The organism is Bombilactobacillus bombi, assembly GCF_003522965.1.
In the GTDB taxonomy this organism is placed as follows: Bacteria; Bacillota; Bacilli; order Lactobacillales; family Lactobacillaceae; genus Bombilactobacillus; species Bombilactobacillus bombi.
The window spans coordinates 403,701-461,371 of record NZ_CP031513.1; the positions used below are offsets into that span (position 1 = coordinate 403,701).

At 35.8% G+C, this 57,671-nt stretch carries 56 protein-coding genes (2 of these 56 cut by a window edge); 53 read left to right on the forward strand and 3 right to left on the reverse strand.

Annotation, left to right across the window (positions count from 1 at the left end):
* The 11 genes from recN to DS830_RS02205 form a co-directional block, all read left to right on the forward strand.
* Positions 1-265: the final stretch of a DNA repair protein RecN gene (gene recN, locus DS830_RS02155; RefSeq protein ID WP_118908063.1), read on the forward strand. It extends 1,415 nt beyond the left edge of the window; the window shows 265 of its 1,680 coding nt (coding positions 1,416-1,680); its start codon lies off the left edge, out of view; its stop codon occupies positions 263-265.
* A gap of 96 nt (positions 266-361) precedes the next feature.
* Positions 362-979 carry a guanylate kinase gene (gene gmk / locus DS830_RS02160; RefSeq protein WP_118901185.1) on the forward strand — a complete coding sequence of 206 codons (618 nt, stop codon included), beginning with the start codon at positions 362-364 and terminating at the stop codon, positions 977-979.
* Positions 980-981: 2 nt separating this feature from the next.
* Complete coding sequence (gene rpoZ, locus DS830_RS02165; RefSeq protein WP_118901187.1) at positions 982-1,269, forward strand: DNA-directed RNA polymerase subunit omega; 288 nt, start codon at positions 982-984, stop codon at positions 1,267-1,269.
* Between the two features lie 65 nt (positions 1,270-1,334).
* Positions 1,335-3,716, forward strand: coding sequence for a primosomal protein N' (gene priA / locus DS830_RS02170; RefSeq protein WP_118908064.1), 2,382 nt, complete (start codon positions 1,335-1,337; stop codon positions 3,714-3,716).
* Between the two features lie 5 nt (positions 3,717-3,721).
* Positions 3,722-4,666 carry a methionyl-tRNA formyltransferase gene (fmt, locus tag DS830_RS02175; RefSeq protein WP_118908065.1) on the forward strand — a complete coding sequence of 315 codons (945 nt, stop codon included), beginning with the start codon at positions 3,722-3,724 and terminating at the stop codon, positions 4,664-4,666.
* Positions 4,644-5,990 (forward strand): 16S rRNA (cytosine(967)-C(5))-methyltransferase RsmB, encoded by a 1,347-nt coding sequence (gene rsmB, locus DS830_RS02180; protein WP_118908066.1) that lies wholly within the window; start codon positions 4,644-4,646, stop codon positions 5,988-5,990. The genes fmt and rsmB overlap by 23 nt, the downstream gene beginning before the upstream one ends.
* A gap of 34 nt (positions 5,991-6,024) precedes the next feature.
* The gene (locus DS830_RS02185) at positions 6,025-6,780 is read left to right on the forward strand and encodes a Stp1/IreP family PP2C-type Ser/Thr phosphatase (protein WP_118908067.1); all 756 of its coding nucleotides are present in this window, start codon (positions 6,025-6,027) and stop codon (positions 6,778-6,780) included.
* Positions 6,773-8,725 carry a Stk1 family PASTA domain-containing Ser/Thr kinase gene (pknB, locus tag DS830_RS02190; protein ID WP_118908068.1) on the forward strand — a complete coding sequence of 651 codons (1,953 nt, stop codon included), beginning with the start codon at positions 6,773-6,775 and terminating at the stop codon, positions 8,723-8,725. Before DS830_RS02185 ends, pknB begins: the two co-directional genes overlap by 8 nt.
* Positions 8,726-8,728: 3 nt before the next feature.
* Positions 8,729-9,625, forward strand: a complete 897-nt coding sequence (gene rsgA / locus DS830_RS02195) for a ribosome small subunit-dependent GTPase A (RefSeq protein WP_118908069.1) — start codon at positions 8,729-8,731, stop codon at positions 9,623-9,625.
* The gene (rpe, locus tag DS830_RS02200; protein WP_118908070.1) at positions 9,625-10,299 is read left to right on the forward strand and encodes a ribulose-phosphate 3-epimerase; all 675 of its coding nucleotides are present in this window, start codon (positions 9,625-9,627) and stop codon (positions 10,297-10,299) included. Before rsgA ends, rpe begins: the two co-directional genes overlap by 1 nt.
* Positions 10,286-10,930: a thiamine diphosphokinase gene (locus DS830_RS02205; RefSeq protein ID WP_118901201.1), complete on the forward strand. Its 645-nt coding sequence runs from the start codon at positions 10,286-10,288 to the stop codon at positions 10,928-10,930. The genes rpe and DS830_RS02205 overlap by 14 nt, the downstream gene beginning before the upstream one ends.
* 43 nt (positions 10,931-10,973) lie before the next feature.
* Here the strand turns inward: DS830_RS02205 and rpmB are convergent, their stop codons facing one another.
* Complete coding sequence (rpmB, locus tag DS830_RS02210; RefSeq protein WP_045922495.1) at positions 10,974-11,159, reverse strand: 50S ribosomal protein L28; 186 nt, start codon at positions 11,157-11,159, stop codon at positions 10,974-10,976.
* 186 nt (positions 11,160-11,345) lie between these two features.
* Between rpmB and DS830_RS02215 the strand changes: the two genes are divergently transcribed.
* From DS830_RS02215 to rplS, 15 genes are all read left to right on the forward strand, one after another.
* Entirely contained in the window at positions 11,346-11,711 is a 366-nt protein-coding gene (locus tag DS830_RS02215; RefSeq protein ID WP_118901203.1) for an Asp23/Gls24 family envelope stress response protein, read from the forward strand.
* Between the two features lie 15 nt (positions 11,712-11,726).
* Positions 11,727-13,388: a DAK2 domain-containing protein gene (locus DS830_RS02220; protein WP_118908071.1), complete on the forward strand. Its 1,662-nt coding sequence runs from the start codon at positions 11,727-11,729 to the stop codon at positions 13,386-13,388.
* Positions 13,389-13,591: 203 nt separating this feature from the next.
* A complete protein-coding gene (gene recG, locus DS830_RS02225; protein ID WP_118908072.1) occupies positions 13,592-15,619 on the forward strand; it encodes an ATP-dependent DNA helicase RecG in 2,028 nt (675 codons plus the stop codon).
* A gap of 14 nt (positions 15,620-15,633) precedes the next feature.
* Positions 15,634-16,635: a phosphate acyltransferase PlsX gene (gene plsX / locus DS830_RS02230; protein ID WP_118908073.1), complete on the forward strand. Its 1,002-nt coding sequence runs from the start codon at positions 15,634-15,636 to the stop codon at positions 16,633-16,635.
* A 23-nt stretch (positions 16,636-16,658) separates the two neighbouring features.
* Entirely contained in the window at positions 16,659-16,901 is a 243-nt protein-coding gene (gene acpP / locus DS830_RS02235; protein ID WP_118901211.1) for an acyl carrier protein, read from the forward strand.
* 50 nt (positions 16,902-16,951) lie between these two features.
* Entirely contained in the window at positions 16,952-17,653 is a 702-nt protein-coding gene (gene rnc, locus DS830_RS02240; RefSeq protein WP_118908074.1) for a ribonuclease III, read from the forward strand.
* A gap of 45 nt (positions 17,654-17,698) precedes the next feature.
* The gene (gene smc / locus DS830_RS02245; RefSeq protein ID WP_162887478.1) at positions 17,699-21,253 is read left to right on the forward strand and encodes a chromosome segregation protein SMC; all 3,555 of its coding nucleotides are present in this window, start codon (positions 17,699-17,701) and stop codon (positions 21,251-21,253) included.
* Positions 21,254-21,255: 2 nt separating this feature from the next.
* Positions 21,256-22,527, forward strand: a complete 1,272-nt coding sequence (ftsY, locus tag DS830_RS02250; RefSeq protein ID WP_118908076.1) for a signal recognition particle-docking protein FtsY — start codon at positions 21,256-21,258, stop codon at positions 22,525-22,527.
* Between the two features lie 2 nt (positions 22,528-22,529).
* On the forward strand, positions 22,530-22,871 hold the full coding sequence (locus DS830_RS02255; RefSeq protein ID WP_118908077.1) for a putative DNA-binding protein: 342 nt from the start codon (positions 22,530-22,532) through the stop codon (positions 22,869-22,871).
* 11 nt (positions 22,872-22,882) lie between these two features.
* Complete coding sequence (gene ffh / locus DS830_RS02260; protein ID WP_118908078.1) at positions 22,883-24,319, forward strand: signal recognition particle protein; 1,437 nt, start codon at positions 22,883-22,885, stop codon at positions 24,317-24,319.
* An 82-nt stretch (positions 24,320-24,401) separates the two neighbouring features.
* Positions 24,402-24,683, forward strand: coding sequence for a 30S ribosomal protein S16 (rpsP, locus tag DS830_RS02265; protein ID WP_118901223.1), 282 nt, complete (start codon positions 24,402-24,404; stop codon positions 24,681-24,683).
* Between the two features lie 14 nt (positions 24,684-24,697).
* Complete coding sequence (locus DS830_RS02270) at positions 24,698-24,955, forward strand: KH domain-containing protein (RefSeq protein WP_118908079.1); 258 nt, start codon at positions 24,698-24,700, stop codon at positions 24,953-24,955.
* Positions 24,956-25,122: 167 nt separating this feature from the next.
* Entirely contained in the window at positions 25,123-25,647 is a 525-nt protein-coding gene (rimM, locus tag DS830_RS02275; RefSeq protein ID WP_118908080.1) for a ribosome maturation factor RimM, read from the forward strand.
* Positions 25,637-26,368: a tRNA (guanosine(37)-N1)-methyltransferase TrmD gene (trmD, locus tag DS830_RS02280; protein ID WP_118908081.1), complete on the forward strand. Its 732-nt coding sequence runs from the start codon at positions 25,637-25,639 to the stop codon at positions 26,366-26,368. The genes rimM and trmD overlap by 11 nt, the downstream gene beginning before the upstream one ends.
* 111 nt (positions 26,369-26,479) lie before the next feature.
* On the forward strand, positions 26,480-26,836 hold the full coding sequence (gene rplS, locus DS830_RS02285) for a 50S ribosomal protein L19 (protein WP_118901234.1): 357 nt from the start codon (positions 26,480-26,482) through the stop codon (positions 26,834-26,836).
* 70 nt (positions 26,837-26,906) lie between these two features.
* On the opposite strand, the gene lexA is transcribed toward rplS, so the two are convergent.
* The gene (lexA, locus tag DS830_RS02290) at positions 26,907-27,533 is read right to left on the reverse strand and encodes a transcriptional repressor LexA (protein ID WP_118908082.1); all 627 of its coding nucleotides are present in this window, start codon (positions 27,531-27,533) and stop codon (positions 26,907-26,909) included.
* An 88-nt stretch (positions 27,534-27,621) separates the two neighbouring features.
* Between lexA and DS830_RS02295 the strand changes: the two genes are divergently transcribed.
* The 4 genes from DS830_RS02295 (at position 27,622) to DS830_RS02310 (ending at position 31,806) form a co-directional block, all read left to right on the forward strand.
* The gene (locus DS830_RS02295; protein ID WP_118901239.1) at positions 27,622-27,882 is read left to right on the forward strand and encodes a DUF896 domain-containing protein; all 261 of its coding nucleotides are present in this window, start codon (positions 27,622-27,624) and stop codon (positions 27,880-27,882) included.
* Between the two features lie 65 nt (positions 27,883-27,947).
* Complete coding sequence (locus tag DS830_RS02300) at positions 27,948-28,163, forward strand: YneF family protein (RefSeq protein ID WP_045922513.1); 216 nt, start codon at positions 27,948-27,950, stop codon at positions 28,161-28,163.
* A 109-nt stretch (positions 28,164-28,272) separates the two neighbouring features.
* Positions 28,273-30,006: an ABC transporter ATP-binding protein gene (locus DS830_RS02305; protein ID WP_118908083.1), complete on the forward strand. Its 1,734-nt coding sequence runs from the start codon at positions 28,273-28,275 to the stop codon at positions 30,004-30,006.
* Between the two features lie 21 nt (positions 30,007-30,027).
* Positions 30,028-31,806: an ABC transporter ATP-binding protein gene (locus DS830_RS02310; protein ID WP_118908084.1), complete on the forward strand. Its 1,779-nt coding sequence runs from the start codon at positions 30,028-30,030 to the stop codon at positions 31,804-31,806.
* 60 nt (positions 31,807-31,866) lie between these two features.
* On the opposite strand, the gene DS830_RS02315 is transcribed toward DS830_RS02310, so the two are convergent.
* The gene (locus tag DS830_RS02315) at positions 31,867-32,496 is read right to left on the reverse strand and encodes a lysophospholipid acyltransferase family protein (RefSeq protein WP_118908085.1); all 630 of its coding nucleotides are present in this window, start codon (positions 32,494-32,496) and stop codon (positions 31,867-31,869) included.
* 55 nt (positions 32,497-32,551) lie between these two features.
* Here DS830_RS02315 and DS830_RS02320 point away from each other — a divergent pair, with 55 nt between their 5' ends.
* The 23 genes from DS830_RS02320 to dnaJ all read left to right on the forward strand — a co-directional run.
* Complete coding sequence (locus tag DS830_RS02320) at positions 32,552-33,274, forward strand: tRNA1(Val) (adenine(37)-N6)-methyltransferase (RefSeq protein WP_118901250.1); 723 nt, start codon at positions 32,552-32,554, stop codon at positions 33,272-33,274.
* Complete coding sequence (locus tag DS830_RS02325; protein ID WP_118908086.1) at positions 33,267-33,527, forward strand: GIY-YIG nuclease family protein; 261 nt, start codon at positions 33,267-33,269, stop codon at positions 33,525-33,527. Before DS830_RS02320 ends, DS830_RS02325 begins: the two co-directional genes overlap by 8 nt.
* Before the next feature lie 137 nt (positions 33,528-33,664).
* Positions 33,665-34,468, forward strand: a complete 804-nt coding sequence (gene rpsB, locus DS830_RS02330) for a 30S ribosomal protein S2 (RefSeq protein WP_118901256.1) — start codon at positions 33,665-33,667, stop codon at positions 34,466-34,468.
* Positions 34,469-34,550: 82 nt separating this feature from the next.
* Entirely contained in the window at positions 34,551-35,429 is an 879-nt protein-coding gene (tsf, locus tag DS830_RS02335; protein ID WP_118908087.1) for a translation elongation factor Ts, read from the forward strand.
* Positions 35,430-35,518: 89 nt separating this feature from the next.
* Positions 35,519-36,250 (forward strand): UMP kinase, encoded by a 732-nt coding sequence (pyrH, locus tag DS830_RS02340; RefSeq protein WP_118901260.1) that lies wholly within the window; start codon positions 35,519-35,521, stop codon positions 36,248-36,250.
* Entirely contained in the window at positions 36,243-36,800 is a 558-nt protein-coding gene (gene frr, locus DS830_RS02345) for a ribosome recycling factor (RefSeq protein ID WP_118901263.1), read from the forward strand. Before pyrH ends, frr begins: the two co-directional genes overlap by 8 nt.
* 109 nt (positions 36,801-36,909) lie before the next feature.
* The gene (locus DS830_RS02350) at positions 36,910-37,641 is read left to right on the forward strand and encodes an isoprenyl transferase (RefSeq protein WP_118908088.1); all 732 of its coding nucleotides are present in this window, start codon (positions 36,910-36,912) and stop codon (positions 37,639-37,641) included.
* Between the two features lie 9 nt (positions 37,642-37,650).
* Positions 37,651-38,466, forward strand: a complete 816-nt coding sequence (locus DS830_RS02355; RefSeq protein ID WP_118901268.1) for a phosphatidate cytidylyltransferase — start codon at positions 37,651-37,653, stop codon at positions 38,464-38,466.
* A gap of 22 nt (positions 38,467-38,488) precedes the next feature.
* Positions 38,489-39,760 (forward strand): RIP metalloprotease RseP, encoded by a 1,272-nt coding sequence (rseP, locus tag DS830_RS02360; protein ID WP_118908089.1) that lies wholly within the window; start codon positions 38,489-38,491, stop codon positions 39,758-39,760.
* 27 nt (positions 39,761-39,787) lie between these two features.
* Complete coding sequence (locus DS830_RS02365; protein WP_118908090.1) at positions 39,788-41,494, forward strand: proline--tRNA ligase; 1,707 nt, start codon at positions 39,788-39,790, stop codon at positions 41,492-41,494.
* A 17-nt stretch (positions 41,495-41,511) separates the two neighbouring features.
* The gene (locus tag DS830_RS02370; RefSeq protein ID WP_118908091.1) at positions 41,512-45,822 is read left to right on the forward strand and encodes a PolC-type DNA polymerase III; all 4,311 of its coding nucleotides are present in this window, start codon (positions 41,512-41,514) and stop codon (positions 45,820-45,822) included.
* A gap of 174 nt (positions 45,823-45,996) precedes the next feature.
* Positions 45,997-46,470 carry a ribosome maturation factor RimP gene (gene rimP / locus DS830_RS02375; protein ID WP_118901280.1) on the forward strand — a complete coding sequence of 158 codons (474 nt, stop codon included), beginning with the start codon at positions 45,997-45,999 and terminating at the stop codon, positions 46,468-46,470.
* 18 nt (positions 46,471-46,488) lie between these two features.
* Complete coding sequence (nusA, locus tag DS830_RS02380) at positions 46,489-47,601, forward strand: transcription termination factor NusA (RefSeq protein WP_118901283.1); 1,113 nt, start codon at positions 46,489-46,491, stop codon at positions 47,599-47,601.
* Positions 47,602-47,631: 30 nt separating this feature from the next.
* Positions 47,632-47,940 (forward strand): RNase P modulator RnpM, encoded by a 309-nt coding sequence (gene rnpM / locus DS830_RS02385; protein ID WP_162887479.1) that lies wholly within the window; start codon positions 47,632-47,634, stop codon positions 47,938-47,940.
* 14 nt (positions 47,941-47,954) lie between these two features.
* Positions 47,955-48,242 carry a L7Ae/L30e/S12e/Gadd45 family ribosomal protein gene (locus tag DS830_RS02390; protein ID WP_276103698.1) on the forward strand — a complete coding sequence of 96 codons (288 nt, stop codon included), beginning with the start codon at positions 47,955-47,957 and terminating at the stop codon, positions 48,240-48,242.
* A gap of 13 nt (positions 48,243-48,255) precedes the next feature.
* Entirely contained in the window at positions 48,256-50,946 is a 2,691-nt protein-coding gene (gene infB / locus DS830_RS02395) for a translation initiation factor IF-2 (RefSeq protein ID WP_118908093.1), read from the forward strand.
* Between the two features lie 12 nt (positions 50,947-50,958).
* Positions 50,959-51,309 (forward strand): 30S ribosome-binding factor RbfA, encoded by a 351-nt coding sequence (gene rbfA, locus DS830_RS02400; protein WP_118901291.1) that lies wholly within the window; start codon positions 50,959-50,961, stop codon positions 51,307-51,309.
* 78 nt (positions 51,310-51,387) lie between these two features.
* On the forward strand, positions 51,388-52,284 hold the full coding sequence (truB, locus tag DS830_RS02405; protein WP_118908094.1) for a tRNA pseudouridine(55) synthase TruB: 897 nt from the start codon (positions 51,388-51,390) through the stop codon (positions 52,282-52,284).
* A 7-nt stretch (positions 52,285-52,291) separates the two neighbouring features.
* Positions 52,292-53,236, forward strand: a complete 945-nt coding sequence (ribF, locus tag DS830_RS02410) for a riboflavin biosynthesis protein RibF (RefSeq protein ID WP_162887480.1) — start codon at positions 52,292-52,294, stop codon at positions 53,234-53,236.
* A gap of 89 nt (positions 53,237-53,325) precedes the next feature.
* Complete coding sequence (hrcA, locus tag DS830_RS02415) at positions 53,326-54,399, forward strand: heat-inducible transcriptional repressor HrcA (protein ID WP_118908096.1); 1,074 nt, start codon at positions 53,326-53,328, stop codon at positions 54,397-54,399.
* A gap of 22 nt (positions 54,400-54,421) precedes the next feature.
* Positions 54,422-55,051 carry a nucleotide exchange factor GrpE gene (gene grpE / locus DS830_RS02420; RefSeq protein WP_240366822.1) on the forward strand — a complete coding sequence of 210 codons (630 nt, stop codon included), beginning with the start codon at positions 54,422-54,424 and terminating at the stop codon, positions 55,049-55,051.
* Positions 55,052-55,078: 27 nt separating this feature from the next.
* The gene (dnaK, locus tag DS830_RS02425) at positions 55,079-56,926 is read left to right on the forward strand and encodes a molecular chaperone DnaK (RefSeq protein ID WP_118908097.1); all 1,848 of its coding nucleotides are present in this window, start codon (positions 55,079-55,081) and stop codon (positions 56,924-56,926) included.
* A 73-nt stretch (positions 56,927-56,999) separates the two neighbouring features.
* A protein-coding gene (gene dnaJ / locus DS830_RS02430) for a molecular chaperone DnaJ (RefSeq protein ID WP_118908098.1) crosses the window boundary here: on the forward strand, positions 57,000-57,671 show its 5' portion. The gene runs 465 nt beyond the window's last position; the window shows 672 of its 1,137 coding nt (coding positions 1-672); the start codon lies at positions 57,000-57,002; its stop codon lies beyond the right edge, outside the window.

The window sequence follows — 57,671 nt, forward strand, 5'->3', positions numbered from 1 at the left end:
TCAAGCCATCGGCGAAAAAATGGCGCAGATTGCTCAGCATGTTCAAGTATTATGTATTACTCATTTACCCCAAGTAGCAGCAGTGAGTGATCAACAATATCTTGTAAAAAAAGAAATCAGCAGACAACACACAGTAGCAGCTATTGCCAATTTGAATCCGCAAGAAAGAGTTGATGTAATTGCACATATGCTAGAAGGAACAAAGGTAACTGCAATTACTCGACAACATGCACAGGAATTGTTACGTTTAGCACATGATAACTAGATACACTTGTTTTTGTTTCTAAAAATAAACTGCGTAACTTGAAAAAAGTTACTAATTAGTGCAATATAGTAAGTAATAATTTGTAAAAGGTTAGTGATGTCGTTGGCAAAGGGAATGCTGATTGTTTTATCTGGTCCATCGGGTGTTGGCAAGGGAACGGTTAGACAAGCAATGTTGAAAGATGCTACAAATAAGTTTAAATATTCAGTTTCCATGACAACCCGGCAAATGCGTCCTGGTGAAAAGAATGGTGTTGATTATTTTTTTTGCAGTAAGGATGAGTTTGAAGAACAAATTCGCCAAGGTGAAATGTTAGAATATGCACGTTATGTTGATAATTACTATGGTACTCCTTTGCGGTATGTACAAGAAACATTAGATGCTGGTACAGATGTTTTTTTAGAAATTGAAGTGAACGGTGCCATGCAAGTTAGAGAAAAAATGCCTAATGGGGTATTTATTTTTTTGACGCCGCCAGATTTGTCTAGTTTACGCAATCGAATTACACATCGTGGCTCAGAAGATACAACTACAATTGATAAACGAATGGAAAAAGCTAGACAAGAAATTAAAATGATGTCAAACTATGATTATGCAGTTGTTAATGATGAAGTTCCGCGAGCTGTAAAGCGAATTGAACAAATTGTTAATAGTGAGCACTTGCGGGTTCCTCGCGTAATTGATAGTTATCGTAAAATGATTGGAGATAAATGATTATGATTTCATACCCATCGATTGATAAGTTACTAGATCAAGTTAATTCTCGTTATTCGTTATCTGTGTTAGCAGCAATGCGGGCCCATGAAATTGATGATGGTGATTCCAAAATGTTAACTAAGTATGAATCACCACGTTCTGTGGGACAAGCATTAGAAGAAATAGCAGACGGTAAAGTTAAGGTTGACCCAAGTTCAATTCTTTCAGAACGTAAAGCTGAAAGAGTTGAGCGGATTGAAGAAACCAAACTAGAACATCAAGAAGGTTTGGAAAATAAAAAAGATTAAGAACTTCTCCATCATGTACCTAACTGATGGAGTTTTTTTATATAAATAGATAAAAGGAGACCCACTTGTACGCACAGATTATAGTTGATGTACCCACGCAACAGACTAATCACAGTTTTGATTATTTGGTACCTTCCAATCTGGAAAATACGATTCAAAAAGGGATGCGCGTAGCAGTTCCTTTTGGACGCAGTCAGCGGCTGGTACAAGGATTTGTAGTTGGTTTAAGTGCCCACAGTAAGTTTTCTGGGCAACTTAAAGCAATTGATCACTTACTGGATTTGCGTCCAGTATTAAATGAAGAATTATTACAATTGTCGCAGTGGATGTCGCAGCAAACTTTTGGCTTTTGGATTTCGTGTATGCAGACGATGCTACCAAATGTTATGAGAGCCAAGTATCAAAAAATTGCGGTAGCTTTGACACCACAAATCCAAAATAATGATTTTTTTCAAGGCCAATCAGCACAAGTTATCGATAATAGTATATCTGTGAATATGCAAAAACAACTATTTAATTGGCAAAAAAAGCAATTAATTGACATCAAATATCTAGTTAAAGACCAAGCCAAGCAATTAAAACAATGGTTTATTCAACGTCAAGACCTTGATTATGCTCAAATATTGACAGAACTAAAGCCACAAGCTAAAAAGCAACGCAAATTAATTCAATTATTTATTGATCAGCCTAATTTACAACAAATTAGTTTGCAGCAATTATTACAAAAAGAACATTTTACTGCTGCAACCATTAACGCAGTAGTAAAAAAGGGCTGGTTGACTAAAGTTAAACAAGTAGTTTGGCGCCAGCCCACAGAACCTAAAATTACGCCTACTCATGATTTAGTACTGACAGCTCAACAACAGAATGCTTACCAAAAAATTATTAACGCACAAAATCAAGTAGTGTTATTACAAGGGATTACTGGGAGTGGCAAGACTGAAATCTATTTACAAGCAATTAAATATTTTTTACAACAAAAAAAGACAGCTTTAATGCTGGTACCTGAGATTTCGCTAACACCACAGATGGTAAGTCAAGTACGCGGGCGTTTTGGACATTTGGTAGCAGTGTTGCATAGTGGATTATCTAGCGGGGAACGCTATGATGAATGGCGACGGATTGAAACTGGGGCAGCGCGCGTGGTTGTTGGGGCGCGTTCTGCAGTTTTTGCACCTTTAAATAACTTAGGAATTATTATTATTGACGAAGAACATGAGGCTAGCTATAAGCAAGAAGATAATCCGCGCTATCATGCGCGTGATATTGCTTTATGGCGTGGAAAATATCATAATTGTCCTGTGGTTTTGGGTAGTGCAACCCCTAGTCTAGAATCACGGGCTCGTGGACAAAAGGGTGTTTACAAGTTGGTACATCTTAACCAACGAGTTAACCAACACGCGTTACCAACAGTTGAAGTTGTTGACTTAAGAATGCCAGCTAACTTGACTAAACAACCGGACTTATCCTTGCCTTTAGTTCAGGCACTCAAAGTTTGCTTACAACGTCAAGAACAGGCAATTTTACTCTTAAATCGACGGGGATTTTCGTCATTTTTATTGTGTCGTGAATGTGGATATGTGCCACAATGTCCTAATTGTGATATTTCTTTAACTGTCCATTTACAAGAACATTGTTTAATGTGCCATTATTGTGGACATAAAGAAGCCATTCCCACCGTGTGCCCGCAGTGTAAGAGTAAAAAAATTCGTTTTAGTGGTACTGGAACGCAAAAGGTAGAACAACAATTACAAACTATTTTGCCTACAGCTCGTATAATCCGGATGGACAATGACACCACTAAGCATAAGGGAGCTCATCAACAATTATTAGAACGATTTGAGCAAACAGGTGATATTTTATTAGGAACGCAAATGATCGCGAAAGGACTTGACTTTCCTAATGTTACGTTAGTAGGAGTTATTAATGCTGATACTGGATTAATAACCAATGATTTTCGCTCTAGTGAGCGTACTTTTCAGTTATTAACCCAAGTAAGTGGCCGTGCGGGTCGTGCTCAAAAAACAGGTAAAGTTTATATTCAAACTTATAATCCTCAGCATTATGCGATTAAGTTAGCAGCGCAACAAGATTATGAAAAATTTTACCAGCAAGAAATGCAATTTCGCCATCAAGCTGGTTACCCGCCTTATTATTATTTAATTAAAATTACAATTTCGCATCATTCACAAGCACAGGCTTTTAAGATGGCTTATAATATAGCTAAACAAGTACGCACCGTCTTAAAAAAGGATGAGCAGTTATTAGGTCCGACAGAACCAACGATTGCACGGATTAAAAATCGTTATTATTATCAAATAGTAATTAAATATCGGATAAATCCTAATTTATTAAAAGTTTTACATCAAATCGTTAATAATGTTCAAATTGATAAAAAAAGAGGTTTTTTAGTTGCAGTTGATAATGAACCTCAACAAATGGAGTGATTGAGATGACAAAAATTATTTTTATGGGAACACCCGAATTTGCTGTGCCCATTTTAGACGGCTTAGTCCAAAATGACTATGAAATTGTGGGAGTAGTAACGCAACCAGATCGTGCAGTAGGACGTAAACAAAAAATCAGCTATTCACCAGTTAAAAAGTATGCTGTGCAACATAATTTACCCTTGTATCAGCCAGAAAAATTAGCACATAGTGCTGAGTTAGCTGAGTTAATTGCTTTACAAGCAGATTTAATTATTACAGCAGCTTTTGGCCAATTTTTGCCGACAAAACTTTTGCAATCGGCCCAAATTGCACCGCTTAATGTACATGGCTCTTTATTACCTCGTAATCGAGGAGGAGCCCCTGTACAACGGGCAATTATGAATGGCGATTTGAAGACAGGAATCACAATTATGTACATGGCCGCCAAAATGGATGCTGGTGACATTATTAGTCAACAAGCAATTGACATCAAACCTACAGATACAGCTGGTAGTTTATTTGAGAAATTAAGTATTATTGGCCGAGATTTATTGCTAGCTAGTTTGCCGCAAGTCATTGCCGGCACAAATAAGCGTGTAACCCAAGATGAAAGTTTAGTCACTATAACTCCTAATATCAGTCCAGAAGAAGAGCAAATTGATATTTCACAGCCAGCAATAGTGATCAATCGCCAAGTTAGAGGACTTAATCCTGATCCAGGGGCTTATTTATTTTTAAATGAGGTCCGCACTAAAGTATTTCAGACAAGTGTTGGTAAAGAAACCACTGATTTATTACCTGGTCAAGTAGTTGTGAGAACGAAAAAACAATTGGCAATTGCGGCTGGTAAGCAAACAGTAATTTATTTAGAACAAATTCAACCGGCTGGTAAGGCAGTTATGCCAATTACTGCCTTTTTAAACGGCAAAGGGAAGGATATCCAAGTTGGCGAACAAATTATTAAATAATAATCCTCGATATTTAGCAACCCAAATTTTAAATCAAGTTTTAAACGGCAGCGGCTATTCCAATGTGTTAATTAATCAGTATTTAACACAATATCAGCTAGTCAGCGCTGATCAGCGTTTGTTAGTACAATTAGTTTATGGAGTGTTGCAACATAAGTTGACTTTGGATTACTTTTTAGAAAAATATCTGCAACAACAAAAGCATCTCCAAACATGGGTACGTAATTTATTGCGCATTTCGGTTTATCAAATGCGTTATTTGGATCGGATTCCTGAACGCGCCATTTTTTACGAAGCGACTCAAATTGCCAAAATTATTGGTGGTCAAAAGGTTGCCGGATTAATAACTGCCGTTTTGCGTAATTTGCAACGTGACGGCTGGATGACCTTCGACAAGTTAGATAAGCAAAAGCGCTTAAGTATCGAATATAGTGTGCCCCAGTGGATTATTAAACGGCTCGTTAAGCAAGTTGGTTTGGAAAAAACTACCCAAATTTTAATTAGTTTAAATCAACCACCTAAGACTTCTATTCGTGTTAATACTGCTAAAATTAGTCGCTCAGAGTTACAACAACAATTAGAACACGACAATTTTCAAGTGCATCCTAGTGCTGTTAGCCCAGTCGGTTTAGTTATTGACCAAGGATCTATTATTCATAGTCAATGGTTTCAAGCTGGCTATTGTACAGTGCAAGATGAAAGTTCGATGTTAGTTGCACCAGCTCTACAAGCACAAGATAATAGCCAAATTTTAGATGCTTGCGCTGCTCCAGGCGGGAAAACTACACATTTGGCAACTTATATGCAATCTGGTATGGGTCAAGTGACCGCTTTAGATTTGCATGCTAATAAATTGCGTTTGATTGAGCAAAATGCTCATCGTTTGGGTGTGGCTGAACAAATAACTACTTTAGCAATGGATGCACGTCAAGTCGGTCAACAATTTGCTCCTCAAACATTTGAGCGAATTTTAGTCGATGCGCCTTGTTCAGGATTGGGGTTGTTAAGACGCAAGCCTGAAATTAGGTATACCAAACAAGAAAGTGATCTTTTTGATTTGGCTGCAATTCAGCTAGCAATTTTAGAAGCAGTAGATCCATTATTGACTGTAGGCGGATTATTAGTTTATAGTACCTGTACGATTTTTGAACCTGAAAATCAACAAGTAATTGCTAAATTTTTACAAAATCATCCTGAATATACCGCAGTCAAGGTCCAAACGGACTTAGCTTTAACTAAGATTCATCGTGGACAATTTGTTCAAATTTATCCTGATGATTATGAAACAGACGGCTTTTTTATTGCAGCATTAAAAAAACAGTAAATCAGATCAAATACCCAAAAATGAGGTAATAATTATGGATATTGCTTTTAAAACTGATATTGGCAAAAAACGTCAAACCAATCAAGATTATGTTCAAGTATATCGAAACCAAGCTAATGTAGTATTTGCGGTAGTAGCAGATGGTATGGGCGGGCATCGAGGCGGAGATGTCGCTTCTGATATGGTCGTTAATCATTTTGGAACTGAATTTCAGAAAAACACATCACGTGATATCAAAGAAGTTTCACATTGGGCCAATGATATTTTAGCGCTTGAGAATAAGCGAGTAATTGCTTTATCGAATCAGGATAGTGAATTAACGGGAATGGGGACCACCATTGTCGGGGCTTTTGTTTTTCCAAAGCAGTTAGTGGTCTTTAATGTTGGTGATAGTCGTTGTTATTTATTAAGAGATGGTAAACTGCAACAATTGAGTTTTGATCATTCATTGGTAAATGAACTTTTAATTTCAGGAGCGATTACTGAACAAGAAGCTAAGCATCATCCTAATAAAAACATTATTACACAAAGTTTGGGTGTTTCTCCCGATGTCAGTCCGACTTTTGGCACTTTTGATTTACAAACCAGCGATCAATTGCTGCTTTGCAGTGATGGTCTATCTAATATGGTAGATGACGAGCAATTAGAACAAGTGTTACAAAAAAAATTAACAGCCCAGCAAAAATGTGATTTGCTAATACAAATGGCCAATGATGCTGGTGGAAGCGATAATATCACAGCTTTAGTGGTTGATATGCAAGGTAATAGTGAGGTGGTCGCCCATGATTAATAAAGGCGATTTAATTGCTAATCGCTATTTAATTGTCGACACTCTGGGAGAAGGAGGGATGTCGAATGTTTATTTAGCAGAGGATACTTACCTACATCGAAAAGTAGCACTGAAAAGCCTGCGGGCTGATTTGCAAAATGATGAACAAATTCGTTTGCGTTTTCAACGCGAATCGCGCGCTATGAGTAAGTTGTCTAGCCCTTATATTGTTAATATTTTGGATGTGGGCGACGAAGATATACCTTTTATTGTAATGGAATACGTTCCAGGTGGCAGTTTAAAAAAATATATTAAGCATCACTTTCCGATACCATATCCACAAGTTATTAAGCTAATGGAAGAAATTTTGCAGGGTGTAGCAGTAGCGCATCAACATGGGATTATTCATCGTGATCTCAAACCGCAGAATGTTATGATTACTCCTGAACAACATGCTAAAGTAGCTGACTTTGGGATTGCTCTATCACAAGGAGAGCAATCTATTACACAGACCAATTCGACTATGGGATCAGTACACTATATGGCACCAGAACGTGTGCGAGGTCAACAAGCCAGTGTCCAATCGGACATCTATGCTTTGGGCATTATTCTTTATGAAATGTTAACTAATCATCTTCCTTTTGATGGTGAAACATCACTAGCCATTGCTTTAAAACATTTCAACGAAGCAACCCCTAGTTTGCGACAAGCTCAACCTGATATTCCCCAAGCTTTAGAAAATGTTGTTTTTAGAGCAACTGCCAAAGATCCGAGTGTGCGTTACACAAGTGCTTTAGCAATGGCTACTGATTTAAAAACGGTTTTGTCACCACAAAGAGCGCATGAGCCAGTCTTTGTGCCATCAAATGACGAAAAAGAACGGAATGATTCTGAAGAGACTAAAGTTTTGCCCGAATTAGTAGATGATGACAATAAAAAAGATGTTCCTCCGATTAAAAAAAAGAATTCTAATAAAAAATTTTGGTGGCTTATGGCAGCTTTATTAGTAATTTTATTTTTGATCGGATGGGGGTGGTTGAATGCTCGTCAAGAAGTAGCAGTTCCAGATGTTACTAACCTCAATGCAACTCAAGCACGAGCAGTATTAAATAACTCACAATTAAAATCTCGTGTTAGTGCCAGTGAACATAGTAATCGCGTGGCTAAAAATGATATTATCCGTTCAGTCCCTCCCAAAGGAACGCATGTTAAATCTGGTACTACGATTAAGCTAGTTCGCAGTTTAGGACCGGTTTTGAGGACAGTTCCCAATGTTGTAGGGCAAAATTATTATGAAGCTCGTAATCAACTCACAAGTTTGGGGTTTAGAGTTAAACGGATTAATCGTTATTCACAAACTGTGCCAGCAGGCAATGTTATTAAGCAAACGCCGCGGGCTAAAAGCCGGATTGCATCTAAAAAGAAAGCTGTGCGTTTAACCGTTTCTTTAGGACAAAAAAATTATAGTTTTGCTGTTAAAGATTTAACGGGTTATAATTTACGCGGAGCCCAAGATTACGCTAACGAAGAGGGATTGCAATTGGTAGTCAAAACTGTACCATCTAGTACTGTTGAAAAGGGCAACGTAGTATCTCAAAATCCCATTGCTGGCACAAGAATTTTACGTGGGGCTTCATTGGTCGTAAATATTTCTAGTGGCAAGCCTGATAATAGTGATCAACATAATAATAGCGATGCTAATACTAATCCAACAGGCACATCTCCACAAACTGTTACTAGGACGATTAATTTACCATTTAATGGACAGGATAATCAAAGCAAGAATACCTTTCAAATTTATATTAAAGACGCTAATCACAATTTGAATGATTTATATAAAGAAACTGAGATTGATTCTACAACACAAATTACAATACCCTTTCAACTTAACAAAGGCCAAACAGGGCAATATAAAGTGGTTCGAGATGGGATTGTTTTAGATTCGGAAAACGTAACGGCAGGTTGATGTATGCAAACAGGAAAAATAATTAAATCCAACAGTGGTTTTTATGATGTTCAAACTGCTAATCAAGAAATTATTCGTACGCGAGCGCGGGGTAATTTTCGTCAAAAGAAAATTAAACCGATTGTAGGTGATTGGGTTGAGTTCGAAAATGATTATCTTTTAAAAATCAAACCCCGCAAAAACGAAGTGGTACGTCCCTTAATCGCGAATGTTGATCAAGCTTTAGTAGTTATAACTGCTGTTGAACCGCAATTTTCTACTAATTTATTAGATCGGTTTTTGGTAGTTTTAACTGCCCAAAAAATTAAACCGCTAATTTATCTCAGTAAGATAGATTTAGCCCCAAAGCAACAGCAAACACAGCTTATAGAACAATTAAAATATTATCAAAGTTGTGGTTATCAAGTTTTTATATCCAACGAAGTTAAACAAAATCCTCAATCATTGATTGCCGCCTTAGATAATAAAGAGACCGTTTTGGCTGGACAAACAGGTGCTGGCAAATCAACATTATTAAATCACTTAATTCCCAATCTTAATTTAGAGACAGGCAGTATTTCTACTAGCTTAAATCGTGGTAAACACACTACCAGAATGGTTACATTATATCCGTTTCATAAGGGCCTTATTGCTGATACACCTGGATTTTCTTCGCTTACTTTGCAAAACATTACGCGCGAAAACTTGCCACAATTATTTCCAGATTTTGTTTCCTTAAAAGATAAGTGTAAATATCGAAGCTGTGTCCATTTAAATGAACCTGATTGTGCCATCAAGCAAGCTGTTGACAGTGGTAAAATAATGAACAGCCGATATCTGAATTATTGTCAATTTCAAGCAGAAATTGCTCAAGAACGTCCAGTATATTTAAAAACTGATAAAAGGAGTAAAAAAAAATAATGGCTAATCAAACTTTAATTGCCCCCTCAATTTTAAGTGCGGATCGGTTAAATTTGCAGCGGGATATTCAAGCGGCCGATGCAGCCGGAGCTGATTTATTTCATATTGACTTAATGGATGGTGTTTTTGTTCCTAATTTAACTTTTGGTCCAGATTTTATTAAGTCAATTAATCAAATCACACAAGTACCCCTAGATGCGCATTTGATGGTGTCAACTCCAGAGAACTATTTGGATAGTGTAGTGGCCGCAGGAGCCGATTTAATTAATGTTCATGTCGAAAGTACAAAGCACATTTATCGTGTTGTGCAACGTATTCAAGAATTGAATGTGCGTGCGGGTGTAGTTTTAAATCCGGGAACTAGCATTGCCAGTATCGAACCATTGTTGCATATTGTTGATAATATTTTGGTGATGACTGTGAATCCTGGCTTTGGCGGGCAAGTATTTATTGCAGAAATGATAGATAAAGTTAGTCAATTAGCAAAATTACGGACAGCTCATAGTGATTATACGTACAGTATTGAAGTTGATGGCGGAGTAAATGAGCAGACAATTAAGTTATGCCAGCAAGTAGGTGCTAATGTTTTTGTAGCGGGTTCGTATGTATTTGGTCATGATATTACTCAGAGAATTAATAATTTAAAGCAGGCGTTAATCAATGAAAACAGTTAATCTTTTACTAGGCTCTACCAGTAATTTACCTGATTTAACGGCAATCTCTGGCCCGTGGGTTGGTGTTGATCATGGTACTTCTATTTTGTTGCAAAATCATATTACTCCAATAATTAGTGTAGGAGACTTTGATTCTTTGAATGTAACTGAACGCCAACAAATGGAATCACAAGTTAATGATATTCGTTATTCTAATCCCATTAAGGATTACACCGATTCACAAATGGGTTTACAAATAGCTCTGCAAGATTTGCAGGCCGAACAAGTCAATATTTATGGTGCTATTGGTGGGCGGATAGATCATGAATTAGTGAATATCTTTTTACCATTAGATTTAACTCTGGGAAGTAATATTCATAAAATTCGATTGATTGATCGACAAAATATAATTGAATATTTTACTCCTGGTAATTATGAAATTAAATATTTACCCAATATGAAATACTTAGGCTTTTTTAATTTAACTGCAGTTAAACAATTAGAAATTAAAGATGCTAAATATAAGTTACCGGCTACTGACTTTTTACGCCCAGTTTCTTTGGCCAGCAATGAATTTGTTCAGCCAACTGTCCATTTTAGTTTTGCGGATGGGGTTGTGGCCGTGATTCAAAGTAAAGATATTAAACAATAAAAAAACGACTAGCTTTTGCTAGTCGTTTTTTGTTTACTATTATTTAGACACGAGTAACTTTTCCAGATTTCAAAGCGCGTGCGGAAACCCAAACACGTTTAGGTTTACCATCAACTAAAATCCGTACTTTTTGGAGATTAGCTTTCCAAGAACGCCGTGATGAATTCAAAGCATGGGAACGCTTGTTACCAAAGCGAGTTCTGCGTCCAGTGATAATATCTTTTGCCATGGGACAAAACCTCCTTGTCCGACTTAAAATTTCTTTTTATGAACACTTAAATATGTTACCATCTAAAAATAGAGAAAGCAAGCAAGAATTAAAGTAAAATTACTTGACAGGTTTTTTTGCTGCTTTCACAATTTAGTATGCTATGATAGAATCTAGTAATGATACGTGAAAAGCGGGGTGTTAGTTTTGGCAGTATCGATTCAAACCAAATATGGTAATGTTGATATTTCTAACGAAGTAATTGCAACAATTGTCGGTTGTGCTGCAACTGATATTTATGGAATTGTTGGTATGGCCAGCAAAAATCAGTTGCGTGATGGTTTTAATACAATTTTAAAACGAGAGAATTTTGCCAAAGGCGTTGTTGTTCGCCAAACAGAATCTGGCACGATAGTTGATGTTTACATTATTGTTGGTTATGGAGTTAAAATTTCAGAAGTGTGCCGCAATGTTCAAAGTAAGGTAAAATATAATCTTGAAACTTTACTAGGTGCACCAACAGCCCATGTTAATGTATATGTTCAAGGTGTTAAAATTTTAGAAGAGGATTAACTGGAGGAATCTCAATTGTCAGTTAACGTAATTACTAATAATGAATTTAAAGATATGATTCGCATGGGTTCACATCGTTTGGGACAAAACGCTAAATTTGTGAATTCTTTAAATGTTTTTCCAGTTCCTGATGGTGATACAGGAACAAATATGAATTTAACCTTTCAATCAGGCTACCAGTCTGTTAATGAATCAACATCAACGCATGTTGGTGAATTAGCCCAATCCTTGTCTAAAGGATTATTAATGGGTGCTCGTGGTAATTCAGGAGTAATTACTTCGCAAATTTTTCGAGGTTTTGGAAAAAATATTGAATCTAAAGAAACTTTAACGGCTCAGGAATTAGCAGCTGCTCTGGTAGCAGGAGTTCAAACTGCCTATAAAGCAGTTATGAAACCCGTTGAAGGTACCATTTTGACGGTTGCTAGAGGGGCATCAGAAGCTGCTGCTAATGTAGCTAAAAGTAGTGATGATATCACGCAAGTAATGTTAGCTGCAGTTAATGGTGCGAGAAAGGCCTTGGCAACGACACCAGATTTGTTACCAGTACTCAAAGAAGTTGGAGTAGTTGATTCTGGTGGTCAAGGATTAGTATTTATTTATGAAGGATTTTTTGAAGCTTTGGGTGGTAATTTAGAAGCCAGTGAATATCAGCCTGATGAAACAGAAATGGATGAAATGCTGAATGCAGTCCATCATCAGGCGGTACAAAATCAATTTAGTAATGATGATATTCAAAATGGATTTTGTACGGAGATGATGGTAACACTGGGCGTAAATGCTACAAGTAATGATACCTTTAATTATGATGATTTTCGGAATTATTTAGATGGTATCGGAGATTCTTTATTGGTTGTTGCTGATGATGAAGTTGTGAAAGTCCATGTGCATACACAACATCCGCAAAAAGTATTTACTTATGGTCGTCGTTATGGAGAATTGGCCAAGATTAAAATTGATAATATGCGTATTCAACATGAAACCATTGTTGAAGACCAACCTGTCAAAGAGCAACCACAAATTGATTATGGTATTATCGCAGTAGCTTCTGGAACTGGTTTAGAAAAATTATTCCAAAGTTTAGGTGTGACAACAATTATTAGTGGGGGTCAAACTATGAATCCCTCAACCAAAGACATCGTGACTGCGATTGAACAAAGTAATGCTAAGCGCGTTTTGATATTACCTAATAATGGCAATATTATAATGGCAGCTAAACAAGCTGGACAAGTGGTTGATATTCCAACGGCAATTATTCCAAGTAAGTCAATTGCTCAAGGGATGACTGCTTTGTTATCTTTTGATATGAATGCTGACTTAGAGCAAAACGAAGCTAATATGACGGATGCTTTGAGTACGGTCAAAAGTGGACAAATTACTACTGCTGTCCGTGATACTGAGATTGGCAATTTGAAAATTAATAAAGATGATTTAATTGGTTTAGTTGACGGTGATATTGTAGTTAGTGGTCAGGATCTGCTCCAAGTTAGTCAAGAAATGGTTGCTAAAATGGTCGATGAGGATAGTGAAATTGTCACTATTTTAATTGGTGCCGATGGTAGTCAAGAAATGGCAGAAAATATTTCTCAAAACATTGTAACTGCTTTTCCAGATTTGGAAACTGAGATTCACAATGGCGATCAACCAATTTATCCATATTTAATCTCAGTTGAATAGTCCCAGTAGAACTAAAACACAAGTCAATTAAAAATAAGACATTAGACAAAGTGAAATTTGTCCGCTTAGTTCAGAGACGAATGATAATTTTGATTGATGGACTATAAATCCTGCTATGACTTAGTTAATTATTGATACGCAAAGAATGCGGGACAATATTTTGTCCCGTTTTCTTTTTATTATAAAAAGATTAGTGGTGTATTATGTCAGATTTATTAAAATCAGTCAGCTATTTATCTGGTGTAGGAAGCAAAACTCAGCAAGCACTGGCCGAATTAGGAATTTTCACTATTCAAGATTTATTGTATTATTTTCCATTGCGCTACGAAGACTTGTTGTTAAAATCAGTGGATGAAGCAAGTGATCAAGAAAAAATTGTGATTAAAGGTGTAGTGGCTAGCAATCCAGTTTTACGGCGTTTTGGTTATAAAAAAACAATGTTAGTCGTGCGGATATTGTTAGATACAGAAACCATACCTATAACTTTTTTTAACCAACCATGGCTACAAGATAAATTTTTAGTGGGCCAAGAAGCATTAGTTTATGGACGTTGGAATGAAGCTAAAAGATCATTAACAGGAATCAAAGTTTTAAATCAAACCTCCTTTGACCAGGAAAGTCTAGCTTCTATTTATCCGACAAATAAAAAAATTCATCAAACTACACTAATTAAATTAATTAAACAAGCAGTTACTAAATATGCTAATCAAGCTTTAGAGATTTTTGATTCTTCATTAAGAACCAAGTACCATTTGCTTTCAGAAAGTCAAATTATTAAAGGAATGCATTTTCCTACAGATGCGCAACAGGCTCAATCAGCTCGGCGTAGTGCCAAGTTTCGCGAGCTTTTTCTTTATCAAGCTCGTCTAGCTCAATTGAAGCAAGCTAATGCGCAAGATGTGTCAGGATTACGCGAAGAATACAATGAGTCTTATGTTGAAAAATTTATCCAGCAATTTCATTTTTCCTTGACTCTGGCTCAAAAACGAGTTTTACACGAAATTTTGCAAGATATGAAATCTGATCAGGCAATGAATCGCTTATTACAAGGCGATGTTGGTAGTGGCAAGACAGCAGTAGCTGCGACTACAATGTTTGCCTCCATTACGGCTGGGTTTCAAGCAGTTTTGATGGCTCCGACTGAAATCTTGGCACAGCAGCACTATTTAAAATTGAAGCCCTTATTCGCACAATTTCAATTAACTACTACTTTATTGACAAGCTCGTTAACACCTGCGCAACGAAGCCAAGAACTTTCCAAAATTAAACAGGGTCGGTATAATATCATTATTGGGACGCAGGCACTTTTTCAAGATGATGTAACTTATAATCATTTGGGCTTAGTTGTAATTGATGAGCAACATCGTTTTGGTGTGGAACAGCGCCGGGCTTTACGTCAAAAAGGCAGTTGTCCTGATGTTTTGTTGATGACTGCTACACCGATACCGCGCACACTGGCCATCACATATTATGGTGAAATGGATTTGTCAATAATTGATGAATTACCTGCTGGCCGAAAAAAAGTTGAAACTTATTGGCTTCGTTTTAATAAAATGGATCAAGTGCATCGGTTTTTGCAAATCCAACTGCAACAACACGCCCAAGTTTTTGTGATTGCGCCGCTAATTAGTGAATCTGAGAAAATGGATTTGCATAATGCCGAAGATATTTATGAGCAGATGAAAGTGGAGTTTCCCCAAAAGAAAATTTCTTTATTACACGGACAAATGGCTGCAGATGATAAAGAAATTGTGATGCAGGATTTTCAAAAACAAAGAATTGATATTCTCGTATCCACAACTGTGGTGGAAGTCGGGGTTGACGTACCAAATGCAACAGTAATGGTGATTTATAATGCTGATCGTTTTGGATTATCGCAATTACATCAATTACGTGGGCGCGTAGGCCGCGGAAGACGACAATCGTATTGTATTTTGATTGCTGATCCGCATAATAAAACAGCTATAGAGCGGTTAAGAATTATGACACAAACTAACGATGGTTTTAAATTGGCACAAAAAGATTTACAGTTGCGTGGCTCAGGAGATGTTTTTGGTAAAAAGCAATCCGGTGTTCCTAACTTTAAAGTCGCAGATCTTCTGGCTGATGAGCAGATATTAATAGCTGCTCATCAAGAAGTAGAACAATTATTTGCTCAAGATCCACAATTACACAAACATCCTGAATTACGAGCTTATTTAAAATCACAAAAATTACAAACTTTAGATTAATTATGAGGTAAAAAATGAAAATAGCAGTAGATACTATGGGCGGTGATCACGCACCAGAAGTGGTTATTAAAGGTGTGGAACGTGCACGCGATGAATTTTCTGATTTGGAATTTCTTTTGTATGGGGATGAAGACCAAATCAAACAATATTTAACTAATACTGAACGGATGACAGTTGTCCCTACTCAAAGTGTAATTTTAGGTACGGATGAACCAATGAAAGCTATTCGGCAAAAAAAGGACTCTTCGATGGTAATGGCTGCACAGGCAGTTAAACAACAAAAGGCAGATGCTTTGTTCTCATTAGGAAATACAGGAGCTTTACTAGCCGCCGGAATTTTTATAATAGGTCGTTTAAAAAATATTGCTCGACCAGCTTTGATGCCAACCTTGCCCGGAATGAGCTTAGAAAAGGGATTTAATTTTTTAGATGTTGGTGCCAATGCTGAAGCAAAAGTTAATTATTTAATACAATGGGCAGTGATGGGCTCTTTTTATGCGCATGAGGTTAAGGGATTGGCTAATCCGCGCGTAGGCCTCTTAAATAATGGAAGCGAATTTGACAAGGGGGATAAGCTGCACCAAGAAGCTTATCAGGAACTAAGTAAAATTAAAGAAATTAATTTCATTGGTAATGTTGAAGCTGATGGGTTATTACAGGGCGCAGCTGATGTTGTTGTTACAGATGGTTTTACAGGTAATGCCGTGTTAAAAGCTATTGAAGGCAGTGTAAAAGTGCTGATGTCGCAGTTAAAACATGCTTTATTAAACAATGGTTCACGTGCTAAAATTGGAGCTCTTTTAGCTAAGCCTGCTTTGAGCTCAATTAAATCCACGTTCGATGTGGCATCTTATGGTGGAGCTGTCTTAATGGGCGTAAAAGCACCGGTAGTTAAATCGCACGGTTCATCAGATGCCCGAACAGTATATTATGCTTTAGTCCAATTAAGAATGATGTATAATAAAGGAATGCTGAATCAGGTAATAGAGTATTTTGATCAGCAACCTCAAAATTAATATTTTCTGTGGAGATGATTAACATGACTGAAAAAGAAGTTTTCGATAAAATTGCTAATTTATTAAGTGAACGTTTTGATGTAGAACAAAGCAGTATTACAATGGATACCGATTTTCAAAATGATTTACAAGCTGATTCTATTGATATGGTTGAATTTGAATTAGAATTAGAAGATGATTTTGGCGAAGAAATGCCCGATGAAGAAGCAGCCCAAATCAAAACAGTTGGGCAAGCAGTTAAATATATTACAGCACACCAACAATAATATTATTAGAGTAAACAAGGAAGTAAAAATATCTGTGAAAGGTATTGACCATGATTGATCAAGAATTAGTTGATTTATTAAAAGAGCGTTACCAGATTGTTTTTAAAAATTCCAATTTATTACAAGCAGCATTAACACATTCATCTTATGCTAACGAGCATCGAGAATTACATTTATCTGATTACGAACGTTTAGAATTTTTGGGTGATGCAGTTTTAGAATTAAACGTTTCAGAATATATTTATAAAAAGTTCGCCCAATTATCTGAGGGTCAATTAACCAAATTACGCGCTGATATTGTTTGCACTGCAAGTTTTTCTGAATTTTCACGCGAAGTAGGTTTCCCTAAATATATTCGGTTGGGTAATGGTGAGGAAAAAGCGGGTGCCCGCAATCGAGATACTTTGCTAGAAGATGTGTTTGAAGCTTTTAATGGGGCATTGTATCTTGATCAAGGTAATGAAGCAGTGGTTAAGTTCTTGCGTCAAACAGTGTATAATCACATTGATGCTGGGGAATTTAGTGATGAAAATGATTTCAAAACTGAATTACAAGAAGAGTTACAATCTCAAGGTGACGTCGTTATTGATTATTTAGTTATTGGTGAATCTACTATTGAAGATAATCCTTCTTTTACAGTACAACTAATAGTTAATGGGACACGATTGACTACTGGAACTGGGCACAGTAAAAAAGCAGCTGAACAGCAAGCAGCTCATCGGCAGCTACTAAAGTTACGCTTAGATAAGTAATTCGGTAAAATATAACCGGCGAAAGCTGGAACAAGAGGGATATTTTTGGCGTTAAAATCTTTACAAATCAGTGGCTTTAAATCATTTGCTGACTCAATAACAGTTCATTTTGATCAAGGCATTACTGGAATTGTTGGTCCAAATGGCAGTGGCAAGAGTAATTTGACAGAAGCGTTACGGTGGGTAATGGGAGAACAATCAGCCAAAAGCTTACGTGGCGGTAAAATGGAAGATATTATTTTTGCTGGTAGTGATAGTCGACCACCATTAAATCGAGCCGAAGTGATTTTAAAATTTGATAATCATGATCGTCAATTAAACATTGATCGCGACGAAGTCGAAATTCGACGTCGTCTTTTTCGTGGTGGAGAAAGTGAATGCCTCCTAAATAATCAAAAAGTCCGATTGAAGGATATTGTTGATTTATTTTTAGATTCAGGACTCGGTAAAAACTCTTTTTCTATTATTTCACAAGGTAATGTAGAAAAAATTTTTAATAGTAAACCTGTTGATCGCCGTTTTATTATTGAAGAACCAGCTGGTGTTGCTAGTTTTAAAATTAAAAAGCAACAAGCCCAACAACAATTACAGCAAACTGATGATAATTTGCAAAGAGTAAGTGATATTGTGCATGAATTATCTCATCAAGTGGAACCGTTAAAACGCCAGGCTAGTATTGCACATGACTACCAAGAACAAAAGCAGAAATATGATCGCTTAGAACAGTTGATTTTAGCAGATGAGATTCACACCTTAAACCAGCAAGAACAAAAATGGCAAACGCAAAAGCAAGAAGCTAAACACCAGTTAAATCAGATTAGTCAACAAGTTTCGCAATCAGATGAAAAAATTTCGAAATTGCAAAAATTAAATCAAGAATTGACGAGTGAAATTGATACTAAACAAACTGAGTTAACCAATCTTAGTCGTCAATTAGAAGTTCTAAATGGTCAACAAGCCTTAGCCAAGGAACGCTCAGGTTTTAATGAAACTAATCATGCCACTTTAGTTAGTCAACAAGCACAATTGCAGCAAAAATCACTTGAAGTAAAAGAAACTTTGCAACATCAGCAACAACAAAAACAAGACTTAGAGCAACAAGTCCAAGAGCTTAAGCAGGCAATAGCTAATATTCAAGCAGATTTTAATTTGGATCCACAACAAATTAATCAAAAAATTGCTGATTTGCAGGCAGATTATTTGGAAATGCTGCAACAGCAGACTTCCTTGCATAATCAACAAAATTATTTACACAATCAATTAAAACAATTACAGCAACAACAAGAAGAATATCACCAACAGCAATTATTATTAGAGCAGCAGCAACAAGAACTTGAGCACCAAATTAAGCAATTAGAACAAGATCAGCAGCAAGCGCAATTGCAATATCAGCAACAACAAAAGATTGATCAACAAGCACAGCATCAAAGGCAGCAAGCACAACAAGAATTGCAAAAAGTACAACAAAAATATAATCAATCTTTACAAATTTGGCAGCAGCATCAAGCTGAGTATCACTCTTTAAATAAAATTGTGCAGCAACATCAAGGTTTTTATCAAGGTGTGCGCGCAATTTTAAATCAAAAACAAGCATTGTCAGGAATTATTGGTGTTATAGCAGAATTAATAACGGTACCGGAAAAATATCAAATAGCTATTCAAAATGCGGTAGGTGCACAATTACAATCAATTGTGACAGAAAATGAGACTGATGCTCGGGATGCAATTAATTTTTTGCGGAAAAATCGTGCTGGGAGAGCTACTTTTCTTCCTCAGACAGTTATTAAGTCGCACAAAATAGCAAATAGTAGTATTCAAGATTTGCGACAAGCTTCCTATTTTATGGGAATAGCTAGTGATCTGATAACATATCAACAAAAATTAGCTAACATCATGGAAAATATCTTTGGTTCATTACTAGTTGTGACAGATATTGATGCGGCAATTAAGGCTAGTAATTTAACAGCTCATCGTTTTCGAATTGTAACGTTAAAGGGTGATATTATTAGTCCTGGTGGAGCGATGACGGGAGGCCAGTCGAAAAACAATATTGATTTATTATCCCAGAGAACAAAGGTTTCCAAGTTGGAACAATGGTTGCAACAAGCACAATCACAACTACAAGAACAGCAGCAAAATATCAAACAAAGACAAGAGCAAGAAAAAAAATTAACGGAACAAATCAAGCAAACTCATGAACAAAGTCGTTTGTTGGAATCTAAGATACAACATCTACAAAATAATTTACAATTAAAACAGCAAGCATATAAAAGTAATCAGCAGCAATTAACAGCACGCAAGTTTCAAATTAAGCAATTGCAAAAACAGATTCAAGATCTACAAGACCAAACACAAACCAATAAAAATAGTAATCAAATAATATCAGAAAAAATTGAGCAACAACAACAACAAGTCGCGCAAAATAAAGCTTTGTTGACTGATTTTGATGCACAAAAGCAAGTTTTCGAATCACGTTTGCATACTTATAAAACTCAATTAGCGTTAGCTGAAAACAATTTACAAAATCAACAACAGCAACAACAAGATTCCCAAGCGCAGCTTAGCCAGTTACAAAAACAAATTAAGCAAGTTGAAGCAAAATTACTCCAATTAAGTCAAGATAAGCAAGGATTATCACTTTCCACACAAGATATGCAACAAAAAATTAGTGAAAATCAAACTGCGATTGCTAAATTAAAAACTAGTTTAAAAGCTATTCAGCAACAGCGAAATCAGATTAATGAGCAGATGCAAAAATTACAGCAACAAGCAACGCGTTTATTTGATTTACAAAAAAATTGGACTGATCAACAAGAAGATATTGCTATTAATTTAACAAATGTTACCAATCAAATTAAGCAAAAATTGACCATTTTAGAGCAAGAATATCATTTATCATTTGAAGCGGCATATCAACGAATTTCCACAGATTGGCAGTTGACAGCTGCTCAAGAACAAGCAAAATTGTTAAAAAAAGGCATACAAGAATTAGGAGAGGTTAACTTAAGTTCCATAAAAGAGTATGATCAAGTCAAAGATCGTTATGAATTTTTGACCAAGCAGCAAAATGACTTATTACAGGCACGTCAACAATTACAAAATACAATGAAAGAAATGGATCAAGAAGTAGCCCAACGTTTTGAAAAAACATTTAATCAAATTGCGGCAACTTTTGAAGTGATTTTTCCTAAAATGTTTGGTGGTGGTCATGCACAATTAGTGCTGGATGATCCCTCAAATATGTTAGAAACAGGTATTGAAATAATTGCCCAACCACCAGGCAAAAAATTGCAGCGTTTAAGTCTTTTGTCGGGTGGTGAACGAGCGTTAACAGCAATTACTTTATTGTTTTCTATTTTGAAAGTGCGTCCAGTAGCGTTTTGCGTGTTAGATGAAGTTGAAGCATCACTAGATGATGCCAATGTGGAACGTTTCGCAAATTACTTGAATAAGTATGATGATCAAACTCAGTTTATTGTGATAACCCACCGTAAAGGAACTATGATGCATGTCAATCGTCTTTATGGTGTCTCTATGCAAGAATCAGGAATTTCTTCAATAATTACGGTAAAATTAGAACAACAGAAAGATGAGGCTTAAAAATGGGATTATTTGATATTTTTAAGAAGAAAAAAAACGTTGCTGAACGCAAAGAAACTGAAGAACAATCTAAAGAATCTTTGGATACCGAGCAAGAACAAAAATCATTAGACGAAAAAACAGAAAATCTTGATATAGATACTGAAAATAATGTTTCTGATGAGAGCTCAGCATCTAAGGATATTTCAACAACTACTATGGCAGATCCACAACCATCTTCTACACCCAAAACACCTGCCGAACCACAACCAACATCTGACAGTGCTGGTGTTAAAGAAGATAATGACATTGAAGTTGATGATACTGCGTCTGCTTCAGAAACTGAGCCAGTTGATGAGCAAGAAGAATATGATGCTGGTTTACAAAAAACGCGCCATAGTTTTCGGGATAAATTTAACGCTTTTATGGCCAATTTTCGTAGCGTAGATGAGGACTTTTTTGAAGATTTAGAAGACTTGTTAATTCAATCAGATGTTGGTTATGAAATGGCCTTGAAAATTTCTGATTCTTTACGAACTGAAGTCAAACTAAAAAATGTCAAATCACAAAAAGAAGTTTCGCATGTAATTGTAGAAAAAATGGCACAACTTTATCAAGAAGATGCTGCCGACCATGATTTTACTTTAAATGTTGATTCTCAACGACCATTAAATATCATTTTATTTGTGGGAGTTAATGGTGCTGGTAAAACTACAACAATTGGTAAATTAGCAGCCCAGTTTAAATCTCAGGGTCAAAAAGTGCTTTTAGCCGCTGGTGACACTTTCAGAGCGGGAGCGATTGAGCAACTGCAATCTTGGGGTGAACAAGTTGGTGTAACAACTGTTGCTAGTAAAGCTGGTGCTGATCCAGCAGCAGTAGTATTTGAAGCTATTCAAACTGCTAAAAAAGAACAATATGATATTTTATTAGTAGATACAGCAGGTCGGTTACAAAATAATACTAATTTGATGAAAGAACTAGAAAAAATTAAACGGATTATTACTCGTGAAGTTCCCGATGCTCCCCATGAAGTCTTGTTAGTAATTGATGCAACAACTGGTCAAAATGCTTTAAGCCAAGCCAAACAATTCGAAAAAACTACACAAGTAACAGGAATAGTTCTAACTAAATTAGATGGTTCTTCGCAGGGTGGTATTGTCTTGGCCATTAATGATGAATTGCATATTCCAGTAAAATTGGTAGGTTTAGGAGAAAAGGTTCAAGATTTACAAATTTTTGATCCACAAAAATTTGCTACCGGTCTCTTTAGTAACTTGTTGACGGAAGAATAGTTATGAGTGAGAATATTGAAAAAACTACACAAATTAATATGTTGTATGACTTTTATCAACCATTATTAACAACTAAACAAAATTTGTATATGCAGCTGTATTATGGTGATGATTATTCATTGGGAGAAATTGCCCAGTTACAACAAGTGAGCCGCCAAGCAGTTTATGATAATCTACAAAGAACTGTTAAAATTTTAACTAAGTATGAACAACAACTTCATTTATATCGCAATTTTTTGCGACGAGAAAAATTATTGCGTCAGTTACAAAAACAAGTAACACAAAAATACTCCGATGATGTAGACTTAATATCGGTAACCAATGAATTAATGAAGCTGGAATAGGAGAAAACAGAATGGCTTTTGAAGGATTAAGTGAACGACTCCAAAAAACTTTTTCTAAATTACGAGGCAAAGGCAAAGTTACAGAGGCCGATGTTCGTGAAATGATGCGTGAAGTCCGCTTGGCTTTATTGGAAGCGGATGTTAATTTTGATGTAACCAAGACTTTTATTAAAACTGTTCGTGAACGGGCGATTGGCAGTGAAGTTTTAGATAGCTTAACACCTGCCCAGCAAGTCATTAAAATTGTTAATGAAGAATTAACCAAGATTATGGGTTCTCAAGCAGTTTTACTTAATAAGGCAGATAAAATCCCAACGATTGTTATGATGGTCGGGCTTCAAGGTGCTGGTAAAACGACCTCCGCAGGGAAATTAGCCCGTTATCTTAAAGAAGAGCAAAAGGCACGTCCGCTCTTTATTGCTGCCGATGTTTATCGTCCCGCAGCAATTGAACAGTTAAAGACAATTGGACAGCAATTAGACGTTCCAGTTTATGATGAAGGTACTCAGCATAATCCTGTAGACATTGTTCAAAATGGACTGCAAAAAGCAGCTGATGATAAAAATGATTATGTCTTAATAGATACTGCTGGTCGTTTAGAAATTGATGATCAATTAATGGATGAATTGAGCCAGATTAAAGCGATTGCTCATCCCAATGAAATTTTATTAGTTGTTGATTCGATGACGGGTCAAGCTGCTACCCATGTTGCAGAAGGATTTAATGAACGCTTAGATATTACCGGTGTCATTTTAACTAAGTTAGATGGTGATACCCGTGGTGGTGCGGCACTTTCTATTCGTTCCGTAACCGGGAAACCAATTAAATTTATTGGTTCTGGTGAAAAGCTGGATGCCTTAGAAGTATTTCATCCTGATCGAATGGCTAATCGAATTTTGGGTATGGGCGATATGATGACTCTCATTGAAAAAGCCCAAAAAGATTACGATGAAAAGCAAGCCGAAGAATTAACCCGCAAAATGCAGGAAAATAATTTTGATTTTAATGATTTTGTTGATCAATTAGATCAAGTTCAAAAAATGGGGCCAATGGATGAAATCATGAAGATGATTCCAGGAATGGCTAATAATCCTGCCTTGCAAAATGTTAAAATGGATCCGCAAGATTTAGAACATTTGAAGGCCATTGTTTATTCTATGACTCCGCAAGAACGTCAAAATCCTGACTTGTTGAATCCTTCTCGGCGGCGGCGCTTGGCTTCAGGTGCTGGGCGGCCAGTTCAAGAAGTTAACCGAATGATTAAACAATTTAAGCAAATGCAAACCATGATGCAAAAGATGAGTAAAGGTAATTTTAACGGAATGGATCAAATGATGGGTGGCGGCTTACAAGGTAAAATCGGCAAAATGGCAATGGGCTCAATGGTTCGGCGTAATAAAAAACGTAAAAAGAAACGTTTAAAAAAGGTCAAAAGATTTAAATCATAACTGTAAAGAAAAAAAGCTTTACAGTAGCTTTGATTTTCAGTATAATTACTAACGTTAAGAAATTATTTGGAGGAATTTGATAATGGCAGTTAAAATTCGTATGCGTCGTATGGGAAGTAAGAAACGTCCATTTTACAGAATTGTTGTAGCAGACTCACGATCACCTCGTGATGGTCGTTTTATTCAAGAAATTGGATACTATAACCCATTACGCAAGGAACAATTTAAATTAGACGAAGCCGCAGCTTTAGATTGGTTGCAAAAGGGTGCACAACCTTCTGATACTGTACGTAACTTGTTATCTAAAAAAGGTATCATGAAACAACTTCATGAAGCTAAACTAGCAGCAAAGAATGCTAAATAGGCGTGTGTTAGAAGATGGCAACTAATATTACAGATTTTATTAAAGCAATCGTTTTGCCGTTAGCTGATAAGAAAGACCAAGTTGTAGTGACGACTGAAGAACAACCTGATTTTCTGGTTTATGATTTGCACGTAAGCTCAAAAGATGCAGGTCGAATTATTGGCAAACAAGGGCGAGTTGCACAAGCTATTCGCACAATCGTATATTCACAAAATCATGATACTACTAGAAAAATCAAGCTTAATATTATACCGGAAGCTGATAGTGAGTAATGAAGTTATTTTGTGAAAACTGTGCTATTGGCATGCATGTCAATATATTTTTTGTATAGGATATTATCAATAATAATGTCTGTGATTAATTGCCTCCATGAACGAAATCTCGTTTTTGGAGGCATATTTTATAAATTATTTTTATATTTTGGCCATTTGGAGGTTTAATGGAACAATTACAATATGTCCGTATTGGTCGGATTATTAATACACATGGGAATCGTGGTGAATTAAAGGTTGTAGCTACGACAGACTTTGCCCTAGAACGCTTTGCTGAACAAAATAAAGTTTTTATTAAGATGCACAATCAATATCAGCAATTTACTATTCAAAATGCTCGTATGCAACAAAAGTTTTGGTTACTTAAATTGACTAATATCGAGAGTATTAGTGAGGCCGAAGTCTACAAAAATTGTGATTTATATGCTGATACAACATCGATGCCAGAGTTAGAAGAGGGCCAATATTTTTATAAGGATATTATGGGAATTAATGTTAAAGATGTAAACCACGGTTTTTTAGGATCAGTCACTGATATTATGAGTTTAGGACCAAATGATGTCTGGACAGTTCAAGATAAACATGGTCGTGAAATTTTAATTCCAATTTTGAAGTCGACATTAGTTGAAGTAAATTTGACAACACAGTTGGCAACAGTTGACTTGCCAGAAGGGTTAATTGATGAAGATTGATATATTAACGCTTTTTCCTAAAATGTTTCAAGCCCTCGATGAATCATTACTGGGAAAAGCCCAAGCCAAGGAGCTCTTAAATATTAATATTTGTGATTTTCGTCAATATTCCACTGATAAACACCATCATGTTGATGATACTCCTTATGGTGGCGGCGCGGGGATGCTTTTAGAACCTCAACCAATTTATCGAGCAATGGATGCAATTAATGAAGCTGATCCGAATTTTAAACGTGTAATTCTCATGGATCCGGCAGGGCAGCGTTTTGATCAAAGCATTGCGCAAAATCTTGCGCAGGAACAACATCTAGTATTTATTTGTGGTCATTATGAAGGTTTTGATGCCCGAATAGAGAAGTTAGCTACTGATCGTCTGTCAATTGGTGATTTTGTCATTACTGGCGGAGAAATGGCAGCAATGATGATGATTGATGCGTTGGCTCGATTTGTACCGGGAGTTTTAGGTAATCAAGATTCAGCATATTCGGATTCTTTTAGTGCAGGTTTATTGGAATATCCGCAATACACCCGTCCAGCAGAATATCGTGGGATGAAAGTGCCCGAGGTATTACTCAGTGGTAATCATCAAAAGATTGCACAATGGCGACATCAAGAATCATTAAAGAAGACTTATCAATTTCGGCCAGACTTAATAAAGCAAGCTGACTTGTCAACTGCCGATCGGCAATTTTTAGCAGATTTACAACAAGATGATAATTAACTTTACAATTTTGATAATTATGTTAGTATATAATTTGTGTGTTTACACAATACAACGATATTCCGCTGTAATGTTTAGATTTACATGAGTATCAGTAAGGGAGAAATTTTTATGAGTAAGAGTCCATTGATTGACCAAGTTACTAAGTCACAATTACGTGATGATATTCCTGATTTCCGTGCTGGCGATACAGTTCGTGTTCATGCTAAAGTCGTTGAAGGTAGTCGCGAACGTATTCAGCTTTTTGAAGGTGTTGTTATTAGACGTCGGGGTTCAGGTATTAGTGCTACTTATACAGTACGTAAAATTAGTAGTGGTGTGGGTGTAGAAAGAACTTTCCCATTACATTCACCACGAGTATCTAAGATTGAAGTAATTCGTCATGGTCGCGTTCGTCGTGCCAAACTATATTACTTACGTTCATTACGAGGTAAGGCTGCTCGTATTCCTGAAAAGCGTCGTAATTAATTTAGTAAGTAATAAAAACACTTCTCGAGTGAGAAGTGTTTTTTTATTAATTATATAAAAATAATCATAATTAGAAAATGTGCTGGCGATATAAGCCGACAACTTTACCTAAAATAGTTGCTGTTTGTAAAATAATAGGATCAAATTCGTCATTTTCAGGTTGTAATCGAATATGATCACTTTCTTGATAAAATCTTTTACAAGTAGCTTCATTGTCACTATTCATTGCAATCACAATTTCGCCATTTTCGGCGGTATTTTGTTGATGCACAATTACTTGATCACCATTTAAAATTCCGGCATTAATCATGCTGCTACCCTGAATTGTGAGCATGAATAACTGTCCATCTATTGATTGCAAATCTGGAGGTAATGGAAAAAAGTCAGTGGCATTTTGTTGAATGGCCAAAATGGGTTCACCAGCAGTGACTATTCCTAAAACGGGAATTTGTGCTTGCTGAACATTAATAGCGGCTAAGCCAGTATTAGTTATTTCCAAAGCACGAGGTTTTGTAGGGTTTCGCTGTAAGAAGCCATGATTTTGCAAGCGAGATAAGTAACCGTGAACGGTTGAAGTTGAAGATAATCCAACTTCTTCACAAATTTCACGAACAGTTGGTGGATATCCACGACTCTTAACATAATCATAAATGCATTGTAAAATATCTTTTTGTTTAGAACTGATTGTTTGACCCATCGTTACACTCCTAGTATCTTTATTATTAGAGTACCATATGCATTAAGCAGTTTCAAACATATGTTCGTAAAATTAAGGGGAATTATCAATGGTCGAATTGAATGAAAATAAACGACAAGCAGAATTAATTAATAGAATTAATATTTTAGCTCATAAACAGAAGCAATCCGGTTTAGATCCTGAGGAAAAACAAGAACAGGCAACGTTAAGAAAAGAATATTTGGCTAATTTTCGCAAGGGATTTAAAGACCAAATTTTGCATACAAAGTTATATGATAAAAAGGGGCATGAGATTACCCCAGAAAAAGTGCATAAAATTCAAAAAAATAATGGCTGGAGACAAGATTAATTTTGCTAAAATAACAAAAATCTTATAAACTAGAAGAGTATCTATATATTGAAGGTGGAGTGGAAATGGCTATTACAATTACTGTTGGAATTGTTATGTTAATTATTGGATTAATTGGAGGATTTTTCGGTGCTCGAGCTTATATGAAACACTATTTACAAGAAAATCCACCTATTTCAGCTGATATGATGCGCCAAATGATGGCGCAAATGGGGCAAAAACCTTCGCAAAAGAAATTAAATCAAATGATGCAACTCATGAAGAATCAAGCGAAGAAATAATTAAACTCAATCAGACTGAGAAAAGTAGCGGAAGCTGCTTTTTTTGTTATTATAATTTGTTAAAAATCTTACTAAGGTAATGCTAAATCTTTTTTGGGAGGTGTATGGAGTGGAGATTTTTCAAAAATTAAGTTGGTTTTTTCATAAACAAAAACGACGTTATTTTATAGGAATTATTTTTTTGGCTTTAACAGCAGTGACTAATTTAATTATTCCTAGAACAATTGGACAATTTGCTGATTGGACCAATCAACATCAATTAACACAAAAACATATCTTGATTGCCCTGGCTGCGATTTTAATAGCGGGCATTGGGCAATATTTGTTTCGCTACGGTTGGCGAAATCAAATTTGGGGTGGAGCGGCCGATTTAGAACAACAGTTGCGTAGTCAGCTATTTTGGCACTATTTAAATATGGATGAAATGTTTTTTAAACGGCATCGTGTAGGTGATTTAATGGCTCGTTCCACCAACGATATCTCTGCTGTACAAAATGTTGCCGGTGTAGGCATTTTGACTTTGGCGGATTCAATTATTACGGGCGGAATGACGATTGTTGCAATGGTTTTATTTGTTGATTGGAAGCTAACGCTCGTTGCCATTTTGCCATTACCGTTATTAGCAGTTATGGCTTGGTATTTAGGGGCAAAATTACATTCTCGTTTTTCTCAATCACAGGCAGCTTTTTCCCAATTAAGCAATAAAACACAAGAAAGTATGACAGGTATTAAGGTAATAAAGACTTTTGGTCAAGAAAAAGAAGATATTGCTGATTTTAATCAACAAGTAGCGTACACGATTGATATTAATCGCAAAGTAAATCTGATTGATGCTATGTTTGATCCATTAACTGGATTAATTATTGGTCTCACTTTTGTAATTACTATCCTTTATGGTTCTCATCTAATTATTGGACATATTATTAGTATTGGACAATTAATTTCATTTGTGGGATATATTAACGCGTTAATTTGGCCGATGTTTGCGATTGGCCGACTTTTTAATGTTTTGGAACGAGGAAATGCAAGTTATGATCGTATTCAAAGTATTTTACAAGAGCAATCTTTAATTACAGAAAATTCACAAGGCTTAACTAAGGTTCAACGAGGAGAGTTACAGTTTAAGATACAATCTTTTTCTTATCCGGATGGACAAACAACTGTTTTAACTAACATACACTTTGAACTGAATCCTGGAAAAACTTTAGGAATAGTAGGTCGTGTGGGAGCCGGTAAAAGTACTATTATTAAGTTAATTTTGAGACGATTTGATAGTTATCGGGGCAAAATAATCTTAGATAATCATGATATTCGCGATTATTCTTTAAATGCTTTATTATCCAATATTGGTTACGTTCCCCAAAATAGTTTTTTGTTTTCTACTACAGTAAAAAATAATATTCGCTTTGCAGACTATGATAGTGAAGACAAAAAAGTACAGCAAGCTGCCCAAGAAGGCGCTATCGATGAAGATATTCAAAATTTCAATCAAGGATATCAAACTTTAGTAGGTGAACGTGGGATTTCATTGTCTGGTGGGCAAAAACAACGTGTATCAATTGCACGGGCTTTGTTAACAGCTCCTAAAATTTTAATTTTAGATGATTCTACTTCTGCAGTAGATGCTAAAACTGAAGTAGAAATTAACCAAAATATGCGACGTTTAGGCAATGACCAGCAGTCTCGCATTATTATTACACAGCGATTGCGTAGTGTAATGGATGCAGATGAAATTTTAGTTTTAGAAAACGGACAAATCATTCAACGAGGAACTCATCAAAAATTATTGCAAAGTTCTGGTTGGTATCAAGATATGTGGAAACGTCAGCAAATGAATTACTAATTTTGTAGAAAGAAGGTTACTATGGAATCTTCCAATAAATATCGTAGTATTGCGACTAAAGAACAATTTAAAATTGTTCGACGAATTTTAAAAGTGGCTGCTAAATATTGGCCTTCCTTTTTAGTTGCAGTCATTGCAGTGATTGTCCAATCGACCATGAATATTTTGTTGCCACGATTTCTGCAATACTATATGGACCATTATTTGGTCCGAACAACTCTAGCAGAAAAGATTATTTTATTTAGCGCCGTGATTTATTTATTTGGTGTTATTATTCGGAGTTTTGGCCAGTTTTTTACTACGTTTTCTTTTAATATGGGCAGTGAATATATGCTAGAAGATATGCGGCGGTCCTTATTTTCTAAATTACATCATTTAGGTATGAGTTACTTTGATCGGACACCAGCAGGTTCCATCGTTTCACGAGTTAATAACGATACAATGTCTTTGTCAGATTTTATGCAGGTTTTTTTGTCAGCTTTAGTGGGGATTTTTTCAATAATTTCAGCTTTGATTGCCATGTGGCTGACAGATAAGTGGGCAGCTGTGGCAGTTTTAGCCTTTTTGCCATTATTGATTTTCTCAATTTGGGTTTATAACAAATACAGTTCGAGTGCTTACCGTTACATGCGTCAGAAATTAAGTGAAATTAATACTAGGATTAGTGAAACAATTCAGGGGATTGACATTATTCAAAATTTTCGGCAGCAACGAAGAATTCAGCAAGAATTTGAACATACTAATCACGAATATTTGTATGCGCGAAGATCAATGATTAAAATTAATTCTTTATTGTTATCGCCCATTGTTAATTTACTCTATACTTTGGCATTAATTGCGGCAATGTATATTTTAGGATGGCATGCTCATATTGGCTTTGTTCAAGCCGGGATGATTTATGCATTTACAACCTATGTAAGCCAATTTTTTAATCCTATAACTAATATGATGGATACTTTATCCTTTTTTCAAGATGGTGTGGTGGCCGGTTCTAGAACTTTTCATATTTTAGATAGTCAAGAATATGGTCCCCAGCAAAATAAGGATGCACATGGACAAATTACGAAGGGGGCAATTGAATTTCAGCATGTGAGTTTTGCTTATCCTAATGGTCCAGAAGTTCTGCATGATGTTAGTTTTAAAGTTAATCCAGGTGAGAGTTTGGGAATTGTTGGTCATACTGGCAGTGGTAAAAGCACAATGATTAATATTTTATTGCGTTTTTATGAATTTCAAAAAGGACGAATTTTGATTGATGGTCAAGATATTCGTAATCTATCAATTAATGAAATTCGACAAAAAATTGGTTTGGTATTACAAGATTCATATTTGTTTTATGGAGATATTAACTTTAATATTCGCTTATACAATCAAAACATTACAGACGAGCAGATTAAGGCTGCCGCTCAATTAGTTCATGCAGATGAATTTATTGAACAATTGCCACAAAAATATCAGACTCCAGTGACACCTGGTGGTAATGGATTATCAGCTGGACAAAAGCAATTAATATCTTTTGCCCGAACAATAGTAACAGAACCTTCAATTTTGGTGTTGGATGAAGCAACTGCAAGTATTGACACCGAAACGGAGGATTTAATTCAAAGTGGCTTAGATCAATTGCGTCAAGGTCGAACTTCGGTTGCCATTGCACACCGACTTTCAACTATTAAAAATTCCACCAATATCTTAGTTTTAGATAATGGACGTGTTGTAGAATATGGTAATCATCAACAACTGCTAGATAAAAAAGGTTACTATTATGAATTGTATCGTCTTCAAGAACAAGAAACTTTTTAACAAATAAAAACTCATAAATATTTGCTCTTGATTAAGCAAAATATTTATGAGTTTTATGCATCAATGTTTACGTTTGGCTGGAACATAATGAAAATTAGGATCAATTGAATAATCAATTTGTTGCCAGGCAGTTTGCATTTGTTGGTTAACTGCTTCAATATTTTCATCATTAATTTTTAGTTTACGATCAATATTGATAGGTTTACCGAATTTGACTGTGCTGCGCTGGCGTAATAAAAATTTGCCAAATGTTAAAGGACCTTGATAAACTACAGGAACTAAAGGCTTTTTAGATAACTTAGCAATCAAGACTGCTCCTCCCTTTAAGTCACTGGAAAAACGTGTTCCTGAAGGAAACATAATTAAACTCAGGTTGCGCGCAGTAAGATCACGAACAGGGGTCTTAATTACTGAAGGACCGGGATTTTTGCGATCTACAGGAAAGGCATTAGCGTGTTTTAAGATAAAACTTAAAATGGGATTTTTGAAAAGTTCTTTTTTAGCCATGAAAGCACAAGGTAATGGACTGACTGCTAAAGCAAATAAAATTGGTTCCCACCAAGTGCGGTGAGGGGCAACCATAATAAAGGATTCATCTTTAGGCAAGTTATCTAGGCCTTCAAAGTGTGTATTACCATTTATTAAAGCCACAATTACACGTACAATCGGTACTAATATTTGATAAAACATTAAATCAACCTCATTTCAATCTTTAATTATTATATCAAAGTTAGGAAGGTAATAAATGACAAAAACCTTAGAACAAGTTCCTGGATTTTCAGTTAGTATTTTCCAGGATACCCAACTTTTTAGGAGCTCTATTGATTCTGTGCTGTTAGCACATTGGGTTCATCTGAAAACTCAACAGCAATTAGTTGATTTGTGTAGTGGCAGTGGCATAATTGGCTTATGCTTAGCACAAAAATTTCAAGTCACAACGCATCTATTTGAGATTCAAGAATCCTTGGCCAAATTAGCACAAGAATCAATTAATTATAATCATTTAGACGCTAAAGTCCAACAAATAAATACTAATATTAATAAAGTTTTAGATTATCTAACCCATGATAGTGTAGATGTCATTACTTGTAATCCGCCATATTTTTCTGCACGTGCACATTTTAAATTAAGCAAATCGACTTCACAAAATATTGCTCGGCATGAATTATACTTTGATCAAGAATTATTAGGACAAACAGCTAGTAGTTTGTTGAAAGATAATGGCAGTTTGTATTTAGTCTATCGACCTGATCGTTTATTAGAGCTGAGTCAAGTATTACAAAAATACCATTTACCGATTAAAGAACTATTATTTATCCATCCACATCAGCAAGATTTGGCCAATTTAGTTCTGATTAAATGTCGTAAAAGTATGCGCACCAATGGTTTAAAAGTTTGGCCGGATTTAATATTGTATAATGAAGATGCAACTTATACTAACCAATTACGGGAATTTGTTCATGGATAAATCACAATCTTATTCTGTTTATATTGTACATTGTGCTGATGGTACTTATTATACAGGTATCTCTAATGACGTACCGGCCAGAATTCATGCCCACAATTTGGGCAAGGGTGCCAAATATACCAAAATGCGACGACCAGTTCAATTAGTTTATCAAAAATTAATTGGTGATCGTTCTGCAGCCTCAAAAAGGGAGTGGGAGATTAAGCATTATACTCGGGCGCAAAAAATAAAACTATTTCATTTAAAGTCTTGATTATTGTGAGCAATTACAGTAAAATTTTTAATGGCATTAAATACACACGTTAATTTTGATTTTGCGGGTGCGCTTTATTTATTAAGTGTGACAATTTTGTAGATTAACGGCGGAAAAAACCAATGGAGGAATTTAATATGTCTGTATTATCAATGAAACAATTATTAGAAGCAGGTGTGCATTTTGGCCACCAAACACGGCGCTGGAACCCTAAAATGAAGCCTTATATCTTCACACAGCGTAATGGTATTTATATTATTGATTTACAAAAAACAGTTCACATGATTGATGATGCTTATAATTTTGTGAAAGATGTTGCTGCTGACGATGGTGTGTTCTTGTTTGTTGGTACAAAGAAGCAAGCACAAGACTCTATTGCTGAAGAAGCAACTCGTGCTGGTCAATACTATGTTAACCATCGCTGGTTAGGTGGAACTTTAACTAACTGGGATACTATTCAAAGCCGGATTAAACGCTTAAAGCAAATCAAGAAAATGGCTGAAGATGGCACATTTGAACGTTTGCCAAAGAAAGAAGTTGCTTTGTTAATGAAGCAACAACAAAAATTAGAAAAATTCTTAGGCGGCATTGAAGATATGCCACGGATTCCCGATGTAATGTTCATCGTAGATCCACATAAAGAAAGTATTGCTGTTAAAGAAGCTCATAAATTAAATATTCCAATCGTTGCAATGGTTGATACCAATACTGATCCTGATGATATTGATGTTATCATTCCTGCTAACGATGATGCTATTCGTGCTGTTCGCTTAATTACTGCTAAAATGGCCGATGCAATTATTGAAGGTCATCAAGGTGAAGAAACTGATGATGTGCAAGAACAAGTTGCACCAGCTAGCGATTCTGAAGCTAAAGCTGATATTGAGCAAGTTGTTGAAGCTGATGCTGAACAAAACGCTGCTGATTCAGAAAACAAATAATTAATTCAATAAAACTGTCTTGTTGACGATAGACTCAAGATGGTTTTTATTATGTAATACCAATAGCCAGGAGGAAAGTTAAATGACCAAAATTACTGCTGCTCAAGTCAAAGAATTACGTGATAAAACTAGTGTAGGAATGATGGATGCTAAAAAGGCTTTAGTTGCTGCTGATGGTGATATGCAAAAAGCCATTGATGAATTACGCGAAAAGGGTGTAGCTAAAGCAGCTAAGAAGAGTGATCGAATTGCTGCTGAAGGTTTAGCTGCAGTTAAAGTTGTTGACAACCACGCTGTATTATTAGAAGTTAATTCTGAAACTGATTTTGTAGCTTCTAATGATAAGTTTACTAATTTGGTATCTGCTATTGCAACCGCCATTGTTGAAAATAGCCCTAAAGACTTAGCTGCGGCTATGGAGCTTACAACCGCAGATGGCGAAACTGTGGATGCTGCAATTACTAATTTAACTGCAGTTATTGGTGAAAAGATTACATTGCGTCGTTTTAAAGTTGTTGAAAAAACAGACAGTCAAGTATTTGGTTCTTATTTGCATAATGGTGGTAAAGTAGCTGCTTTAGTTGTATTAGATGGTGCAGATGAAGCTGCTGCTCATGATGTGGCTATGCATGTTGCTGCTATTAATCCTGAATATTTGAATCGCGATGAAGTACCAAGCGATGTAATTGAACATGAACGTCAAATCTTTACTGAAGAAACAATTAATGAAGGTAAACCAGAAAAAATTGTACCTAAAATTGTTGAAGGACGTTTGAACAAATATCTTTCTGAAATTAGTTTAGCAGACCAAGATTTTGTAAAAGATCCTGATCAAACTGTTGCTAAATTCGTTGCTTCTAAAGGTGGCAAATTAGTTTCTTTCGATCGTTACCAAGTTGGTGAAGGAATTGAAAAGAAACAAGAAAACTTTGTTGACGAAGTTATGGGTCAAATTAAATAAAAAGCGCATAGCGCTTTTTTTTTGGACTTAATTAACGTTTAAGCAGCGATTATGGTAAAATAATTAAAAGAAATTGAAGGAGCTTATAAATGACTGTTAAATATCAACGTGTTGTCTTAAAATTAAGTGGTGAAGCTCTAGCAGGTGAAAAGGGTTTTGGTATTAATCCTCCCGTAATTGGTGCTATTGCTAAGCAAATAAAAAAAGTTCATAGTTTGGGCGTCCAAATTTCTATTGTCTGTGGTGGTGGCAATATTTGGCGTGGTGAAACAGGCGCTGAAATGGGAATGGAACGTTCACAAGCTGATTATATTGGCATGTTAGCTACTGTGATGAATGCTTTAGCCTTACAGGATGGTTTAGAGAATGTTGGTGTTCCTACCAGAGTGCAAACTTCAATTGAAATGCGCCAAATTGCAGAACCTTATATTCGCCGTCGGGCTATTCGGCATTTAGAAAAAAATCGGGTAGTTATTTTTGCGGCTGGTACAGGCAGTCCTTATTTTTCGACAGATACCACATCCGTTTTACGGGCAGCTGAAATTGATGCAGATGTCATTTTAATGGCTAAAAATGGTGTGGATGGTGTTTACTCGGCAGATCCTCAAAGTGACCCCACCGCAACTAAATATGATAACTTAACACAACTAGATATTATCAATAATAATCTTGGAGTGATGGACTCTACTGCTAGTTCTCTATCAATGGATAATGATATCCCACTAGTAGTATTTAATCTTAATGAACCGGATAATATTTTGCGAGTTATTCAAGGTGAACAGATTGGAACAACAATTCAAGGGGGAAAAAATAGTGACTAATGCAATTATTGAAGATGCAAAATCACATATGAAAAAAAGTGAAGAGGCTTTACAGCGCGATTTAGGTAAGATTCGTGCAGGCAGGGCTAATGCTAGTATTCTTAATGGAATAACGGTTGAATATTACGGTGCTGAATTACCAATTAACCAAGTTGCTTCTATTAGTATTCCAGAAGCTCGTGTGATATTAATCACACCTTTTGATAAAACAGCATTGAAAGACATTGAAAAAGCACTTTTGAAGTCTGATATTGGAATTAATCCAGCTAACGATGGTAGTGTTATTCGGTTAGTAATTCCGCAATTAACTGGTGAAAGACGCCAAGAATTAGCAAAAGAAGTTGGAAAAATTTCTGAAATGGCAAAAGTTAGCATTCGTAACTTACGCCGCGAAGCAATTGATAAGTTGAAAAAGCAACAAAAGAATAGTGAAATCACAGATGATGAATTCTATGATTTAGAAAAACAGGTCCAAAAGGTAACTGATAATAGCATTAAAAATATCGAGAATATTTCTGCTAAGAAGTCGCAAGAGTTGGTAGAAGGCTAATTTATTTTGACATAATTGGCGATAAAGATTAATATTTTCAAGTGAAGGGACTGAATTGACGATTGTCATAGTCCCTTTATATATTTATTAAAATTATTTGGGAGTTAATATGGTCAAGCTAAAATTACCAAAGCATGTAGCGATAATTATGGATGGCAACGGCCGCTGGGCTAAACAACGTAATTTACCGCGTATTGCTGGACATCAGGCTGGAATGAATAATTTGCAAACAATTGCAACAGCTGCTAGTAATCTCGGAATTGAAGCCTTGACAGTGTATGCTTTTTCAACTGAAAATTGGAGACGTCCGACAAATGAAGTTAATTTTTTAATGCGGTTACCAATCGATTTTTTTGATAAATTTATGCCTGATTTAATGAAAAATAATGTTCGAATAATGATTACAGGTTTTTTGGAACAGTTACCAGCTAAAACTTTGGCTGTTTGTCAACGAGCTATTGAGCAAACAGCCAATAATGATGGAATGATTTTAAATTTTGCATTTAATTATGGTGCACAAAGCGATATTATTAATGCGATGAAATTATTCTATCAAGATGTTGAATCTAATTCTAGAAACATTGCTGATTTAAATGAAGATGTTTTTTCTGGTTATTTAAAGAGTGCGCAATTGGGCAAATTACAAAATCCTGATTTTTTAATCCGCACAAGTGGTGAACAACGTTTGTCAAATTTTTATTTGTGGGAATTGGCTTATTCAGAAATGATTTTTGTGGATGAATATTGGCCTGATTATTCTGTTAGCAATTTGGAACGGGATCTGAAGAAGTATAGCCAGCGTGATCGGCGTTATGGTGGCTTAAATGAAAAGAATAAATGAGGTAAAATATTGAAAAAAAGAGTAATTACAGCTATTGTGGCTTTAGCAATTTTTATTCCAATTATTATTGCTGGTGGAGTATGGATTGATATTACTGCTTCTGTTTTAGCAATTGTAGGACTATCAGAAATTTATATAATGCGCAAGCGAATCATTGTTTCGTTGGATTTTTTTATTGGTGCTATTGGGGTATTACTGTTATCACTTCCAGAAAATGCTTTAAGATGGTTGCCAAGTGATTTTTCTCGCTTTGATTTAGCCTATGTTTTTGTTGCGCTACTCTTAGTCTTAATGGTCTTTACTAAAAACAATTATAACTTTGAAGATGCTGGAACAACTATTTTATCAATGTTTTATATTGGCAATGGATTTCATTATTTAGCTGCTATTCGCAATTCGGATTCTGGCGGACTATCCTTGTTATTATTTGGCATGATTATTGTTTGGGTAACTGATAGTGGTGCTTACTTAGTTGGGCGTAAACTGGGAAAACATAAATTATATCCAGCAATTAGTCCCAATAAAACTTGGGAGGGCTCAATTGGCGGAGTTTTAGCTGCCATTATATTTGCGTTGATTTATATGATTGGCTTTAATCAATTTCGTAATATTACAACTATGAGTCAAAGTGTTCCAATGTTAATTATATTAACGATTATTCTTTCGGTAGCTGGGCAGATTGGTGATTTAGTGGAATCAGCTTATAAACGTTTTTATGGCGTCAAAGATTCTGGTAAAATTTTGCCAGGACATGGCGGAATTTTGGACCGTTTTGATAGTATGCTTTTCGTTTTGCCGTTAATCCACGCCCTTGGTTTTATTTAAGACAAACTTTGGAGGTAGATTTTTGATAGCCATAATTACATTTATTATTGTTTTCGGGTTGATTGTTATTGTCCATGAATTTGGTCATTATTATTTGGCCAAGAAATCTGGTATTTTAGTGCGTCAATTTTCCATCGGTATGGGTCCCAAATTAGTTTCTTATACCAAAAATCATACTCTTTACACTATTCGATTATTACCCCTAGGTGGGTATGTCATGCTTGCAGGTGCAGAAGATGACGATGAAGAATTAAAGCCGGGGACTATTATCGGTTTAAAGCTTAATGCTGATGAGCAAGTCATTAAAATTGATAATTCACAACAAACTAATGATGCTGATTTAATTCCATTACAAGTTTCCCAAAGTGATTTACAAAAAGATCTCTATATCGAAGGCTATATTAGTGGCGATGAGCAGACTTTACACCGATATGCAGTTCATCATGATGCTACTATTGTTGATGAAACAGGAACTGAAATGCAAATTGCACCACAAGATGTACAATTTAATTCAGCTAGTTTATTGAATCGCTTTTTAACTAACTTTGCTGGGCCTTTTAATAATTTGATATTTGGAATTATTGTTTATATTATTAGTGCCTTTTTGATCGGTGGTCCCTTAAGTTCTGGCAACAAATTAGGCGAAATTCAACCCAATTCGCCCGCTGCTGCTGTTCATTTACAAGCGGGAGATCAAATTACCCGAGTAGGCAATCAAAAAGTCAATAACTGGGAACAATTAGCTCAAGAAATTGCTAAAAGACCTAAAAAAGCAACACCTTTAACTGTTCAGAAGGCCAATCATAAGATTGTACAAGTGACAGTTCATCCTAAATCAGTGAAAAATGGTAAAGAAGTTATTGGACAAATTGGGATTATGCCTCAACGAGACCATCGGTTTGGTCCTACTTTGAAATCTGGTTTTGTTTCCGCCTTTAGTTCAATGGGGATAATTTTTAATGCTTTGAAGCAGATGGTTACTGGTGGCTTTAATATTAATCAATTAGGTGGTCCAGTGGCTATATATTCCCAAACTTCACAGGTAGCAGCTATGGGATATAAGCAGGTTATTGTATTTATTGCGTGGTTGTCTATTAATTTAGGAATTATGAATTTATTACCCATACCAGCTTTAGATGGTGGTAAATTATTGCTTAATATCATTGAAGCTATTCGGCGGAAGCCGGTTTCCCAAAAGACAGAAATAATTATTAATTTAATTGGTGTAGCATTTTTAGTTATGCTTATGGTTGCTGTCACTTGGAATGATATTACAAGATTTTTTATTAAATAAAGATAGGTTTTGAGGAGGAGTTTTGAGATGAAACAATCGCAAGTCATGATCCCGACACTGAAGGAAGTCCCGAGTGATGCTGAAGCTGTGAGTCATCAATTAATGTTAAGGGCAGGATTTATTCGCCAAATTTCTGCAGGAGTGTATGCTTATTTACCACTAGCTTTACGGGTATTACAAAATATTGAACGCATTGTCCGCGAAGAAATGGAAAAGATAGATGCTGTGGAAACATTAATGCCGGCTATATTACCAGCTGAATTATGGCAGCAAAGTGGGCGTTATGCTACTTATGGTGATAATTTATTTAAATTAAAAGATCGCCATCAGCGTGATTTTATTTTAGGACCGACACATGAAGAAACCATGACTTATTTAATTAAAGATGTCTTGAATTCTTATAAGACCATGCCTAAAGTGTTGTATCAAATTCAAACTAAATATCGTGATGAAGATCGGCCACGTTATGGCTTATTACGCGGACGCGAGTTTATCATGTATGATGGTTATTCATTTACCTCCAATACAGATGATTTAGATAAAATATTTGATCAAATGGAACAAGCTTATCGCAAAATTTATGATCGCTGTGGTCTTGATTACCGGGTTATTTTAGGTGATTCAGGTGACATGGGTGGCAATGGTTCTAAAGAATTTTCAGCCATTGCGGAAATTGGTGAAGATACAATTGTTTATTCAGATATGAGTGATTATGCTGCCAATATTGAAATGGCTACCAGTATTATCGCAGATAATCCTACTGAAAAATTTGCACCTCTACAGTCAATTTCAACACCAGGAGTAACAGCAATCGACTCTTTGGTTGAACAATTGCAAGTTGAACCTCAACGAATTATCAAAAGTGTTGCTTTGATAATAGATGAGAAACCAGTTATGGCTTTAATTAGAGGCGATTACGATGTTAATGAAGTCAAACTGAAGAATGTTTTACACGCTGATGATATTCGACCAGCTACTGATGAAGAAATTTCACAAATTTTCAAGAGTACTCCTGGATTCATGGGTCCTGTTAATTTATCATCTGATATTTCTATAATTGCAGATTTATCTGTTCGCAATTTATGTAACGCTATCAGTGGAGCTAATCAACAGGACACACACTTAGAAAATGTCAATTTTGAACGTGACTATCAAGTAGAGCAATTTTCAGATATCAGAACAGTAAAAATGGGAGAACTATCACCCGATAATAAAGGAACATTACAATTTACACGTGGCATTGAAATTGGTCATGTTTTCAAATTAGGAACTAAATATTCACAAAGTTTTCAAGCTGACTTTTTAGATGAAAATGGTCATCCACAACCAATTATTATGGGATGCTATGGAATTGGTATTAGCCGATTATTGTCCGCAATTGTTGAACAACACAACGACCAAGATGGAATGATCTGGCCTTTAGAATTAGCCCCATATCAAGCTCATATTATTATTGTTAATACTAAAAAACAAGAACAAAAAGACTTAGCGGCAGCGGTAGAACAAACATTAACTCATCATGGTTTTTCCGTTCTAGTTGATGATCGTAAACAACGTCCGGGAGTAAAGTTTGCTGAATCTGATTTATTTGGTATCCCTGTACGTATTATAATTGGTAAAAAAGCTGCTGACGATATTGTTGAAGTGAAGTTGCGTAACCAAGATGAGGCTATTGAAGTTTCACAAACTGATTTAGTCGATACAATTAATATTTTGTTAAAAAATTATATGTAATTTGCTGAGGTGATTATTTGACGGATTCTAAGCAACAAGTTTTATTTCAAACTCTTTTAACTCAGCTTGACTTACCCGAAAAAATTGGTGCAACTGCATTATTTAAAACGGCTAAAATTCAAAAAGTTCAAGTCCACACTGAGTCCCAGCGCTGGACTTTTATTTTTGAATTTGAAAGGATTGTACCAATTGCTGATTTGCAGGTATTTTCCAACCAGTTAAAACACAGTTTTGATAATATTCAGGATGTTGATTTTCGAATTATTACCACTAATTCCCACTTTGACCAACAACTTTTAACAGCTTATTGGCCATATATTATTGAACAAACTAATCCTAATTATTCAGTTATGAAAGAATTAGCCCAGCAACAGGGGCCCAAGCTGATTGATAATAACGTGGTTTTGAGTGTTGATAATGATGTATTACGTGACTATTTAACTCAAAAATATTTGAATGATATTGAAAAAAGTTATCGTGATTTGGGTTTTGCGCCTTTTCGAATTAAAGTAGTAGTTGATGCTTCAAATACTCAAGCACGGGTAAATGAATTACGGCAAAAGCAAGAACAACAGCAACAACAAATGGCAGCCACAGTAGCTCAAAAAAAAGCTAGTCAACCGACTGCAGATAGCACTGGATCAGCCACTAAAGTGTTAGGAAAAGTAATTGATAATTCAATTTCAACGATACCAATGGAAGAAATTACTGATGAGCAACAATCAGTAGTCGTTCAAGGTTACGTGTTCAAGGCTGAAATTCGCCAATTAAAAACCGGTCGGCAATTGTTGATTTTAGAAGCAACTGATTATACTTCCTCATTTGTTATCAAAAAGTTTTCCAAACAAAATGATGCCCATGATATTTTTGCAGAATTTCATGAAGGTATTTGGTTAAAAGTGCGTGGCTCTGTACAAGAAGACAATTATTCTCATGAGTTAACAATTAACGCTTATGACATAAATATTATTAAAAAGATAGGCCGCCAAGATACTGCTGCTGATAAACGAATAGAATTACATGTGCATACTAATATGAGTCAGATGGATGCTGTAAGTTCCACTAAGGATATTGTGAAACAAGCAGCCGAATGGGGCCAACCAGCCATTGCCATTACAGATCATTCGACTGCCCAAGCTTTCCCTGATGCTCATAGTGCTGGTGAAAAATATGGTATCAAAATAATTTATGGCGTTGAGGTCAACTTAGTAGATGAAGGTGAGCCAATTGCCTATAATTTGCGAGATCAAGAATTAAGTACCGCCGAATATGTAATTTTTGATGTTGAAACTACGGGTTTATCAGCGGTCTATGATTCTATTATTGAATTAGCCGCAACCAAAATGAAAGATGGCAAAGTGGTTGGTGAATTTGATGAATTTATTGACCCGGGCCATCCCTTATCCGCAACTACGATTAATTTGACTTCAATTACTGATGAAATGGTCAAAGGAAGCAATAGTGAAGCCCAAGCTCTGGAAAAATTTCAAAAATTTGTGGGCGATGATATTTTAGTAGGGCATAATGTTACATTTGATATTGGTTTTTTAAATGCAGCTTTACATCGGAATGGTCAACCTAGTGTTAATGTTCCGGTAATTGACACCCTAGAAATGTCCCGGACTTTACATTCCGAATATCGTAATCATAAGTTAGATAGTTTGGCTAAACGTTATTCTATCCAATTAGAGCATCATCACCGCGCTAACTCGGATGCGTTAACAACTGGATATTTGATGTACAAATTATTAGAAGAAATGCAAAATCGTTTTCAAACTACCAATGTTCAACAATTAAATGAACACATTGGTGGCCAGGAAGCATATAAGCAAGCACGACCTTATCACGCAACACTACTGGCTACAACTCAAGCTGGATTGAAGAATTTATTTAAAATTGTTTCTATTTCAATGACAGAATATTATTATCGAACTCCGCGTGTACCGCGCAATATTTTGAATAAATATCGTAAAGGCATTGTGGTAGGCTCAGCTTGTAGTTCTGGTGAAGTTTTTACCGCTATGATGCAAAAGGGATACGATGAAGCCTACCAAAAAGCGCAGTATTATGATTATTTAGAAATTATGCCACCTGATATTTATCAGCCTTTATTAGATTCCAATATGGTAGCTGATGAAAAATCACTGCAAGAAATCTTGGGCAATATTGTCAAATTAGGTGAAGATTTAGATAAACCAGTTGTAGCTAGTGGTGATGTTCATTATCTAGAAGCCAAGGATGCTGTTTATCGTGATATTATTGTCAAAGCAGTTAAGAGCAATCCTTTAGCCCGCCAAAAATTACCATTGGCTAATTTTAAGACGACTCCTGAAATGTTAGCTGCTTTTAGTTGGTTAGGTGAACAACAAGCTCAAAAAGTAGTAGTTGATAATACCCATACAGTAGCTGACTGGGTTGATGATGACATTACTCCTGTTAAAGATCGGCTCTACACACCTAAAATGCCTGGTGCTGAACAAGAAATTCAAGATTTAACTTATAATAAGGCACAAGAATTATATGGAAATCCATTACCAGAAATTGTCCAAGCTAGATTAGATAAAGAATTAAAAAGTATTATTGGGAATGGCTTTGCGGTCATTTATTTAATTGCACAACGTTTAGTTCATAAAAGTAATAAAGATGGTTATTTGGTTGGTTCCAGAGGTTCTGTCGGTTCAAGTTTAGTAGCAACAATGACTGGAATAACTGAAGTTAATCCGTTACCACCACATTATCGCTGTCCCGATTGTCACTATACAGAATTCTTTACAAAAGGTGAAATTGGTTCGGGCTATGATTTACCTGATAAATCCTGTCCGCAATGCGGTGCATCACTGAAAAAAGATGGTCAAGATATACCTTTTGAAACTTTTTTAGGTTTTAAAGGAGATAAAGTTCCAGATATTGATTTAAACTTTTCAGGTGACTATCAGCCAGTAGCTCATAATTATACTAAGGTACTGTTTGGGGAAGATCATGTTTTTCGGGCTGGTACCATTGGTACAGTAGCAGATCGGACTGCTTATGGTTATGTGAGCAATTATGAAGAATTGACTGATCAAAAATTTAGAGGTGCGGAAAAAGACCGCCTAGCTGCGGGCTCAACTGGAGTTAAGCGAACAACTGGCCAACATCCAGCAGGAATTATTGTTGTACCCGATGATATGGATATTTATGACTTTACACCCATCCAATATCCTGCAGATGATCAAACGGCTGCTTGGAAAACAACTCATTTTGATTTTCATTCAATTCACGATAATATTTTAAAACTTGATATTTTGGGCCATGATGATCCCACAATGATTCGGATGCTCCAAGATTTATCGGGTATTGATCCACAAACTATTCCTACTGATGATCCTGGAGTGATGAAATTATTCTCTGGAACGGAATCTTTGGGTGTTACACCAGAAGAAATTGGTTCTAAAATGGGGACTTTAGGTATTCCAGAATTTGGAACGCGCTTTGTCCGGGGAATGTTAGAAGAAACGCACCCAACCACTTTTGCTGAATTACTGCAAATTTCTGGACTTTCGCATGGAACGGATGTTTGGTTGGGCAATGCGGAAGAATATATCCAACAAGGCATTGTCACTTTAAAAGATGTTATTGGATGTCGAGATAATATCATGATGGACTTAATTCATTGGGGAATGGAACCGCAAATGGCCTTTCAGATTATGGAACATGTTCGTAAAGGTCGCGGTATTCCCGATGAATGGCAAGATGAAATGCGTGCAAATAAAAATGTTCCTGATTGGTATATTGATTCTTGTCTTAAAATTAAATATATGTTTCCAAAAGCTCACGCTACCGCCTATATTATTATGGCCTTGCGAATTGCTTATTTCAAAGTTCATTTTCCAATTATTTATTATTGTGCTTATTTTTCGGTGCGTTGTGATATGTTTGATCTTCAAGCAATGGCACAAGGAAAAAATGCTGTGGAAGCTGCAATGAAAGTAATTAATGAACAGGGAATGGATGCAAGTACTAAAGATAAAAATCTCTTGACGGTGTTAGAAGTAGCTAACGAATGTTTAGCGCGAGGCATCAAAATCAAAATGGTAGATATTGAAAAGTCAGATGCGACTAATTTTAAAATTATTGATGAACATACTCTACTGGCACCATTTATAGCTGTGCCTAGTTTGGGCTTAAATGTTGCCAAACAAATAGTCGCAGCTCGAGAAGAACAGCCATTTTTATCCAAAGAAGATTTGTCTAAAAGAGGTAAAGTTTCCAAAACAATTATCGATTATTTGACGCAAAACAAAGTAATTGATCAATTGCCTGATGAAAATCAACTATCCCTATTTTAGTGTAATTCCTTGAAAAAGTTACTGGTAAGTTATATACTAAGCTATAAGTTGATTTCACATGACGAGTGAGCAGGAATGCTCACTCTTTTTATTGCAGAGCAACGGTCTTATGAGTTGCTGATATATATGATAATTAATACTAAAAATTAAATTTTTATAATAAGGAGTGTTTACTTGGAAGCAGTCACAGATACAATTAAAAAATTAGCACAACCGCTTCTGGAAAGTCATGGATTTTATTTAGTAGACATTGAATACGTTAAGGAAGGGCCCAGTTGGTATTTGCGGCTTTATATCGATAAACCAGGCGGTATCGATATTGAAGAATGTGCATTGATTAATCAAGAACTTAGTGATAAATTGGATGCCACCGAACCTGATTTAATTGACAATGCCTATTTTTTGGAGGTATCTTCTCCGGGAGCAGAACGACCTTTAAAAACTGAGTCAGATTTAAAAATGGCGATTGGTCAATATATTCACGTTAGTCTATATCAAAAACAAAATAATCAAAAAATTTTTGAAGGTACGTTATTAGATTATGATGCTGAATATCTTAATTTAGAATATAAGAATAAAACACGGCGGCAAAAAATTAAAATTTTGCGAAAAAATATAGCTGCAATGCGTTTGGCAATTGAATTTTAAAAGTTAGGGGATAACATAATGAGCAAAGAATTAGTTGATGCATTATCAGCTTTACAAGAAGAGAAAGGCATCGACAAAAATGTTATTATTGAAGCAATGGAAGCTGCATTAGTATCTGCTTATAAACGTAATTTTGGGCAAGCTCAAAATGTTGATGTTAGCTTCAATGAAAAAACTGGAGATTTTCACGTTTATACTGTAAAAGAAGTTGTAGAAGAAGTTGCTGATGAACGTCTAGAAATTAGTCTGGAAGATGCAGAACAAATTAATCGTGGTTATGAACTAGGAGATCACATCAATTTTGAAGTTACGCCTAGTAACTTTGGTCGTATTGCAGCACAAACAGCTAAGCAAGTAGTTATGCAGCGGGTTCGTGAGGCTGAACGTAACAATATTTATAATGAATATAGTCAATATCAAGATGAAGTCATTCAAGGTGTTGTCCAACGACGAGATAATCGATTTGTTTACATTAATTTAGGACGTGTAGAAGCAGTCATGGGGCGCTCAGATCAATTACCTAATGAATCTTATCAGCCACAGGATCGTTTGAAAGTTTACGTTTCTAAAGTGGAAAATACAACTAAAGGTCCACAAATCTTTGTCTCCAGAACTCACCCGGGTTTAGTTAAGAGATTATTTGAACAAGAAGTGCCTGAGATTTATGATGGTACTGTAGAGATAGTTTCAATCGCTAGAGAAGCTGGTGATCGGACTAAGATTGCTGTTCGTTCGGAAAATCCTAATGTGGATCCGGTTGGAACAACGGTTGGTCCACGGGGGCAGCGTGTACAAACAGTCGTTGATGAATTGCATGGTGAGAATATTGACGTTGTCAAATATGAAGAGGATCCTTCTGATTTTATTGCCAATGCCTTGAATCCTGCTGAAGTAATTGCAGTTCAATTTGATGATGAAAATAATCCTAAGTCTTGTATTGTTATTGTGCCAGACTATCATTTATCTTTAGCCATTGGTAAAAAAGGTCAAAATGCTCGCTTAGCAGCTAAATTAACCAGTTTTAAAATTGATATTAAGCCTGAATCAGAAGTTGAATTCGTTGATGACGCATCAACTGATGTTGATGATAACGATGAATCTGATAACTCGGAAGTTATTGATAATCATTAGAGTGCATTTATTTTAAGGTGGTGGTTTGATTTGAAACAACGTAAAGTCCCTATGCGCAAGAATGTTTTAACTAATGAGATGGAACCAAAACGCTTATTAGTTCGAATTGTACGCAATAAAGACGGCGAAGTCACTTTGGATCCTACAGGCAAAAAGCCTGGACGTGGAGCTTATGTTGGACTTGATCCTGTTGCAGTTAAGCAAGCAGCTAATAAGAAAACCTTAGATCGAGTTTTACAAACTAACTTAAGTGACGAATTTTATCAGGAATTATATGATTATGTTGATCACCAAAGAGCACGATTGGATTTGTTTGGCGAATTAGGTACAAAACATTGAATAGACAACAAGTTTTGAATCTATTAGGAATGGCATATAAATCAAGAAGACTTGTGAGTGGACAAGATTTAGTATTACAGGCTATTAAGCAGCAACAAGCACAATTTGTATTTTTAGCCAGTGACCTTAGTTCGGCTTCGAAGAAAGAATTAAAATTTGCAGTTGAGAAGCATGATTTACCGTTTACCGATGAATTTTCTCAATTAGAATTAAGCCAAGCTATAGGCCGTCCCCGTAAAACAATTGCTATCACGGATCAAGGATTTTCTAACCGATTTGAGGAATTAACTAGTATGAATTAAGGAGCGTGAATTTATGGGAAAAAAGCGTGTATATGAACTAGCAAAAGAATTAGCAATCCCAAGCAAAAATTTAGTAGACTTGGCACAAAAACATAAGATTGAGGTTTCATCACATATGTCGGTTTTATCAGACCAGCAACAAACACAATTAACACATATTGTTAAAGGACAAAAAAAGCCACAAACTTCTGAAGCTGCTAGCAGTTCAACCAATAATAAAAATAATCATAGTCAACATTCAGAAAAAACTAAAATTAAAGTAACTGCAATTAGAAAGCCAGAAAAGAAAAAAACAGCTACTAATAATCATAATCAACATGCTGAAAACAATAGTGCCAACAAGCGTTCAGCTACTAATAATCATTCTGTGAATAATACTAACAACAGCAATAATAATCATCGCCGCAATAATAATAAAAATCGGTTTAATCAAAATCGTAATAACAATGATCATCGCTCTGAAATGATTAATCGTGCTAGTGCTGGTCGTAAACATTTAGCACAGTATAAGCAAAATGCACAAGCTTCTGTTGTTGAAGTAGAACAAGCACGCCAAAAACCTGCTAAAAAAGTTACTCACAATAATGAGCAACATCATAACAGTACTTCATCGCGAAAAAATGTTACTTCGCAGCATAATAGTAATAATAACCAACATAATCATAATCAACATCAAAATCATACAAATACGCAAGCAAAACCAGCTAATAAGATAACTAGCAAAACACCAACGCGTAGTGTGGCTTCAGTAACATCCACACCAACTACTGAACAAAAGACTACTGATAATGCTAATAAGCGTCAACATGAATTTACCAACAATCGGCGCAAAAACGACTTTACTAATTATCGTAATCGTCCTAAGCATAAAAATAAAAAGAAATTACGCAAGCAACAAGCAACACAACCTAAGAAACCTATGCCACAGCGTAAAGAACGTCCATTACCAGAGACTTTGGAATATAGCGTTGGGATGAATGCTCAAGATTTAGGGAAAATTTTGCATCGTGAACCCGCAGAAATTGTTAAAAAATTATTTATGCTGGGAATTATGGTCAACCAAAATCAATCTTTAGATAAAGATACAGTAGAATTACTAGCTGCAGATTATGGTATTGATGCCCAAGAAAAAGTTGAAGAAGACATTACTAACTTAGATAACTTTTTTGAAGAAGAAGTTAATAATACAGAAAATCTAGCCAAAAGACCTCCAGTAGTTACAATTATGGGGCACGTTGACCATGGTAAAACTACGTTGTTAGATCGGCTTCGTCATAGTCATGTAACTGATGATGAAGCTGGGGGTATTACTCAACATATTGGTGCTTATCAAGTGCGTCTAGATGATCGTTTAATTACCTTCTTAGATACTCCAGGACATGCTGCCTTTTCGAATATGCGTGCTCGTGGTGCTGATATTACTGATATTGTTATTTTAGTTGTAGCTGCGGATGATGGTGTCATGCCACAAACTATTGAAGCAATTAATCATGCTAAAGCAGCAAATGACCCAATTATTGTTGCTATTAATAAGATTGATAAACCAGATGCTAATCCGCAACATGTTACTGAAGAATTAATGCAATATGATTTAATCCCAGAAGATTTTGGTGGCGATACAATTTTTGTTAATATTTCTGCTAAAAAGGGTACTGGGATTGATGATTTGTTGCAAATGATCCTTCTAGAAGCTGACGTTTTAGAATTGAAGGCTAATCCTCAACAAAAGGCAGTCGGAACTGTCATTGAAGCTCGTTTGGATAAAGGCCGTGGTCCAGTTGCAAGTCTTTTGGTACAACAAGGTACTTTGCATAAGGGTGATCCAATTGTTGTAGGTAATACTTTTGGTCGTGTACGGGTAATGACCGATGATCGTGGACGCCAGATTAAAGAAGCATTACCATCGCAACCAGTAATGATTACAGGATTAAACGATGTGCCTCAATCAGCGGATAAATTTGTTGTCTTTGAAAGCGAGAAATTAGCACGTTCAGCTGGTGAAGAACGGGCTAAACAGGCGCAAATTCAAGAACGCAAGCGGACTAATGCTGTTACATTGGATAACTTATTTGATACGATGAAGCAACAAGATATGAAACAAGTTGATGTTATTATTAAAGCGGACGTACAAGGATCAGTTGAAGCTTTGAGAAATAGTCTAGAAAAAATTGATGTTGAAGGCGTTCGAGTTAATATTATTCATGCTGCTGCGGGTGCCATTACAGAAACAGATGTCACTTTAGCTTCTGCAAGTAATGCTATCATTATTGGTTTTAACGTTCGTCCAACTAACCAAGCTAAAATTCAAGCAGACGAAGAAAATGTTGATATTCGATTGCATAATGTGATTTATAATGCAATTGATGAAATTGAGTCAGCAATGAAGGGTATGTTAGAACCTGTTTATGAAGAAAAAGTTACGGGCAATTTAACTGTGCGAGAAACTTACAAAGTATCTAAATTAGGTACAATTGCTGGCTGCATAGTAGATTCTGGATTAATTCAACGTGACAGTGGAGTTCGTTTAATTCGTGATGGTATTGTCATCTATGAAGGCAAATTAGCTTCTCTTAAACGCTTTAAAGATGATGTTAAAGAAGTTAAACAAGGATTTGAATGTGGCCTTATGATTGAAAATTATAATGATATTAAAGTTGACGATCAGGTAGAGGCCTATATTATGCAAGAAGTACCAGTAGAATAGAGGAGGAATCCAATGAAGTATCGTGTCGGCAGAGTTGAACAAGAGATTCAGCGTGAAGTTAACGATATACTTCTCAAGCGGATCCGTGATCCACGTGTAGACGGAGTTACGATTACCGGTGTTGATGTAACTGGTGATTTACAACAAGCTACAATTTACTTTAGTATTTTGTCAGATACTGCCAGTAGTGCCGAAAAAGCTCAAGCTGGTTTAGATAAAGCCAAAGGCTTAATTAGAAAAGAATTAGGTCAGCGACTTTCAATTTATAAAACTCCGGAATTATTTTTTAAACAAGATCAATCTGTTCGTTATGGGGAACGAATTGATGAATTAATTAAAAAAATGCATGAACAAGAACAATAGCCGGGTAACCGGCTATTTTGCTATAAACTTTATGCTATAATTGAAAGGTTAGATATTAATATTTAGGAGAGAACAATGATGAATGGCATCATTCCTTTATATAAGCCGAAAGGAATCACTAGTGCAGACTGTGTTTATCGCCTGCGCAAAATTCTTCATGAACGCAAAATTGGACACACAGGAACATTAGATCCTGATGTAGATGGTGTTTTGGTTATTTGTGTAGGCCAAGCTACCAAGTTAGTTAACCACTTAATGCAGTCCCCCAAAACTTATCAAGGACAAATCACTTTAGGGCAAGCTACTACTACAGAAGATGCGAGCGGAGATGTAGTGGCGCAAGAAATTTTGAAAGAGCCCTTTACTACTGAACAAATAGTTAAAGCTATGAAGGCTCTCACAGGAAAGATTAAACAAACACCGCCTTTATATTCTGCAGTCCGTGTCAATGGCAAGCGATTATATGAATATGCTCGAGCTCATGAATCAGTTGAACGTCCGACAAGGGAAGTTAATATTTATCATTTTGAAGTATTAAACACTCCTACTTTTTTAGCAGATGTTGGCAAACAAATTATAGAATTTGAAGTCCAATGTTCGAAGGGAACTTATATTCGAACATTGGCTGTCCAACTAGGAGAGTTATTACAGGTGCCAGCACATATGAATCAGTTAACTCGAACTATTGGCGGTACTTTTACACTTAAAGACACTGTTACTTTGGAGCAAATTGAAAAGAGCTTTAATGCTGGCGAAAATAGCTTTTTATTATCTTTGAGTGCCGCTTTTAAGCAATCTAAGCGTTATGATTTATCTAATGAGCAATGGCGTTATGTTCAAAATGGACGATCTTTAAAATTAACGGTTTCAGATTCACAGCTGGCGTTGTTTTATAAGGGTGTTTTAAAAGCAATTTATCAACAGCAAAATGAATTATATGTACCTCAATTAATGTTGTTAAAAAATGATAGGTGATAAAATAATGCAAGTTCAAGAATTAAATTTTCCCCAGCAAATGAATATTATCAATCAAAAGCCCTTAGTTTTAGCTGCCGGCTTTTTTGATGGGATACATCTTGGCCATCAAAATGTAATTAAGACAGCGATTCGCTTAGCAAAAACGAAACAGCTGCCAGCAGGAGTATTAACTTTTGATCGCCATCCTGCAACAGTGTTTGGAACTAATAAATCCCAAGAGTATCAATATTTATCATTGCCAGAGCGAAAATTAGAATTATTGCAAAAGTTGGGCGTTGATATTGTCTATATTGCGAAGTTTAATGCAGAATTTTCTCAATTAACACCAGCAAAATTTGTGCAGGAATTTTTACAACAGTTGAATTTGGATACCTTAGTAGCAGGATTTGATTGGACCTTTGGACCCCAAAATATTGCTAATATGCAACATTTGAGAACATTAGCAAAGCATAAATTCAAAGTAGTTGAAATCCCTAAATTGCAATTTGCGGAACATAAAATTTCCTCTACTAATATAAAAAAATATTTAGCTAATCAGCAAATTGAACAAGCTAATTTATTACTGGGGTATAATTATCAAAATAGTGGTCTAGTTGTTCATGGGCGCGCAGTCGGACGACAATTAGGATTCCCAACCGCTAATCTAGACATATCTGCCAATCAATTATTACCGACTTTTGGAGTATATATAACCAGAGTCCAAAGCGGTCAAAAATGGTATCCCGCAATGACTCAAATTGGCCGTAATTTAACATTTAATCATGGGCAAAATCCGATAACCGTTGAAGCTAATATTTTAAATTTCAATCAAGATATTTATGGTCAAGAATTAAAAATAGAATGGCTGCAATATATTCGTGAAGAAATAGCTTTTGCAAATGAATTACAGTTAATTGACCAATTAAAAAGTGATCAGCAAGTAACGCAAAATTATTTTGAAAAAAAGTAGCAATCAACTTGACACAGTGCTAATAGATTGCTATATTTTATACTGTTAGCACTCATAGATACTGAGTGCTAAAAGCGAGGTGATTTGTTTTGATAACTGATCGTCAAGCACAGATTTTAAAAGCAATTGTGCAAGAATACATTGAAACTGGGCAGCCAATAGGTTCTAAAGCGTTGTTAGATGTTTTGCCAACACATGTTAGTTCAGCAACCATCCGCAATGATATGGCTAGCTTAGAAAAGGCAGGCTTTATTGAAAAAATCCATCTGTCTTCCGGGCGTGTCCCATCTGCTAAGGGTTATCGATATTATTTGGATAATTTATTAGAACCAATTAACGTTTCTGAACAAATATCGGAATTAATTCAATCAGATTTTTCTAAGCCAAGATTTAATAAAATTGATGAAATTGTTGAGCAGTCAGCGCGAATTTTGTCAACTTTAACTAGCTATACAGCCATTGCTTTAGGTCCTGAAAGCAAGAATACTAAGTTAACTGGTTTTAGAATAGTGCCATTAAGTCAGCAACAAATTATGGCTATTATTGTCACTAGTAGTGGTGATGTCTATAATCAAATTTACAAAATTCCAGCAGATTTGCCTAGTGAACAATTAGAATCAGTCGTCCGGATTATTAATGATCAATTAGTAGGAGAAACATTGTCTGAGGTTTCTAAACGCTTAAAGACTGATTTCCCATATTTAGTTTCGCAATACTTGCAAACTCCAGATGGATTTTTGTCCATGTTAGATGATATTATTGATAATGTTTCTGCAGATCATTTCTTTGTTGACGGTAAATCTAATTTGTTCAACTATGTAGATGTCCGCAATAGTTCCAATTTGAAATATCTTTATTCATTATTCGACAATGATCGTGATTTAACCAAATTGTTAGGTTTAGATCAGGATGATCCTGATTTGGATCGAGGACCTGGTATTAGTGTCCAACTTGGGGATGAATTTGATCAGCAGATTTTAAAAAATTATAGTTTAATTACAGCACGTTATAGTGTGGGTGATTATGGACAAGGATTAATTGCATTATTAGGTCCAACTAATATGCCATATTCGCAATTAATTGGTTTGATTGCATCCCTGAGAAAAGAATTAGCAAAAAGATTATTTGATTACTTTAGAGAGATTAATGGTAATTCAAGTTAAATTAAGATAAGGAGGCAAGAAATTGACAAAATCAGAAATTGATGCCGAAGAATTTCCATCAGAAGAGGATTTGAATACTCAAAAGAAATCCATTAAATCAGAAAAAAAGCATTCTCAAACTGTTAAAGAAGATAAACCAAGAGATGAACAAGCTGATAGTAAAAAAGTTGATACTGCTGTAGTTGATAAATTGTTAGATAAAAATCAAGAATTAGAAGCACAGTTAAAAGAGGCACAAGATAAGTATCTACGTGCTGAAGCTGAAATTCAAAATATCAAAAAGCACAATCAACAAGATCAAGCAGCTTTAATTAAGTATGATGGCCAAAAATTGGCAACTGCAATTTTACCATCTTTGGATAATCTACAACGGGCATTAACTGCTCAAGAGCAAAATCAAGATACAAGTAGTCAAGGTATTATTACAGGTGTAGAAATGGTTTTAAAACATCTAAAACAAGCTCTAGCTGAAAATAACGTCGTAGAAATTGAGGCTCAAGATCAAAAATTTGATCCAACGGTTCACCAAGCTGTACAAACTGTACCAGCAGATGACCAACATCCTGCTGAAACAGTAGTACAAGTTTTGCAGGATGGTTATAAATTAAAAGATCGAGTAATTAGACCAAGCATGGTAGTTGTAGCACAATAAAAGAAGTAAAAGGAAGGTATAAGTTTTATGTCTAAAATTATTGGTATTGACTTAGGAACTACTAATTCTGCGGTAGCAGTATTGGAAGGTGGAGAACCTAAAATTATTGCCAATCCTGAAGGTGGTCGCACCACACCATCAGTAGTAGCTTTTAAAGATGGTGAAACCCAAGTAGGTGAAGTTGCTAAGCGTCAAGCAATCACCAATCCAAATACAATTTCATCTATTAAGCGTCATATTGGTGAAGCCGGCTATAAAGTCAAAGTTGATGACAAAGAATATACTCCCCAAGAAATTTCAGCAATGATTTTGCAATATATCAAAGGATTTTCTGAAAAATATTTAGGCGAAGAAGTTACCGAAGCTGTTATTACGGTTCCAGCTTACTTTAATGATTCACAACGGCAAGCAACTAAAGATGCTGGTAAAATTGCAGGATTAGATGTTAAGAGAATTATTAATGAACCTACTGCATCTGCCTTGGCTTATGGTCTAGATAAAAGTAAAGCAGACGAAAAAGTTTTAGTCTATGACCTTGGTGGGGGAACATTTGATGTTTCTATTTTGGAATTAGGTGATGGTGTTTTCCAAGTATTGTCAACCAACGGTGATACTCATCTTGGTGGTGATGACTTCGATAATGCTATCATGGATTGGTTAATAGCAGATTTTAAAGCACAACATGGTGTTGATTTGTCTAACGACAAAATGGCTTTGCAACGTTTAAAAGATGCTGCTGAAAAAGCTAAAAAAGACCTTTCTGGTGTTTCAGAAACTGAAATCAGCTTACCTTTTATTTCTGCTGGTGCTGAAGGTCCGTTACATTTACAAGCAACGTTATCACGGGCTAAATTTAATGAGTTAACCGCTGATTTGGTAGATAAAACTCGAATTCCGGTTGAAAATGCTTTAAAAGATGCTGGTTTAAGTAGTTCTGATATCAATAAAGTTATTTTGAATGGTGGTTCTACTCGGATTCCTGCTGTTCAAGAAGCAGTTAAAAGTTGGACTGGTAAAGAACCTGACCATTCAATTAATCCTGACGAAGCTGTTGCTTTAGGAGCTGCAATTCAGGGTGGTGTGATTACTGGTGATGTTAAAGATATTGTATTGCTGGATGTAACACCATTATCTTTAGGTATTGAGACTATGGGTGGCGTCTTCACGAAGTTAATTGATCGTAATACGACGATTCCTACGAGCAAGTCACAAGTATTTTCAACCGCAGCTGATAATCAACCTGCAGTAGATATTCATGTTTTACAAGGTGAACGTCCAATGGCAGCAGATAACAAAACATTAGGCCGTTTCCAATTAACAGATATTCCTGCAGCTCCTCGGGGCGTTCCACAAATTGAAGTTAAGTTCGATATCGATAAAAATGGCATTGTTAATGTATCTGCTAAAGATTTAGGTACTGGTAAATCACAAAAGATTACTATCAAGAGTTCTTCGGGCTTGACTGACGAAGAAATTGAACGCATGAAAAAAGAAGCTCAAGAAAATGAAGAAGCAGATAAGAAGCGTAAAGAAGAAGCAGATCTACGTAATGAAGTAGATCAATTAATCTTTACTACAGATAAGACTTTAAAGGATGTCAAAGGTAAAGTTTCCGATGAGGAAATCAAAAAAGCCCAAGATGCAGAAGATGCTTTGAAGAAAGCTCAATCTGATAATAATCTTGATGAAATGAAGAGCAAGAAAGATGAGTTAAACAAGATTGTTCAAGATTTAGCAGTTAAGTTATATCAACAAGCACAAAAAGATAATCCACAGGCTGGTCAAGCTCAAGATAATACTAACCAATCAACTGATGGAAAGAGTGATACAGTTGATGGTGATTTTAAAGAAGTTGATCCAGATCAAAAGAAATAATTTAAAATAATTCATCGTTTGGGCCAAAGCTAATCTTTGGCTCATTTCGTTGAAAAGAAAGGCTGGGTAAGATATGGATCCATATGAGACACTGGGCATTGACCGTAACGCCTCAGAGGACGAGATTAAGAAAGCTTACCGTAAATTATCCAAAAAGTATCACCCTGACCTCAACAAAGCACCAGATGCTGAAAAAAAGTTCAAAGAAGTCAACGATGCCTATGAAATCTTAAAAGATCCACAAAAGAGAGCTCAATATGACCAATTTGGTTCCACCAGCAATCAACAAGGTGGTTTTAGCGGCGGTGGCAATCAAGGCTTTGGTGGTTTTGATGATTTTGGCGATTTTGGCGATATTTTCAGTTCAATCTTTGGTGGTGGTTCAAATCGGCGTAGTGATCCTACTGCACCAAAAAAAGGCCGCGATTTAGAATATCGGGTTAAATTAAAATTTGATGAAGCAATTTTTGGCGGTAAAAAAACTATTCATTATAATCGTCAGGAAGAATGTGCTACTTGTCATGGTTCTGGAGCGAAGCCGGGAACTCAGCCTGTAACTTGTCATAAGTGCCATGGTAGTGGTTACATCCAAGTTAGTCAACGGACTCCGTTAGGCATGATGCAAAGTCGTCAAGTTTGTGATGTTTGTGGTGGTCGCGGACAAGAAATACCTGATAAGTGTCCTGAATGTCATGGCAAGGGTAAAATTACCCGCAACCATGCTTTGGAAATTAATATTCCTGCA

Bases quoted from the DNA above. Each gene is read 5' to 3' on its own strand.
- gmk (WP_118901185.1), top strand. From the start codon at position 362: ATGTCGTTGGCAAAGGGAATGCTGATTGTTTTATCTGGTCCATCGGGT.
- rpoZ (WP_118901187.1), top strand. From the start codon at position 982: ATGATTTCATACCCATCGATTGATAAGTTACTAGATCAAGTTAATTCT.
- fmt (WP_118908065.1), top strand. From the start codon at position 3,722: ATGACAAAAATTATTTTTATGGGAACACCCGAATTTGCTGTGCCCATT.
- DS830_RS02185 (WP_118908067.1), top strand. From the start codon at position 6,025: ATGGATATTGCTTTTAAAACTGATATTGGCAAAAAACGTCAAACCAAT.
- pknB (WP_118908068.1), top strand. From the start codon at position 6,773: ATGATTAATAAAGGCGATTTAATTGCTAATCGCTATTTAATTGTCGAC.
- rsgA (WP_118908069.1), top strand. From the start codon at position 8,729: ATGCAAACAGGAAAAATAATTAAATCCAACAGTGGTTTTTATGATGTT.
- rpe (WP_118908070.1), top strand. From the start codon at position 9,625: ATGGCTAATCAAACTTTAATTGCCCCCTCAATTTTAAGTGCGGATCGG.
- DS830_RS02205 (WP_118901201.1), top strand. From the start codon at position 10,286: ATGAAAACAGTTAATCTTTTACTAGGCTCTACCAGTAATTTACCTGAT.
- rpmB (WP_045922495.1), bottom strand. From the start codon at position 11,159: ATGGCAAAAGATATTATCACTGGACGCAGAACTCGCTTTGGTAACAAG.
- recG (WP_118908072.1), top strand. From the start codon at position 13,592: ATGTCAGATTTATTAAAATCAGTCAGCTATTTATCTGGTGTAGGAAGC.
- plsX (WP_118908073.1), top strand. From the start codon at position 15,634: ATGAAAATAGCAGTAGATACTATGGGCGGTGATCACGCACCAGAAGTG.
- acpP (WP_118901211.1), top strand. From the start codon at position 16,659: ATGACTGAAAAAGAAGTTTTCGATAAAATTGCTAATTTATTAAGTGAA.
- rnc (WP_118908074.1), top strand. From the start codon at position 16,952: ATGATTGATCAAGAATTAGTTGATTTATTAAAAGAGCGTTACCAGATT.
- ftsY (WP_118908076.1), top strand. From the start codon at position 21,256: ATGGGATTATTTGATATTTTTAAGAAGAAAAAAAACGTTGCTGAACGC.
- DS830_RS02255 (WP_118908077.1), top strand. From the start codon at position 22,530: ATGAGTGAGAATATTGAAAAAACTACACAAATTAATATGTTGTATGAC.
- ffh (WP_118908078.1), top strand. From the start codon at position 22,883: ATGGCTTTTGAAGGATTAAGTGAACGACTCCAAAAAACTTTTTCTAAA.
- rpsP (WP_118901223.1), top strand. From the start codon at position 24,402: ATGGCAGTTAAAATTCGTATGCGTCGTATGGGAAGTAAGAAACGTCCA.
- DS830_RS02270 (WP_118908079.1), top strand. From the start codon at position 24,698: ATGGCAACTAATATTACAGATTTTATTAAAGCAATCGTTTTGCCGTTA.
- rimM (WP_118908080.1), top strand. From the start codon at position 25,123: ATGGAACAATTACAATATGTCCGTATTGGTCGGATTATTAATACACAT.
- trmD (WP_118908081.1), top strand. From the start codon at position 25,637: ATGAAGATTGATATATTAACGCTTTTTCCTAAAATGTTTCAAGCCCTC.
- rplS (WP_118901234.1), top strand. From the start codon at position 26,480: ATGAGTAAGAGTCCATTGATTGACCAAGTTACTAAGTCACAATTACGT.
- lexA (WP_118908082.1), bottom strand. From the start codon at position 27,533: ATGGGTCAAACAATCAGTTCTAAACAAAAAGATATTTTACAATGCATT.
- DS830_RS02295 (WP_118901239.1), top strand. From the start codon at position 27,622: ATGGTCGAATTGAATGAAAATAAACGACAAGCAGAATTAATTAATAGA.
- DS830_RS02300 (WP_045922513.1), top strand. From the start codon at position 27,948: ATGGCTATTACAATTACTGTTGGAATTGTTATGTTAATTATTGGATTA.
- DS830_RS02310 (WP_118908084.1), top strand. From the start codon at position 30,028: ATGGAATCTTCCAATAAATATCGTAGTATTGCGACTAAAGAACAATTT.
- DS830_RS02315 (WP_118908085.1), bottom strand. From the start codon at position 32,496: ATGTTTTATCAAATATTAGTACCGATTGTACGTGTAATTGTGGCTTTA.
- DS830_RS02320 (WP_118901250.1), top strand. From the start codon at position 32,552: ATGACAAAAACCTTAGAACAAGTTCCTGGATTTTCAGTTAGTATTTTC.
- DS830_RS02325 (WP_118908086.1), top strand. From the start codon at position 33,267: ATGGATAAATCACAATCTTATTCTGTTTATATTGTACATTGTGCTGAT.
- rpsB (WP_118901256.1), top strand. From the start codon at position 33,665: ATGTCTGTATTATCAATGAAACAATTATTAGAAGCAGGTGTGCATTTT.
- tsf (WP_118908087.1), top strand. From the start codon at position 34,551: ATGACCAAAATTACTGCTGCTCAAGTCAAAGAATTACGTGATAAAACT.
- pyrH (WP_118901260.1), top strand. From the start codon at position 35,519: ATGACTGTTAAATATCAACGTGTTGTCTTAAAATTAAGTGGTGAAGCT.
- DS830_RS02350 (WP_118908088.1), top strand. From the start codon at position 36,910: ATGGTCAAGCTAAAATTACCAAAGCATGTAGCGATAATTATGGATGGC.
- DS830_RS02365 (WP_118908090.1), top strand. From the start codon at position 39,788: ATGAAACAATCGCAAGTCATGATCCCGACACTGAAGGAAGTCCCGAGT.
- nusA (WP_118901283.1), top strand. From the start codon at position 46,489: ATGAGCAAAGAATTAGTTGATGCATTATCAGCTTTACAAGAAGAGAAA.
- infB (WP_118908093.1), top strand. From the start codon at position 48,256: ATGGGAAAAAAGCGTGTATATGAACTAGCAAAAGAATTAGCAATCCCA.
- rbfA (WP_118901291.1), top strand. From the start codon at position 50,959: ATGAAGTATCGTGTCGGCAGAGTTGAACAAGAGATTCAGCGTGAAGTT.
- truB (WP_118908094.1), top strand. From the start codon at position 51,388: ATGAATGGCATCATTCCTTTATATAAGCCGAAAGGAATCACTAGTGCA.
- ribF (WP_162887480.1), top strand. From the start codon at position 52,292: ATGCAAGTTCAAGAATTAAATTTTCCCCAGCAAATGAATATTATCAAT.
- dnaK (WP_118908097.1), top strand. From the start codon at position 55,079: ATGTCTAAAATTATTGGTATTGACTTAGGAACTACTAATTCTGCGGTA.